The following is a 45,879-nucleotide window of genomic DNA, read 5'->3' on the forward strand; positions in this document are numbered from 1 at the left end:
ATCCACTCCCTGGGCGCGTCCGAGGTCGAGCACATGGCCCGGATCTCGAAGGTGTCGGTCGAGGAGGCGATCCAGCGGATCCATGCCGCCGGGCTCGACTCTTTCGCCGGCGCGGGCGCCGAGCTGCTGCCCGAGCGTGCGCGCAAGGCGATCGCCCCGCTGAAGGAGAGCGGTGAGCGCTGGCTGGAGATCATGGAGGCCGCGCACCGCCTCGGTGTGGAGTCCACGGCCACGATGCTCATGGGCACGGGCGAGACGAACGCCGAGCGCATCGAGCACCTGCGGATGATCCGTGACGTGCAGGACCGGACGGGTGGCTTCCGGGCCTTCATCCCGTACACGTACCAGCCGGAGAACAACCACCTCAAGGGCCGTACGCAGGCCACGCTCTTCGAGTACCTGCGGATGATCGCCATCGCGCGGCTGTTCATGGACAACATCGCCCACATCCAGGGCTCCTGGCTCACCACCGGCAAGGAGGTCGGCCAGCTCTCGCTGCACTACGGAGCCGACGACCTCGGTTCGATCATGCTGGAGGAGAACGTCGTCTCCTCGGCCGGTGCCAAGCACCGCTCCAACCGCATGGAGATCATCGACCTGATCCGTAAGGCCGGCCGTGTCCCGGCCCAGCGCACCACCACGTACGAGCACATCGTCGTGCACGACGACCCGGCGAACGACCCCGTCGACGAGCGGGTCCAGTCGCACATCTCGTCGACGGCGATCGAGGGCGGGACCGCCCACCCCGAGCTGAAGCTGCTCGCTTCCAACTGAGGCGGTAAGAGGGCGAGTTGGAGACGATTCACGCAGCCGCCGAGGTACGCGTCGGCTGGGACCGCGGAGGGCCGATCAAGGACGGTGCGGTCGTCGTGGGACGGGACAACCGGGTGGGGGCCGTCGGGACGTTCGCGGAGATCCGGGAACGGTTTCCCGACGCACGGGTGCGTCGGTGGCCCGGAGTGCTCGGACCCGCCCTGATCCACACGGGGCCGATCCCGGAGGCACCGACACCGCGTGAACGCATTCACGCGGTGTTGAAGCTGGGCGCGGTGGCGGTGCTGGAGAAGTACGCCGATACGCCCCAACTCCGGGCCGCGGCCGAGCGTACGGACGTCGTCGTGCTTCCGGACGCCGCGCCGCCCGCCATCCGGGAAGCGGGCCGCGCCGACCTCGCCGTGTTCGACGAGGACGGCACGTGCATCGCTACGGTCTGCGCAGGCCGCCTGGTGCACAGGCGGCGATAGGCCGCAGCCCGTGGCCAGCCGTGGTCAGCCCGTGGTCAGCCCGAGAAGGCTTCCGCGAACGCGCCCGAACTCTGCTTGATCCCACTGCAGTCGGTCCGCGGGCCCTTCGCCGACGACTTGCCGCGCGCACACGCCTTGTCGCGGGCCGCCGCCCACATCGACACCCACGCGACGCCCTTCTCCTCGGCGAACGAACGGACCTGGGCCGCGTCGGACAGCGTGAACGTCTCGTTGTCGACGTCGTTGACGCCGATCATCGAGGTGAGCGCGAGGCCCTTCCAGGCAGCCTCGGACGAGAGGTCGAAGACGCCCTTCATCTGCTTGTGGGTCGCCTTGGCCGCGGCGATGGCGTAGGTGCCCATGTCATCGTCGAACGAACTGCCGTAGTTCATCGTCATGATGTTGACCGTGGAGACCTGTACACCGTTGTCGTTGGCGGACTTCAACACGGCCAGGCTTTTGGCGTTGAGGCCGTGCGGCATCACGGGCAGCGTGAAGGACACCCGGACCTCGGGGCGCTCCTTCTGGAGCAGGGCGATGGCCTTGGAGCGCACGGCGACCGACTTGGAGTCGGACAACGCGGCGGCCTCGATGTCGAAGTCGGCCTCCTTCGCGCCGGCGGCGTCGAGCGCGGTCGCGTAGGCCTTGGCCAGCTTGGGGGCGTTGTCGCAGGTCGTGGCGAGCTCCTTGCCGGAGGCTCCGCCGAAGGAGACCCGCATGTTGCTGCCGGACGACGCCAGCGCCGAGATCCTGGACTTCACCGACGAGTCGTCGATGGCCCTGTCGCCCCACGTCGGCGTGCAGCCGCCGCGGCCCGCGATCACGAAAGCCAGGTTGTACGCCGACGGGGAGCCCGCCGATTCGGTGTCCGAGGCCGCGGTGGCGCTGACATACGGGGCGTACGCGGGGCCCGGTAAGGGCGTCTCCGGCGGAGACTGTGAAGGCGATGGCGACTGTGACGGCGTCTGCGTGGGGGAGTCGGTGGTCCTCGGAGCCGAGGGGGCCGACTGCGGGGGTGGCGCGTCCGAGGAGCACCCGGTGCAGGTCAGGGCTGTTGCCAAGACAAGCCCGGCAGCTGGTTTCAGGAGACTCCTCATGGCACATGCACCGCTCTCGTGACTTGCGTCTGGGACGGGCAAGGTCTCACAAGAGGTCGAGCTTCACGAAATCAACGCGGGATCTCTCAGGGAAGGCACAGGCGCCGGCATACGGCGCCTGTGCCTTATCCTGCCGAGACGCGAGCCGGATCCCGGACCGTGGCCGGGCGGTCCGGGATCCGGGTGGTGGTTACGGGAGTTGCCTGGTCACCGCTGTCGGGAGTTGCCTCGTAAGCCGGCACGCCGGTGCGCGTTCTCGGCGGCGACGCCGTCGGGCGGAGCAGTCCGGCGGATCTTGTCCGGATGGCTGAGAGCGTCCGGATGGCTGCGCTTTCCGGCCGGGCCGAGCCTGTCAGGATGGTTGAGCTGCTCAGCCTGCCCGATCCTGTCCGCCTGCCCGAGCCTGTCAGTCTGCCCGAGCCTGTCCGCCTGGCCGAGACGGTCGAGCTGGCCGAGGCGGCTGAGTGCCGACAGCAGGCAGAGCTGGAGGCGTGAGATTCCGCCGAGTTTGGTCCGCATATTGGAGATGTGGAATTTTGCGGTCCGCTCGGAGATATTCAGTTCCCTGGAGATGTCCAGGGTGGATGGCGCGCTGTGCAGAAGTGCGAAGACCACGCTCTCCTGGTCGGTCAGTCCAGGGATACGTCGCGCCGCCCGGCTCATTACTTCGGCATCCGGGCGTTGTTCCAGAGGCGGATTTGGTTCCAAGAGATCTGGCATATGAACCCCCCGGTTTCAGCCAGTTGAGCCGCCCAGCATAGCCCGGGTTCTACGCGGCGGTGAGGCTCGCCGCGAAACGAAGTCGATCTTCGTCCTGTTTCTTCACCAATTGCAGAGTTTCGGCGTTCTTGTTGATGAGTTGCCGCTGATAGGCGGATTCCACCGCGAAGGTCACGCCTACCAGGTTGACCTTCTCCTTGCAGGCGACATCGGCCTTGGCGGCCGTGATGGCCCTGGGCGACGACAACTCGTCGTCCCGCAGCCCGAGCTGACTGGCGACCCCGGCCGGGTTCGACACCGAATAGCCGCTTTCCTTCATACAGGACGACCACCGCTTGAACACCCGGCGGACGCGCGAGTCCTCGCGGGACCTCGACTGCGCCTCGCTGATGAGCTGGAAGACGAACAGCACGTCGACACTGTCCCGGGTCGGGGCGTACAGCTTCAGGAAGGACTCGCGGATACAGCCGCCGACGGGAATCGCCTCGCCCCCGACCTTGGTGGTGCCTTTCCCCTTCTTCCGGACGGCCTCTGCCTCCTGCTGGCTGGCCGGCAGGTCCTGCGGCTTTCCGTCGTCGGAGGCCCCGTACAGAACCAGCTTGCCGGTGCTGCTCAGTTCGGGCTGCCGGGGAGGAGTCCGGGTACTGCCCGGCTTGTTCGGCCTCGCGTATCCGTACGCGGCGGCGGTTTCGGGGTCGGACACCCCGTAGCGGCGGGCGTCGTCGGTGGAGTCGCCCGGCGTGACGGCGGTGGCGGGTGCCTGGAAGGCGAAGCCGTAGCGGGCCATGCACCGGTTGGTGAGCATCTGCTGGGCGCGGGTGAGTACGCGCTGTTCCGTGGTGGAGCGCTCGTAGGCGTCCAGGGGGAACTTGAGTCCCTGGGTACGGAGTTTGGCGGGAGTCGATGCCACGGTCGGCTCCGGGCCAAAGTCGTCGGAGCCGCCGGGGCCGGAGCCGGTGCAACCGCTCAGGGTGATGGCGAGGGCGGTGAGCAGGAGGAGCGGAGGACCGGTCCGGCGGTGGCCGTGCGGAGCGGGCAAGTTGAATCCTTCAGACCTTGGTGCGGGCGGCCTTTACTGTGTGCGGCCGGTGTCGGGTCGGTCAGTCACCGAAACGGGCCGAGGAGATCTCGTTCTTGAAAGTGTTGGAGGCGTCTCCAGCGTATCCGGAGGGAATGACACCCTTCGCTCCGTCGAAGTCCTTGTCGGTCCACACCTGGTAGTCGAGCAGCGAACGGTTCCGGTAGGACGCCGTGTTGTCGTTGACGACCTCGCCGCGGCCGTTGCAGCTGCTGCCCTTGAAGTTGTTGTTGGCGAAGGTCTTGTCGTCGTACATCATGTCGTGGACGCAGCCCACACGGCCCGAGTTGTAGTAGAGGCCGAACTCGGAATTCTCCAGAGTGCCGTTCTGCGGGGTCGGGGCGGCCGCGGCCGAACCGGTTGCCGCGAGCGTGAAACCGCCGAAGGCGGCGGCGGTGACGGCGAGAGCGGCGATGCGACGTGTGGTGCGGTGGGCCATGCGGTCTGCGGTGCGGATCTTGCGCGCGTGCGTGTTCACGTTCACGTCCTTCTTCGCAGGTGGCTGGAAAGATGCGCGTCAATGTCGGCCAGAACATGGCCAGATCGACAAATGTGAGTAGATCAAGGGGAGTTGGGGAGGGTCTACTGTTCTTCGGGACAGTAGACGTGCACGTGTTCGACGCCATATTTTTCGGCCGTATCCCACCGTGCGTGATCTGGAGCCCCACATGTCCACTGCCGTCCCGTTGCGCTCCGGCGTGGCAGCCTTGGCCCTCGTGGCTTTTCTCTCCGGATGCGGCTCCGGCGAGGAGAAGAAGGATTCGGCCTCGTCGCTCATGAACGGTGAGCAGAAGGCTTACTACTCCTGCCTGAAGGACCACGGTGTGGCACTGGAGGACCGTGACGACGGGCAGTTGAGAGTCGACAAGGACAAGTACGACGCGACGGTTTCCACCAAGGCCGAGCGGGCGTGCGCGGATCTGCTCCCGGACGGGCCCGCGGCCGTCGGCAAGGAGATTCTCGCGAGCGAGCGGAGATTCGCCGCCTGCGTACGCGAGAACGGGTTTCCGGCCTATCCCGATCCCGACCCCAAAACGGGCGAGCCCAAGCCGAGCAAGGAACTCACCCAGGCGATAGAGCAACAGGATCCGGATTATCTCGCCGCGCGGAAGAAGTGCGAGCCCGGGAAGGACAGCGGGGGCCGTGCGGGAGGCTGAGCCGGTGCAGCCGGTCGAAGTTGAACTGGTGCAGCCGGTCGAAGCGGAGCTGGTGGCCGACTCACCCCCGGCCGGCCCCCGCGCGCCTCGGACCGGGCTGACCGGGCGTCGCCGGGGCGTCGTACTGATCGCACTCGCCGCGGTGCTGCTCGCCGGAGCAGGTGTCGGAGCCACCGCGTTCGTGAAGTCGCCGGCGCAGGCGGCGGCGGACGCGGGGGCGCCGGAGCCCGATGTGCTGACGGCCCCGGTCGACTTCCGGGTTCTGGAGTCGTCCGTGATCGTCCGGGGCAAGGTGACGGCGGGCCAGAGTGTGGAGGTCGCACCGCAGCCGGCGGCCGGCGAGACGGCCGGACGGGCCGTGGTGACGAGGATCGCCGTGCGGGAGGGGCAGCGGCTGAGCCCCGGAAAGCTGCTGATGGAGGTGTCGGGCCGACCGGTGTTCGCCCTGCCGGGAACGCTCCCCGTCTACCGGGACCTGAAGCCGGGCTCCACCGGCAAGGACGTGGCACAGCTCCAGAAGGCGCTGCGGTCGCTCGGACACGGCACCGGAAGCGACCCGTCGGGGACCTTCGGGGCGGGTACGACCGCCGCACTCGGCGCGTTCTACGCCTCCATCGGCTACGACCCGCTGCCCGCCATGGACGACGGCGGCGAGGCGCTGAAGGCGGCGGAGGAGGCGGTGTCGGGAGCGCGGCGGGCCCTGGAGGACGTCCAGGACGGCGCCGACAAGGGATCGACGAAGGGGTCGACGAACGGGTCGGCGAAGGGGGCGGGGTCGGGGTCGGCGAGGGACGTCACGCGGGCTCGCGAGGACCTTGCCAAGGCCCGTCAGGAATACGCGGACATTCGCGCGGCCTCCGGGCCCATGCTGCCCGCGGGCGAAGTCGTCTACCTGCGCGGCTTCCCGGCCCGGGCGAGCTCCGTGCAGAGCACGGTCGGCTCGGTCGTGGAAGGCACCGTCATGACGCTCACGGCAGGAAGACTGATGGTGCGGGCGCATGTGATGGAGCACCAGAAGGGGCTCGTACGCCGCGGCCAGTCGGCCGTGATCCTCTCGGAGCTCAGCGGGGTCACCGCGCGAGGCAGAGTGGAGTCCGTCGCCACATCCCTCGACACCGGCCGGAACGAAACCGGGAGCGGGGCGGGCGGAGAGGGCGGCGGTGAGGGCGACGCCGAGAGCGAGGGCGGCGAAGCGCAGGGCTACCTGATGGAGATCGTCCCCACCAAGGCGCTGGACGCCCGGCTCACCGGCGAGGACGTCCGGGTCACCGTCGCGGCGGCCGCCACCGACGGAAAGGCGCTGGTCGTACCGGTGACCGCCCTCTCCTCCGGCGCCGACGGCAGGACCAGCGTGACCGTGCGGGCCAGGTCGGGCACGCAGCGCCGGGTCGAAGTACGCCCTGGCACCTCCGGGGACGGATTCGTCGCCGTGACCCCGGTCAAGGGTGGTTCCCTGTCCAAGGGCGACCGAGTCGTGACGGGCATCCGGGGCGGGGCGTCGGATGCGGGCGGTGACGGGTGACGGCGCCTGTGATCGAGTTCCGCGGCGTGGCGCTGACCTATCCGGGACCGCCGCCCGTGGAAGCGCTCAAGCCGTGCGAACTCACCGTGGAACAGGGCGACTTCGTCTCCGTGACCGGCCCGTCCGGGTCCGGCAAGTCCACCTTTCTGAACATCGCGGGCCTGCTGGACGCCCCGACGGCGGGGACGTACCTCCTCGACGGCATCGACACCGGCACGCTCCGGGAGAAGGAACGCACAGCCCTGCGCGGCCGGCGGATCGGCTTCGTGTTCCAGTCGTTCCACTTGCTGCCGCACCGTTCCGCACGGGAGAACGTCCTGCTGGCCCTGGTCTACAACGGCGTCCCTCGCGCCGAACGCGATCGGCGGGCCCGCGAGGCGCTGATCCGGGTCGGCCTCGGCCACCGTGTCGACGCACCGCCCACCCGTCTGTCCGGCGGTGAACGGCAGCGCGTCGCCATCGCGAGGGCGCTCGTCGCCCGCCCGGCTCTGCTGCTGTGCGACGAACCCACCGGGAACCTGGACACCGGCAACGCCGCGACCGTGCTGCGGCTGCTCCGCGAGCTGAACGACGACGGCATGACGATCGTGGTGATCACCCACGATCCGGAGGTGGCCGCCTGCGGACGCCGCACGGTGGCGATCCGGGACGGCGTGCTGACCGAGAGGACCGGGCCGGTAGAGAGGACCGGGCCGGTAGAGAGGACCGGGCCGGTAGAGAGGACCGGGCCGGTAGAGAGGACCGGGCCGGTCGAGCGGACAGGGCCGGTCGGACAGGCGGGTCCGGTCAGGCAGGCGGCGCCATGAGACGCCGCCGCTCAGCCAACGTCCCCAAGGCTGCCCACGTCCCCAAGGCCCCCAACGTCCCCAAGGCCCCCAAGGCCCCCAAGGCCCCCAACGTCCCCAAGGCCCCCAAGGTCTCGCCCTCCCGTCTGCACCCCCGCGACCTGCTCTCCGAAGCTCTGGCAGGCATGCTCCAGCGGCCCGCCCGGTCCGCGCTCACCGCGCTCGGCACGGTGCTGGGCGTCGGCACCTTCGTCGCGGTACTCGGTCTGACCGCCACCACGTCCTCGCAGATCGACGCCCGCTTCAACGCGCTCACGGCGACCGAAGTGACGCTCCAGGACATCGCGCGGGAACAGAACGAGTTCGCCGACCCGGCCTTCCCCGGGGACGCGGACCAGCGGATCGAACGGCTCAACGGGGTACGGCACGCGGGCGTGTACTGGCCGGTGCGTCTGGAACCCGGCACCGTGGTGCGCTCCGCCCCGGTGGGGGGCGGCGGCGTCGGCGAGCCCGTCGACGTGACCGCGGCGTCCCCCGGCGTCCTGGAAGCGGCCGTCCCCACCCTCGCCCAGGGCAGGATCTACGACGACTACGCGACGCGCACCGCGCAGCCGGTCGCGGTCATCGGCGAAGGTGCCGCCGCCCGACTCGGCATCACGACGCTCGAGACACGGCCCGCCGTGTTCATAGGTGACCAGCCGTTCACCGTCACCGGCATCATCGCCGACACCGAACGCAAGGCCGACCTGTTGATGTCCGTCGTCGTTCCGCGCACCACCGCGGAACGGATCTGGGGCGAGCCCGAGGCCGGTGCAGCGAGCATGCTGATCGCCACCGATCTCGGGGCGGCCCGGCAGATCGCCCATGAGGCACCCACGGCGCTCAGGCCCGATCACCCCGAGTACGTCAAGGCTGTTCCTCCGCCCGACCCCCGGACGCTGCGCAGCCGGGTCACCGGCGATCTGGACCAGCTGTTCCTGCTGCTCGCGGGCATCTGCCTCGCGATCGGTGCGGTCGGGATCGCCAACACCACCCTGGTGGCGGTGCTGGAACGGACGGCGGAGATCGGGCTGAGGCGGGCGCTGGGAGCCCGGCGGCGGCACGTCTCCGCGCAGTTCCTCGCGGAGTCGGGGGCTCTCGGGGCGCTCGGCGGACTGGTCGGCACGTCGCTGGGCACCGTCACCGTCGTATGCGTCGCCGTCGCCCGGGACTGGACACCGGTGGTCCATCCGGGCACCGTCGCGGCAGCCCCGGTGATCGGTCTGGTCACCGGTGTTCTGGCGGGGCTCTATCCGGCGTGGCGGGCCTCGGGCATCCAGCCGGTGGAGGCATTGCGGCGCTGACGCGGCGCTGAAGCGGGCTGAAGCGGGCTGACGGGGCAAGGGCCGGAACGGCGATCCGGGACGCGCGGGCCGGACGCCTCGGCTCTGCTCTCTCCTGCCACAATGGGACCGTGACCCGCGCCTCCCTGGACAAGCAGCCGCACGAAGTCGCCTCGATGTTCGACGACGTGGCGGAACGGTACGACCTGACGAATGACGTGCTGTCACTCGGTCAGGCCCGGCTGTGGCGCAAGGAGGTCGCGAAGGCGGTCGACGCGCGGCCCGCGCAGAAGGTCCTGGACCTGGCGGCGGGAACGGCGACGTCCTCGCTCCCCTTCGCGCGGACGGGAGCGTACGTCGTGCCGTGCGACTTCTCCCTCGGGATGCTCCAGGTCGGCAAGAAGCGCCACCCCTGGCTGCCGCTGACGGCGGGCGACGCGACGAAGCTCCCCTTCAAGGACGACACCTTCGACGCGGTGACGATCTCCTTCGGCCTGCGGAACGTGCAGGACACGGACGCCGCGCTGGGTGAGCTGTACCGGGTGACCAAGCCGGGTGGCCGCGTCGTGATCTGCGAGTTCTCGCACCCGACCTGGGCGCCCTTCCGGACTGTCTACACGGAGTACCTGATGCGCGCGCTCCCGCCGGTCGCGCGCGCCGTCTCGTCCAACCCCGACGCGTACGTCTACCTCGCCGAGTCCATCCGCGCCTGGCCCGACCAGCCCGCGCTGGCCGAACGCCTGCGCAAGGCGGGCTGGTCGAAGGTCGCCTGGCGGAACCTCACGGGCGGGATCGTGACGCTGCACCGGGGCTTCAAGCGCAGCTGACCTCTTTCAGGCCCCTCCACGCCCCTCCACGCCCCTTCACCTGAACGAGACCGGGCCACGCCGGACAGGTGGCAACTCAGCTCACCTGAGGACCTCGAACGGGTCGCGCGGCTCGTCGAGTTCGCGGTACAGGCCGCCCGACGGCGGAAGCGGCAGCCGGGGCTCGCGCACCCCCGCGCCCCCACCGCCCTCTCCCTCGCCGAGGTCGAACCACACGGTGACGACCGCCCCGTGCGGCACTTCCGTGCCGGGCAGCGGGTACTGGCGTACGACGTAGTCGACGACGGTCAGATGGAAGTCTGGCCGGTCGGGCGCGGCGAGCAGGATCCCGCGCGTCTCGGCTGTCTCGCGCGCGTCCACGGCCATCAGACCGACCAGCCTCGGCACGCGCACATCGGGCGTCTTGGGTGTTAGGCGCACAGACGTCACCCCCAGCGGTACCGGCAGGGTAAGCCCTGCCGGTACGCCGGGGAAGCCGTCGCCCGCGTCAGAGGTCGAGGCGGTAACAGTGCCCCGTCGCGGACGATCGCGGCGAGGTGAACCTCTCGGCGAGCGTCATGCCCAGCCTTCTGGTCACCGCGATGGATCGTTCGTTTTGGGAGTTGACCATCGCCACGACGCTGCGTACGCCAGTCGCGCGCACCCGGTCGAGCGTGGTGCGCGCGGCCGCCGTCACATAGCCCTTGCCCCAGTACGCCCGCCCGAGCCGCCAGCCGATCTCGATCTCGCCCTCAGGGCCCCAGGCGTGCGGCCACGGCTGGGCACCCGTGAAGCCGATGACCTCGCCCGCCTCGTCGAGCATCGTCCAGAAGCAGAAGCCGAGTTCGGCGTCGTGCCGGCGCTGGCGCGCGGTCATCTCCTCGTAGACGGACAGCTCGGCCGACTTCCCGCCGTGGAACTCCATCACGTCCGGGTCGTCGAAGACCCGGTGCCAGGCGAAGGCGTCCTCGTCGGTGGGGACGCGCAGCCGAACCACGGGGAGAGGTCGGTTCATGAGGCAGCCCTTCAGCAGGTTGATCAGTACCGCTGAATAGACTGCCCATGTCCAGTGCCCGTCGGCACGTTGATTTCGAGTCTTGGGGAGACCCCGCCGTGACCGAACCCCAGCCCCTCTCAGAAAACACCGCCGATGTGATCGTCGTCGGCGCCGGGCCAGCCGGTTCGACCACCGCGTACTACCTGGCGAAGGCGGGACTGGACGTCCTGCTGCTGGAGAAGACCGCGTTCCCACGCGAGAAGGTCTGCGGCGACGGGCTGACGCCCCGCGCGACGAAACAGCTCGTGTCGATGGGCATCGACATCTCGGAGGAGGCGGGCTGGCTGCGGAACAAGGGCCTGCGCATCATCGGCGGCGGTGTCCGCCTCCAGCTGGACTGGCCGGATCTCGCCTCCTACCCCGACTACGGACTCGTACGGAAGCGGGACGACTTCGACGAGCAGCTGGCACACCAGGCGCAGAAGGCGGGCGCGCGGCTGTACGAGCGCTGCAATGTGGGCGCGCCGATCGTCGACGACCGTACGGGCCGCATCACGGGCGTGCGCGCGAAGCTCGGTGACACCGGGGAGAAGCGCGACGTCACCTTCCACGCGCCGCTGGTGGTCGCGGCCGACGGCAACTCGACCCGGCTGTCCCTGGCCATGGGCCTGCACCGCCGGGAGGACCGGCCGATGGGCGTCGCGGTGCGTACGTACTTCACGTCCCCGCGCCACGAGGACGACTACCTGGAGTCCTGGCTGGAGCTGTGGGACCGGCGCGGTCCGGGTGAGGACCGGCTGCTGCCCGGCTACGGCTGGATCTTCGGCATGGGCGACGGTACGAGCAATGTGGGCCTGGGCGTGCTGAACACCTCCGCCTCCTTCAAGGAGCTGGACTGGCGTGAGGTCCTCAAGGCCTGGTGCGCCTCGATGCCCGAGGACTGGGGCTACACCCCGGAGAACATGACGATCCCGATCCGCGGTGCCGCCCTCCCCATGGCCTTCAACCGCCAGCCCCACTACACGAAGGGCCTGCTGCTCGTCGGCGACGCGGGCGGCATGGTGAACCCCTTCAACGGCGAGGGCATCGCGTACGCCATGGAGTCCGGCCAGATCGCCGCGGACGTCATCGTCCAGGCCCATGCCCGCGCGACCCCCGCCCAGCGCGAACTCGCGCTCCGGCGCTATCCGAAGGTCCTCAAGGACACCTACGGCGGCTACTACACGCTCGGCCGCGCCTTCGTGAAGCTCATCGGCAACCCGCAGGTCATGAAGATCGCCACCCAGCGCGGCCTCACCCATCCGCTGCTGATGAAGTTCACGCTGAAGATGCTCGCGAACCTCACCGACCCCACGGGCGGCGACGCGATGGACCGCATCATCAACGGGCTGAGCAAGGTGGCCCCGAAGGCGTAACGCGTAACTCCTGGGGCACTCGGGACAGTCGGGGCGAACGCGGTGTGAGGACGCCGCAGGCGCCCCGCAGGCCGTCTTGCGCTGCCCCGACCCTCCCTGCCCTCAGTAAGCCCCTGAGCGCACGCCTGAGGGCCGCCTCCGCTGTTGGGGAGGCGGCCCTTCAGGAAGAAGTGCGACCGGCTGTCAGAGCACGCGTACGGCGCCGCTCGCCGGGTAGCCCGACAGATCCTGGATGACGACACCCTTGGAGGGGTTCGCGGCGTCCAGGTACTGGCCGTTCCCGATGTAGACACCCGTGTGGTACGCCGAGCCCGCGCCACCCCAGTACAGGATGTCGCCGACCTGGATGTCGGACAGCGGGATCGGGGTGCCGGCCGTCGACTGGTCCTGCGAGACGCGCGGAAGATCCACGCCCACCTGCTTGAACGCGGCCTGGACCAGGCTGGAGCAGTCCCAGGCGTTGGGGCCGGTGGCGCCCATGACGTACGCGTCGCCGACCTGCGCCCTGAGGAAGCTGATCACCGTGCCGACGTTGCCGCTCGCCGGGGCGGCGACGTCGTTGCTCGAGGCGGTGAGGGTGGTGCGCTCGGTGGAGCGAGAGGCGGCGCGCTCGGCGGCGGCCTTGCGCTCGGCCTCGGCCTTCTTCTTGGCCGCTGCCTTCTTCTTCGCCTCCGCGAGGTCGGCCTTGGCCTCCTTGGCGGCCTTGGCGGCTGCCGCGTCGCGCTCGGCCAGCAGCTCGTAGTCGGCCGCGGCCTGCTGGGTGGCAGCTGCGGACTCGGCGACCTGCGAGGAGAGGTCAGCCGTGAGCGTGGGCAGCTCGATGGTCTGTGTTACCGGCTCGGAGGCGGCGTTCGCCGAGCTGGACGCACCGGCCACTGCCAGGGTGCTGAGGACGCCACCGGCAACTCCGGCGCGCATCGCGAGCGTGGAGCTGCTGCTGCGCCGGGGCTTCCGGTGGCTGGGTTTGTGAGCGGTGTGGGACATGAGTCCAACCGGTATCAGGGGCTCCTCCATATCTTCAAGAAACGTGGGGTGCGCCACAGTTGTTCAATCGACCGCCAAAAACCCGGGCGTGTCGTTCCTTATTGACGCCATAACGGGCATTGTGGACACGGCTCATCAGGCCTGTGGTCAAGGTGTTTTCGCAATAGGTCCGAATTGCCCGACGCCTACCACCTGTTGAAGCGGTTGGCCAAGCCCCGTTTATCCACCCCGCCTGTGAATGTGATGCAGGTCACGGAACGGTCTCCATGGCGGCCACGTCACGCGTGTGAGTCGGATGCGGGTCGGACGTGAGTCGAATCGGTGGTCGAGTGGGTGACGCACCCGCGCCTTCGTCCCCTATGCCCCGGTCTGATGCGGCTCGATGGTGCGCGGCCGCCGGCTCGCGCTCGTGAACGGATGCACGTGGTCCATTCCGTCCACACCCAAGGCCTCAACTCCCCCTGAGGTGTGAACGAGTTCCTCTATCAAGCACGTGTGTCCAGCACCAATTTGCCTGGCGCCGCCGCCTCTTGATAATGCTCCGCGCCTTGGACCAGCGACGATGAACGAAAATGTCACCTCTGGTGATCACTTGGACGCTTCCTGTGCGAAGATCACCGCTCATCTGACTTCATGATCCTTTGCCAGGTGGTGGAGATCACAAAGTCGTTGTCGTACCCCGTGTCGCAGATCACAGACCGGCGGGCATAAGATGCGTGGCAGTTGGGCTTGTGACCTGCTTCACATGTTAGCGATCTTCGTGGAGCCGCACGGGGCTTGTGAGCTTCGTGAGACCCGCGGAGTGCGTGAGCTTCGCGGGGCAGGCGGGCCCGGCGCAACCGCCAGCAGTCAGTGCCGACTGAAGGGAGCGAGGAGCGGTGAACGCGTATGCGCCCATCCTCGTACTGGGAGCCCTCGGGGCAGGCTTTGCGATCTTCTCCGTGGTCATGGCCACGCTTATCGGTCCAAAGCGGTACAACCGGGCCAAGCTCGAGGCCTACGAGTGCGGGATCGAGCCGACCCCCACGCCGGCCGGCGGTGGGCGGTTCCCCATCAAGTACTACCTGACGGCGATGCTCTTCATCGTCTTCGACATCGAGATCGTCTTCCTCTATCCCTGGGCCGTCACCTTCGACGCCCTTGGGGTATTCGGGCTCGTGGAGATGCTGCTCTTCGTGCTCACCGTCTTCGTCGCGTACGCGTACGTATGGCGGCGCGGCGGCCTGGAATGGGACTGAACCCCGGATAGGGGACAGAGGAGCCACTGAGCATGGGACTCGAAGAAAAGCTGCCGAGCGGTTTCCTGCTGACCACCGTCGAGCAGGCCGCGGGGTGGGTGCGTAAATCGTCCGTCTTCCCCGCCACCTTCGGCCTCGCCTGCTGCGCCATCGAAATGATGACGACCGGCGCGGGCCGCTACGACCTGGCGCGCTTCGGCATGGAGGTCTTCCGCGGCTCGCCGCGCCAGGCCGACCTGATGATCGTCGCCGGTCGCGTCAGCCAGAAGATGGCGCCGGTCCTGCGGCAGGTCTACGACCAGATGCCGAACCCCAAGTGGGTGATCTCCATGGGGGTCTGCGCATCGTCGGGCGGAATGTTCAACAACTACGCCATCGTGCAGGGCGTCGACCACATCGTCCCTGTCGATATCTATCTGCCCGGCTGTCCGCCGCGGCCCGAGATGCTGATGGACGCGATTCTCAAGCTCCACCAGAAGATCCTGACCTCGAAGCTCGGCGTGAACGCCGAGGAGGCGGCCCGCGAGGCGGAGGAGGCGGCGCTCAAGGCGCTCCCCACCATCGAGATGAAGGGCCTGCTGCGGTGAGCGACGGACACGACAAAGTCACGAACGGGGCCAACCCCGAGAAGGACCTGAGCGCCTCCAACCTCCCCGGGCGGCGAGGCGACCAGGGCGAGGAGATCCGCGTCCAGCGCGGCATGTTCGGCGCCAACAACGGCGGCGACACCTCCGGCTACGGCGGCCTGGTCCGCTCGATCCGGCTGCCCGGACCCGCCAGCCGTCCGTACGGCGGCTGGTTCGACGAGGTCGCCGACGAGCTGGAGGGCGCCCTGGAGGAACAGGGCCTCGTCCCCGAGAACGTGATCGACAAGACGGTCGTCGACCGCGACGAGATCACCTTCCACATCGAGCGTGAGTACCTGCTCCCGGTCGCGCAGACCCTGCGCGACGACCCGGCGCTCCGCTTCGAGCTGTGCACGGGGGTGAGCGGCGTCCACTACCCCGGCGACAAGGGCCGCGAGCTGCACGCCGTCTACCACCTGCGCTCGATCACCCACAACCGGCTGATCCGCCTGGAAGTCAGCGCCCCGGACCGCGAGCCGCACATCCCGTCCCTGGTCTCCGTCTATCCGACGAACGACTGGCACGAGCGCGAGACGTACGACTTCTTCGGCATCGTCTTCGACGGTCACCCGGCCCTGACGCGGATCATGATGCCGGACGACTGGCAGGGCTTTCCGCAGCGCAAGGACTATCCCCTCGGCGGCATCCCCGTCGAGTACAAGGGCGCCCAGATCCCGGCTCCGGACCAGCGGAGGTCGTACTCGTGAGCACGCAGTCAGCATCCGCACGTGAGACCACCGAAGGCACCGTCTACACGGTCACCGGTGGCGACTGGGACGAGGTCGTCGAGACCGCGGCCCGGGCCGACGACGAGCGCATCGTCGTCAACATGGGCCCGCAGCACCCGTCCACGCACGGTGTGCTCCGGCTGATCCTCGAGATCGAGGGCGAGACGGTCACCGAGGCCCGCTGCGGCATCGGCTATCTGCACACCGGCATCGAGAAGAACCTCGAGTTCCGTACGTGGACACAGGGCACGACCTTCGTGACGCGCATGGACTACCTCACGTCGTTCTTCAACGAGACCGCGTACTGCCTCGCCGTCGAGAAGCTCCTCGGCATCGAGGACCAGATCCCCGACCGGGCCTCCATCATCCGCGTGCTCCTGATGGAGCTGAACCGTCTCTCCTCGCACCTCGTGTGCATCGCCACCGGCGGCATGGAACTCGGCGCCACCACGATCATGATCTACGGCTTCCGTGATCGTGAACTCGTCCTCGACATCTACGAGCTGATCACCGGCCTGCGCATGAACCACGCGTACATCAGGCCCGGCGGCCTCGCCCAGGACCTGCCTCCGGGCGCGGTGGACCAGATCCGCGAGTTCGTGAAGAAGATGCAGAAGAACCTTCCCGAGTACGACAAGCTCGCCACCGGGAACCCCGTCTTCAAGGCCCGCATGCAGGACATCGGCTACCTCGACCTGGCCGGCTGCATGTCCCTCGGCGCCACCGGCCCGATTCTCCGCTCGGCCGGCCTGCCCCACGACCTGCGCAAGGCGCAGCCGTACTGTGGCTACGAGACGTACGACTTCGACATCCCGACCGCCGACACCTGCGACGCGTACGGGCGCTTCCTGATCCGCCTGGAGGAGATGCGCCAGTCGCTGCGGATCGTCGAGCAGTGCCTGGACCGGCTGGAGCCCGGGCCGGTCATGGTCGCCGACAAGAAGGTCGCCTGGCCGGCGCAGCTCGCCCTGGGCCCGGACGGGCTCGGCAATTCGCTCGACCACATCAAGAAGATCATGGGCACCTCCATGGAGGCCCTGATCCACCACTTCAAGCTGGTGACCGAGGGCTTCCGGGTCCCGCCCGGCCAGGCGTACGCCGCCGTCGAGTCGCCCAAGGGCGAGCTCGCGGCGCACGCCGTGTCCGACGGCGGCACCCGCCCCTACCGGGTCCACTTCCGGGATCCGTCGTTCACCAATCTGCAGGCCATGGCGGCGATGTGCGAGGGCGGCCAGGTCGCCGACGTCATCGTCGCCGTCGCGTCCATCGACCCCGTGATGGGAGGCGTCGACCGGTGACCACCACTCCTTCCGGACAGGGCGTCGGCCTGGGCATGCCCCAACTGCCCGCGCCCGACTACCCGGACGACGTTCGAGCCCGGCTCGAGACGGACGCGCGCGAGGTCATCGCCCGCTACCCGGACTCCCGGTCCGCCCTCCTTCCGCTGCTGCACCTCGTGCAGTCGGAGGAGGGCCACGTCACGCGCACCGGCATGCAGTTCTGCGCCGACATGCTGGACCTGACCACGGCCGAGGTCACCGCGGTCGCCACCTTCTACACCATGTACCGGCGCAAGCCGTCCGGTGACTACCAGGTGGGCGTCTGCACCAACACGCTGTGCGCGGTCATGGGCGGTGACGCGATCTTCGAGGCCCTCCAGGACCACCTCGGCGTCGGCAACGGCGAGACCACCGGCGACGGCAAGGTCACCCTGGAGCACATCGAGTGCAACGCGGCCTGCGACTTCGCACCGGTCGTGATGGTCAACTGGGAGTTCTTCGACAACCAGACCGTTCAATCCGCGAAGCGCCTCGTGGACGACTTGCGTGCGGGAGCCCAGGTCGCACCGACGCGCGGCGCCCCCCTGTGCACGTTCAAGGAGACGGCGCGGGTCCTGGCCGGCTTCCCCGACGAGCGCGCCGGAGCCGTGGAGGCGGGCGGCAGCGCGGGCCCGGCCTCACTGATCGGTCTCCGGCTGGCCAAGGGAGAGGCAACTCCCGCGCGCGTGGTGCACCCGCGGGGTTCGGGCGGTCCGCAGGATCAGCAGCCCCCCGAGCACCTCAGCTCGCACGACGCGCCGCAGCAGACTTCGGCCTCCGACCCCTCCCACCCGGCGGGCCCGGTCACCGAGGAGGGGGAGTGATGACCTTGGCAGCCGAGATCAACAACGAGACGAGCCCGGAGAAGCTGCTGGCTCCGGTCCTGTCCGCCTTCTGGGACGAGGAGAAGTCCTGGACGCTGGACGTCTACCGGCGGCACGACGGGTACGAGGGCTTGCGCAAGGCCCTCGCCATGTCGCCGGACGACCTCATCGCCTATGTGAAGGAGTCCGGTCTGCGCGGGCGCGGTGGCGCGGGATTCCCCACGGGCATGAAATGGCAGTTCATCCCGCAGGGCGACGGCAAGCCGCACTACCTGGTGGTCAACGCCGACGAGTCGGAGCCGGGCACCTGCAAGGACATCCCGCTCCTCTACGCGAACCCGCACAGCCTCATCGAGGGCATCGTGATCGCCTGTTACGCGATCCGGTCGTCGCATGCCTTCATCTACCTGCGCGGTGAAGTGGTCCCCGTACTGAGGCGGCTGCACGAGGCGGTCCGGGAGGCGTACGCCGCCGGCTACCTCGGCGAGAACATCCTCGGCAGCGGACTCGACCTCCAGGTCACCGTGCACGCGGGCGCGGGCGCGTACATCTGCGGTGAGGAGACCGCGCTGCTCGACTCGCTCGAGGGCCGCCGTGGCCAGCCGCGACTCCGGCCCCCCTTCCCTGCCGTCGCGGGCCTTTACGCGTGCCCCACTGTGGTGAACAACGTGGAGTCGATCGCGTCGGTTCCCGCGATCCTGCACAAGGGCAAGGAATGGTTCAGGTCGATGGGCAGCGAGAAGTCCCCGGGCTTCACGCTCTACTCGCTCAGCGGCCATGTCGCCAGTCCCGGCCAGTACGAGGCCCCGCTCGGCATCACACTGCGCCAGCTCCTCGACATGAGCGGCGGAATGCGGCCCGGGCACCGGCTCAAGTTCTGGACTCCGGGCGGCTCCTCGACCCCGATGTTCACCGACGAGCACCTCGACGTCCCGCTGGACTACGAGGGCGTGGGCGCCGCGGGCTCCATGCTCGGCACCAAGGCGCTGCAGTGCTTCGACGAGACGACCTGTGTCGTCCGGGCGGTCACGCGGTGGACCGAGTTCTACGCCCACGAGTCCTGCGGCAAGTGCACGCCCTGCCGCGAAGGGACGTACTGGCTCGTGCAGTTGCTGCGCGACATCGAGGCCGGCAAGGGCCTCATGTCCGACCTCGACAAGCTGAACGACATCGCCGACAACATCAACGGCAAGTCCTTCTGCGCCCTCGGCGACGGCGCCGCCTCGCCGATCTTCTCCTCGCTCAAGTACTTCCGTGAGGAGTACGAGGACCACATCACGGGCCGGGGCTGCCCCTTCGACCCGGCCAAGTCCACGGCCTGGGCCGACCGCACGGAGGTGAACGCATGACTGTGACCACCAGCGCTCCCTCCGGAGGGGGAGAGGCGGCGGTTCCGCCGGAGGACCTCGTCACGCTGACGATCGACGGCATCGAGATCAGCGTGCCCAAGGGCACCCTGGTCATCCGCGCCGCCGAGCAACTCGGCATCGAGATCCCCCGCTTCTGCGACCACCCCCTTCTCGCCCCGGCCGGCGCCTGCCGCCAGTGCATCGTCGAGGTCGAGGGCCAGCGCAAGCCCATGGCCTCCTGCACGATCACCTGCACGGACGGGATGGTGGTGAAGACCCACCTCACCTCGCCCGTCGCCGAGAAGGCCCAGAAGGGTGTGATGGAGCTACTGCTCATCAACCACCCGCTGGACTGCCCGGTCTGCGACAAGGGCGGCGAGTGCCCCCTGCAGAACCAGGCCATGTCGCACGGCCACGCCGAGTCCCGCTTCGAGGGCAAGAAGCGCACGTTCGAGAAGCCGGTCCCGATCTCCGCCCAGGTGCTGCTCGACCGGGAGCGGTGTGTGCTGTGCGCCCGGTGCACCCGGTTCAGCAACCAGGTCGCGGGCGACCCGATGATCGAGCTGCTCGAGCGGGGCGCGCTCCAGCAGGTCGGCACCGGTGAGGGTGACCCCTTCGAGTCGTACTTCTCCGGGAACACCATCCAGATCTGCCCGGTCGGCGCGCTGACGTCGTCGGCGTACCGCTTCCGCTCGCGTCCCTTCGACCTCGTCTCCTCGCCTTCGGTGTGCGAACACTGCTCCGGCGGCTGCGCGACCCGTACCGACCACCGGCGCGGCAAGGTCATGCGGCGGCTCGCGGCGAACGACCCCGAGGTCAACGAGGAGTGGATGTGCGACAAGGGGAGGTTCGGCTTCCGGTACGCGCAGCAGCGGGACCGGCTGACGACCCCTCTCGTACGGGGCGCATCCGGTGAGCTGGAGCCCGCCTCGTGGCCCGAAGCCCTCGCGGCGGCAGCCGAGGGGCTCACGGCGGCCCGCTCCAGGACCGGCGTCCTGACCGGCGGCCGGCTCACCGTCGAAGACGCCTACGCCTACAGCAAGTTCGCGCGAGTGGCGCTCGACACGAACGACATCGACTTCCGCGCGCGCGTGCACAGCAGCGAGGAGGCCGACTTCCTGGCCGCCCGGGTCGCCGGACGCGGACGGGACCTCGACGGTACGGGCGTCACGTACACATCCCTGGAGAAGGCGCCCGCCGTCCTGCTCGTCGGCATCGAGTCCGAGGAGGAGGCGCCCGGCGTCTTCCTGCGGCTGCGCAAGGCCTGGCGCGGGCACGGGCAGCAGACGTTCTCGCTCGCCACGCACGCGACCCGCGGCCTGGAGAAGGCGGGCGGCACGCTGCTGCCCGCCGCGCCGGGCACCGAGACCGAGTGGCTGGACGCGCTCGCGTCCGGCGTCGGTCTGGACGGCCAGGGCGCGACGGCATCCGAGGCGCTGCGCGCCGAAGGCGCCGTGATCGTCGTCGGTGAGCGGCTGGCCGCCGTCGCCGGCGGGCTCACCGCCGTCGCACGGGCCGCCACCGCGACGGGCGCCCACCTGGTGTGGATCCCGCGCCGGGCCGGGGAGCGCGGTGCCATCGAGGCGGGCGCGCTGCCCTCGCTGCTGCCCGGCGGCCGTCCGGCCACGGACCCGCGCGCGCGGGACGAGGTCGCCGCGGCCTGGGGGGTCGCCGAACTCCCGCACCGGTACGGCCGCGACACCGGCCAGATCGTCGAGGCCGCCGCCACCGGTGAGCTGTCCGCGCTCGTCGTGGCGGGCGTCGAGATCGCCGACCTGCCGGACCCGGCACGCGCGCGTGAGGCACTCTCCGAAGTGGGCTTCCTGGTGTCGTTCGAACTGCGTCCCAGTGAGGTCACCGAACACGCGGACGTCGTGCTCCCCGTTGCCGCGGTCGTCGAGAAGGCGGGCACCTTCCTCAACTGGGAGGGACGGGCCCGGCTCTTCGAGGCCGCGCTGAAACCCGACCAGATGTCCCGCCGTCTGCCGCCGACCGACGCACGCGTCCTGCAGATGCTCGCGGACGCCATGGACGTTCACCTGGGGCTGCCCGATCTGCGCACCGCGCGCGTGGAGCTGGACCGGCTCGGCGCCTGGGACGGCGCGCGGGCCACCGAGCCCATGGAGTCCGCGGCCCAGCTGCCGCGGCCCGCCGCCGGGGAGGCCGTGCTCGCCGGACACCGGCTGCTGCTCGACCAGGGCCGCCTCCAGGAGGGCGACGAGGCGCTGGCAGCGACCCGGCATGCCGCACACGCGCGTGTGTCTGCCGCCACGGCCGCCGAGGCGGGCGTGAAGAACGGCGACGCCCTGGCCGTGACCGGCCCTTCGGGAGTGGTCGAACTCCCCTTGCAGATCACGGAGATGCCCGACCGCGTGGTGTGGCTCCCGCTGAACTCCGCCGGGGGAGGCGTCGCCTCGGACACGGGCGCGCAGCCCGGCGCCCTCGTCCGCATCGGCCCGGCGACGCTCGCCACCGAGGCCCCCAAGGAGGTGGAGGCATGACGCCGTACCTCGCCGCTGAAGACCTCTCCATGTTCGGCCGCGACCCCTGGTGGCTGGTCGTCATCAAGGCGGTCTTCTGCTTCGCCTTCCTGATGGTGACCGTGCTCTTCTCCATCGTGTGGGAGCGCAAGGTCGTCGCCTGGATGCAGCTGCGCATCGGCCCCAACCGGCACGGGCCCTGGGGCATGCTCCAGTCGCTCGCCGACGGCGTGAAGCTGATGCTCAAGGAAGACCTCATCGTCAAGCGCGCGGACAAGGTGGTCTACGTCCTCGCGCCGATCGTCGCGGCCATCCCGGCCTTCATGGCGATCGCGGTGATCCCCTTCGGGCCCGCGGGCAACGAGATCTCGATCTTCGGGCAGCGCACCACGATGCAGCTCACCGACCTGCCGATCGCGATGCTCTACATCCTCGCGGTCGCCTCGGTCGGCATCTACGGAATCGTGCTCGCGGGGTGGTCGTCCGGATCGACGTACCCCTTGCTCGGCGGTCTGCGCTCCTGCGCGCAGATGATCTCGTACGAGATCGCCATGGGCGCCGCCTTCGCGTCGGTGTTCCTCTACTCCGGCTCGATGTCGACGTCGGAGATCGTCGCCCAGCAGCAGGACCGCTGGTACATCCTGCTGCTGCCGGTGTCGTTCCTGATCTACATCGTGACGATGGTCGGGGAGACCAACCGCGCCCCGTTCGACATGCCGGAGTCCGAGGGCGACCTGGTCGGCGGCTTCAACACCGAGTACTCGTCCATCAAGTTCGCGCTGTTCATGCTCGCCGAGTACGTGAACATGGTGACGGTCTCGGCGGTCTCGGTGACGCTCTTCCTGGGCGGCTGGCGGGCTCCGTGGCCGGTCAGCACCTTCTGGGAGGGCGCCAACCACGGCTGGTGGCCGATGGCCTGGTTCGTGCTCAAGGTGCAGTTGCTGTTGTTCTTCTTCATCTGGCTGCGTGGCACGCTGCCCCGCGTCCGCTACGACCAGCTGATGAAGCTCGGCTGGAAGGTCCTCATCCCGGTCTCCGTGGTCTGGCTGATGCTCGTCGCGGCAGTGCGGACCCTGCGCAACGAGAACTACGACTTCGCCGACATCGCCCTCTACATCGGCGGCGGTGTCCTCGTTCTGCTGCTGCTCTCGTTCGTCGTCGACATGTTCCGCGACCGGAAGGCCCCGGCCGCGCAGGAGCCGCCCGCCGAGGCCGTCTCCTTCGACCCGATGGCGGGCGGATTCCCCGTACCGCCACTGCCGGGACAGACGCCGCCGGCGGTGCCGCGGCGACGCCCGCGCCGGGAGCGGGAGTTGATTGTCAGTGGCGGAGTCGATACTGCCAGTGACGGATCCGATGGACCTCAAGACGGAAAGGAGGCGTCCGATGGCTGATGAGCAGAAGGAGACCAAGCCCGGTTTCCAGAACCCCGTCGCCGGCTTCGGCGTGACCTTCAAGGCCATGTTCAAGAAGCGGCTGACCGAGCAGTACCCGGAAGAGCAGAAGACCACCGCCCCGCGATTCCACGGCAGGCACCAGCTCAACCGTCATCCGGACGGCCTGGAGAAGTGCGTCGGCTGCGAGTTGTGCGCCTGGGCCTGCCCTGCGGACGCCATCTACGTGGAGGGCGCGGACAACACCGACGAGGAGCGCTACTCCCCGGGCGAGCGGTACGGCCGCGTCTACCAGATCAACTACGCCCGCTGCATCCTGTGCGGGCTGTGCATCGAGGCGTGCCCCACGCGCGCGCTGACGATGACGAACGAGTTCGAGCTGGCCGACAGCAGTCGCGCCAACCTCATCTACACCAAGGAGCAGCTGCTCGCCGGCCTCGACGAGGGCATGGTCGACAGCCCGCACTCGATCTTCCCCGGGATGGACGAGCAGGACTACTACCGGGGTCTGGTGACGGAGGCGGCGCCCGGCACGGAGCGCCAGGTCGCCCTCTCCAAGGGGGAAGTCCCTCAGGAGGCCGCCTCGACCTTCGGCGAGGACGAGCCGGCGACGGGGAAGGTGATCGGACGATGATGGATCTCGCCGCCTACTCCACCTCCACTGGAGAGGCGTTTCAGTTCTGGGTCCTCGGCACCGTTGCCGTGATCGGCGCCCTGTGCACCGTCTTCATGAAGAAGGCCGTGCACAGCGCCCTCTGCCTCGCCGGGACCATGATCGTCCTGGCGGTGTTCTACCTCGCCAACGGCGCCTATTTCCTGGGCATCGTGCAGATCGTCGTCTACACCGGCGCGATCATGATGCTGTTCCTCTTCGTGGTCATGCTCGTCGGCGTCACCGCCGCCGACTCCCTGAAGGAGACCATCAAGGGGCAGCGCTGGCTGGCCCTGCTCTGCGGACTCGGCTTCGGCATCCTGCTGTGCGCGGGAATCGGCAACGCGGCGCTGACCGAGTTCAACGGCCTGGGCCAGGCCAACGCGGGCGGGAACGTGGAGGGCCTCGCGGCCCTCATCTTCACGAAGTACGTCTTCGCCTTCGAGCTCACCGGCGCCCTGCTCATCACGGCCGCCGTCGGCGCGATGGTGCTCACGCACCGGGAGCGCACCGAGCGGGCCAAGACCCAGCGCGAGCTGGCCGAGCAGCGCGTACGGGAAGGCAAGCAGGTCCCGCCGCTGCCGGCCCCCGGCGTCTACGCCCGGCACAACGCGGTGGACATCGCGGGCATCCTCCCGGACGGCACCGCGTCCGAGCTCACCGTCATCAAGACGCTGCGGCAGCGCGGCCAGATCCGCGATGTGTCGACCGAGGCGATCAATGACCTCAAGGCACTGGAGCGGCGCGCCGAGGAGCGGCTCGGAAGGGAAGAGGAGACCGCGAAGTGAATCCCGTCAACTACCTCTACCTCGCCGCCCTGTTGTTCACGATCGGCGCCACCGGCGTCCTGATCAGGCGGAACGCGATCGTGGTGTTCATGTGCGTCGAGCTCATGCTCAACGCCTGCAACCTCGCGCTCGTCGCCTTCTCCCGGATGCACGGCAATCTCGACGGCCAGATCATCGCGTTCTTCACGATGGTCGTCGCCGCCGCGGAGGTCGTGGTCGGGCTCGCGATCATCGTGTCGCTGTTCCGTACCCGCCACTCGGCCTCGGTCGACGACGCCAGCCTGATGAAGCTCTAAGGGGTCGCTGAATCGTGGAGAACCTGATTGCGCTGCTGGTAGCGGCGCCTCTGCTCGGAGCGGCCGTACTGCTGTGCGGCGGCCGACGGCTGGACGCCGTCGGCCACTGGATCGGTACGGTCCTCGCGGCCGTCTCCTTCGTGATCGGCGTGGTCCTCTTCGCCGACATGCTGGGGAAGGGCGCGGAGGAACGGGAGATGGCCCAGCACCTGTTCAGCTGGGTCCCCGTCGAGAGCTTCCAGGCCGACATCGCCTTCCAGCTCGACCAGTTGTCGATGACGTTCGTCCTGCTGATCACCGGCGTCGGCTCGCTGATCCACGTGTACTCGATCGGGTACATGGAGCACGACGAGCGCCGCCGCCGCTTCTTCGGCTATCTGAACCTGTTCCTCGCGGCGATGCTGCTGCTCGTCCTCGCCGACAACTACCTGCTGCTGTACGTCGGCTGGGAGGGCGTCGGCCTCGCCTCGTACCTGCTGATCGGCTTCTGGCAGCACAAGCCCAGTGCCGCGACCGCCGCGAAGAAGGCCTTCCTGGTCAACCGTGTCGGCGACATGGGGCTGTCGATCGCGATCATGCTGATGTTCGCGTGGTTCGGCACCTTCGCGTTCGGGCCCGTACTGGAGGCGACGGGTGAGACGAGCGAGGGCAAGCTCACCGCCATCGGCCTGATGCTGCTGCTCGCCGCCTGCGGCAAGTCCGCCCAGGTGCCGCTGCAGTCCTGGCTCGGGGACGCGATGGAGGGCCCGACCCCGGTCTCGGCCCTCATCCACGCCGCGACGATGGTGACCGCGGGCGTGTACCTGATCGTCCGCTCCGCCGATATCTTCAACGCCGCGCCGGACGCCCAGCTGGTCGTCACCGTCGTCGGCGCCGTCACGCTCCTGTTCGGTGCGATCGTCGGTTGCGCGAAGGACGACATCAAGAAGGCCCTGGCCGGCTCGACGATGTCGCAGATCGGCTACATGATCCTCGCCGCGGGCCTCGGCCCCATCGGCTACGTCTTCGCGATCATGCACCTGGTGACGCACGGCTTCTTCAAGGCCGGGCTCTTCCTCGGCGCCGGATCGGTCATGCACGGCATGAACGACGAGGTGGACATGAGGAGGTACGGCGGCCTCAGGAAGTACATGCCGATCACGTTCGTCACCTTCGGCCTCGGCTACCTGGCCATCATCGGCTTCCCCGGCCTGTCGGGCTTCTTCTCCAAGGACAAGATCATCGAGGCTGCCTTCGCCAAGGGCGGCACCGAGGGCTGGATCCTCGGCTCAGTGGCCCTGCTGGGCGCGGCCATCACCGCGTACTACATGACGCGCGTGATGCTGATGACGTTCTTCGGCGAGGAGCGCTGGCGTCATGCGCCGACGCCGTCGCCGGCCGAGCCGAGCGCGGAGCCCGCCGCCGAGACGCGGGGTGAGTACGAGGTGCCGCACCCGCACGAGTCCCCGAAGTCCATGACGATCCCGATGATCGTGCTCGCTTTCGGGTCGGTCTTCGCGGGCGGCTTCTTCAGCATCGGTGACCGCTTCATGCACTGGCTGGAGCCGGTCACCGGACACGATCACGGACACGCCCCGGTCAGCGCCATGACGGTCACGCTCGCCACCATGGTGGTGCTCGTCATCGGCGCCGGAATCGCGTACGTCCAGTACGGGCGCCGTCCCGTCCCGGCACTCGCCCCGCGCGGCTCCCTGCTCACCCGGGCCGCCCGGCGCGATCTCCTCCAGGACGACTTCAACCACGTCGTCCTCGTACGCGGCGGAGAGCACCTCACCCGCTCCCTGGTGTACGTCGACCACAGCCTGGTCGACGGGGTCGTCAACGGCACGGCGGCCTCGATGGGCGGTCTCTCCGGTCGGCTCCGCAAGCTGCAGAACGGCTACGCGCGGTCGTACGCGGTTTCGATGTTCGGCGGTGCGGCGGTCCTCATCGCCGTGACCCTGCTGATGAGGGCGGTCTGATACCGATGTCCTTTCCTCTGCTGACAGCGACGGCGGCGCTCCCGGCCCTCGGGGCGATCGCCACGGCCGCCGTGCCGGCCGCGCGCCGCACCGCCGCCAAGTGGCTGGCGCTGCTGGTCTCGCTCGCCACTCTGGTGCTCGCCCTGGTCGTCCTGGTCCGCTTCGACCCGGGCGGCGACCGCTACCAGCTCACCGAATCCCACGCGTGGATCGCGGACTTCGGGGTGAGGTACGAGCTGGGTGTGGACGGCATCGGGGTGGCGCTGATCGCGCTGACCGCGCTGCTGATCCCGTTCGTGATCCTCGCGGGGTGGCACGACGCCGACCCGCAGGAGACGGGAAGCACCAGGTGGCGTCCTACGCAGGGCTTCTTCGCCCTGATCCTCGCCGTCGAGGCGATGGTGATCCTCTCCTTCGAGGCCACCGACGTCTTCCTCTTCTACATCTTCTTCGAAGCCATGCTCATCCCGATGTACTTCCTCATCGGCGGCTTCGGAGACCGCGCCCACGCGGGCACGGACGAGAACGCGGCGGCCCAACGGTCGTACGCCGCGGTGAAGTTCCTCCTCTACAACCTGGTCGGCGGCCTGATCATGCTGGCCGCCGTCATCGGTCTCTATGTGGTGGCCGGGAACTTCTCGCTCCAGGAGATCGCCGAGGCCCGGGCCAACGGCACGCTGGACATGGCGACCAACACCGAGCGGTGGCTGTTCCTGGGCTTCTTCTTCGCGTTCGCGGTGAAGGCCCCCTTGTGGCCGCTGCACACCTGGTTGCCGAACGCCATGGGGGAGGCCACCGCCCCGGTCGCCGTACTGATCACGGCGGTGGTCGACAAGGTCGGCACCTTCGCGATGCTGCGCTTCTGCCTCCAGCTCTTCCCGGAGGCCTCGAAGTGGGCGACGCCGGTCATTCTCGTACTCGCCCTGATCAGCATCGTCTACGGCGCGTTGCTCGCGGTCGGTCAGCGCGACATCAAACGGCTGGTGGCGTACGCGTCGATCTCGCACTTCGGGTTCATCATCATGGGCATCTTCGCGATGACCAGCCAGGGCCAGTCGGGCGCGACGCTCTACATGGTCAACCACGGAATCTCGACCGCCGCACTGATGCTGGTGGCCGGATTCCTGATCTCCCGCCGCGGATCGCGGCTGATCGCCGACTACGGAGGGGTGCAGAAGGTCGCCCCGGTGCTCGCGGGCACCTTCCTGATCGGCGGCCTCGCTACCCTCTCGCTGCCCGGCCTCGCGCCGTTCGTGAGTGAGTTCCTGGTCCTGGTCGGTACGTTCACGCGCTACCCGGTGATCGGGATCATCGCCACCTTCGGCATCGTCCTCGCCGCGCTCTACACCCTCGTCCTTTACCAGCGGACGATGACGGGCCCGGTGAAGCCCGAGGTCTCGGCCATGCCCGACCTGCGGGTGCGGGAGCTCGTGGTCGTCGCCCCGCTGATCGCCCTGCTGATCTTCCTGGGCGTCTTCCCGAAGCCGGTCACCGAGATCGTCAACCCGGCGGTCGAGCACACCATGTCCGACGTACAGAAGCAGGACCCCAAGCCCGAGGTGGAGGCGGCCAAGTGAGCGCAGTAGCCGTCCACAGCCTGTGGACAATGGCGGCCGATCCGATCGAGAAGATCGACGCGCCAAAGATCGAATACGGGCAGTTGTCGCCCACCTTGATCGTCATCGGCGCGGCGATCATCGGCGTGCTCGTCGAAGCGTTCGTGCCGCGCAAGTCCCGTTACTACGCGCAGGTGTTCCTGTCCGTCGTCGCGCTCGCCGCCGCCTTCGCCGCGGTCATCGGTCTCGCGGCCGGCGGATACGGCACCACGAAGGCGAAGATCGCGGCGATGGGCGCGATCGCGGTCGACGGACCGGCCCTCTTCCTGCAGGGCACGATCCTGCTCGCCGGGCTGCTCGCCGTGTTCACCTTCGCCGAGCGGCGCCTCGACCCGGTGGCGCACGGCAACCGCGTCGACTCGTTCGCCGCGCAGGCCGCGTCCGTGCCCGGCAGCGACAGCGAAAAAGCCGCGGTGAAGGCCGGGTTCACCACCACGGAGGCGTACCCGCTGCTCCTCTTCGCGGTCGGCGGCATGCTCATCTTCCCGTCGGCGAACGACCTGTTGACGCTGTTCATCGCCCTGGAAGTCTTCTCGCTGCCGCTCTACCTGCTGTGCGCCGTGGCCCGCCGCAAGCGGATCATGTCGCAGGAGGCCGCGGTCAAGTACTTCCTGCTCGGTGCCTTCGCCTCCGCGTTCACGCTCTTCGGCATCGCCCTGCTGTACGGCTACGCGGGCTCGGTGTCGTACGCGACGATCGCGCAGGTGGTCGACGGCTCGATCGAGAACGTGAACCCGGCGCTCGCCGACACCATGGGCAACGACGCGCTGCTGCTCATCGGTGCCGCGATGGTCGTCATGGGCCTGCTGTTCAAGGTGGGCGCGGTGCCGTTCCACATGTGGACCCCGGACGTGTACCAGGGTGCGCCGACCCCGGTGACCGGTTTCATGGCCGCCGCGACCAAGGTGGCCGCCTTCGGGGCGCTGCTTCGTCTGCTGTACGTCGTGCTGCCGGGCCTGCGCTGGGACTGGCGGCCGGTGATGTGGGCCGTCGCGATCGTCACCATGCTGGGCGGCGCCATCGTCGCGATCACCCAGACCGACATCAAGCGGCTGCTGGCGTACTCGTCGATCGCGCACGCGGGCTTCATCCTCGCCGGTGTCATCGCGACCACGGCCGACGGTGTCTCGTCGGTGCTCTTCTATCTGGCCGCGTACTCCTTCGTCACGATCGGCGCGTTCGCGGTCGTGACCCTGGTGCGCGACGCGGGCGGCGAGGCCACGCATCTGTCCAAGTGGGCGGGGCTGGGACGGCGTTCGCCGCTGGTGGCGGCCGTGTTCGCGGTCTTCCTGCTGGCCTTCGCCGGCATTCCCCTCACCTCCGGCTTCGCCGGGAAGTTCGCCGTGTTCAAGGCGGCGGCGGAGGGCGGCGCCGGTGCGCTGGTCGTCGTCGGTGTGATCTCGTCGGCCATCGCGGCGTTCTTCTACATCCGCGTGATCGTGCTCATGTTCTTCAGCGAGCCGAAGCCGGAAGGACCGACGGTCGCCGTGCCGTCGCCGCTGACGATGACAGCGATCGGGGTGGGCGTGGCGGTCACGCTGGTACTGGGTGTGGCGCCTCAGTACTTCCTGGAACTGGCGGGGCAGGCGGGAGTGTTCGTGCGCTGACGCCTCGCTCCTCGTACGCAGCCGGCCCGGCTCCCCATCATGGGGGCCGGGCCGGTGTGGTGAAGGGGGCATGCTGGTTACTGGCTTTCCTCACGGCGCGCCCTGATCTTGGTGAGATCCAGGTCCACCGGGAACGGGACAGACATCTTCATCCGCTCACGGAAGATGCCCACGCTGGTGTAGGTGCCGGTGGTGGGCTCCAGTTCGAAGGCGTGGACCGCGGCGAGACCCTTCTCGTTCTCGACCCGCCAGTAGTGGGGGATCTTCGCCCGGGCGTACTTGATCGGCTTGGTCTCACGATCCCGGGCCTCGGAGTCCGGGGATACGACCTCGACGGCCAGCACGACGGCTTCGACCGGGAACCGGGTCTGCTCCGGATCCTCCACCACGTCTTCTCGCACCACGACCACGTCCGGTTCGGGCCGGTTCTGCCGGTCGATGTCGATGGTGAACTCGCGAATGACTTCGAAGTCCTGCGGCGCCAGGGACTGGAGCTGCCACGCGAAGAAGCTCACAGCGCGTGAATGAAAGAGAGTCTGCGGACTGACGAAGACGAGGCTCCCGTCGATCAGCTCCGTGTGTGGAGGCAGGTTGGGAAGCTCGTCCAGGTCGTCGGCGGTCCAGCCGCCCTCCGGCGGAATCGGCCAGGTGGGCTCCGACGCCTTCGGTGCGACGCTCATCACTGCTCCCATGGGACGGAGTCTCGCCGGTCCATCCAGACTATCGGCCGGAAACGGACGCGGCTCCCGCGCACATGTGAACGAGTGATGCGCCTTGACGTGGGATGGTGCGAGGCAGCCTGTGGACAACTGCGAGGCTGTCGGTGTGGGCCCCTATCGTGGGGGCAGTGGTCGAGGCACGGTGTGCGACGGGGGACAGGGCGATGAGCGGGACGGGTGGGACAGGTGTGATGGCCGAAGACGACAGGCCCGCGGGCCTCGCGGTGACCGAGGCGCTGGGCACGCTCCACCGTGTCTTCGGATACGAGGCGTTCCGCGGCGAGCAGGAAGCGGTCATCGAGCATGTGGTGGCCGGCGGTGACGCCGTCGTCCTCATGCCGACAGGCGGCGGCAAGTCGCTCTGCTACCAGATCCCGGCCCTGGTCAGACCCGGTACGGGCGTGGTGGTGTCCCCCCTCATCGCGCTGATGCAGGACCAGGTGGACGCGCTGCGGGCGCTCGGCGTGCGCGCCGGGTTCATGAACTCCACGCAGGACTTCGACGAGCGGCGCTTGGTCGAGGCGGAGTTCCTGGCGGGCGAGCTCGACCTGCTCTACCTCGCGCCGGAGCGGCTGCGCCTGGAGTCCACGCTCGATCTGCTGGCCCGCGGCAAGATCTCCGTCTTCGCGATCGACGAGGCGCACTGTGTGTCGCAGTGGGGCCACGACTTCCGGCCCGACTACCTGGCGCTCTCGCTCCTGGGGCAGCGCTGGCCCGAGGTGCCGCGGATCGCGCTGACGGCGACGGCCACGCACGCGACGCACGAGGAGATCACGCAGCGCCTGGGCATGCCGGACGCCCGCCACTTCGTGGCGAGCTTCGACCGGCCCAACATCCAGTACCGGATCGTGCCGAAGGCCGACCCCAAGAAGCAGCTGCTGTCGTTCCTGAAGGAGGAGCACGCGGGCGACGCGGGCATCGTGTACTGCCTGTCGCGCAACTCGGTGGAGAAGACCGCCGAGTTCCTCTGCCGCAACGGCATCGAGGCGGTGCCGTACCACGCGGGCCTGGACGCGGGCACACGCGCCACGCACCAGGCGCGGTTCCTCCGTGAGGAGGGGCTGGTGGTGTGCGCGACCATCGCTTTCGGCATGGGCATCGACAAGCCGGACGTACGGTTCGTCGCCCATCTCGACCTGCCCAAGTCGGTCGAGGGCTACTACCAGGAGACGGGTCGCGCGGGCCGCGACGGACTGGCGTCCACGGCCTGGATGGCGTACGGCCTGAACGACGTCATACAGCAGCGCAAGCTGATCCAGTCCGGAGAGGGCGACGAGGCGTTCCAGCGCCGGGCCGCGGCGCACCTCGACGCGATGCTCGCGCTGTGCGAGACCGTCCAGTGCCGCCGCGCCCAACTGCTCGCCTACTTCGGCCAGGACGCCGAGTCCACGGCGTGCGGAAACTGCGACACATGCCTGGTCCCGCCCGAGACCTGGGACGGCACGATCGCGGCCCAGAAGGTGCTGTCCACGGTGGTGCGGTTGCAGCGCGAGCGGGGCCAGAAGTTCGGGGCGGTGCAGATCGTCGACATTCTGCTCGGGCGCAGGACCGCCAGGGTCATACAGTTCGATCACGACCAGATGTCCGTGTTCGGCATTGGCGAGGAGCTGTCCGAAGGCGAATGGCGCGGTGTCGTACGGCAGCTGCTGGCCCAGGGGCTGCTCGCGGTCGAGGGTGAGTACGGGACGCTGGTACTGACCGAGGCGAGCGGCACGGTGCTGCGGCGCGAGCGTGAGGTGCCGCTGCGCAAGGAGCCGAAGAAGCCGGTGACCTCGCGGTCGGCGTCGCCCCGGGGCGAGCGCAGGGCCAAGGCCGCGGCCGCCGAACTGCCCGACGAGCTGGTCCCCGTCTTCGAGGCCCTGCGCGCCTGGCGTGCCGCGCAGGCCAAGGAACAGGGCGTCCCGGCGTACGTCATCTTCCACGACGCGACACTGCGGGAGATCGCCACGGCGGGGCCCACCTCCATGGCGGAGCTGGGCGGGATCAGCGGAGTCGGCGAGAAGAAGCTCACGACATACGGGGAAGGCGTGCTCGAGGTGCTGGCCTCGCTGTCCCCGGGCTCGCCGCCGGCCCCCGCGAACCGGGGCGAGGACTCGGCGGCGACGGACGTGGAGCCGGAGCCGGAGGACTGGGGGGAGCCCGACGAGCCGGACGACTGGATGTAGGGGCGAGACGGGCGAGGCGGGCGACGCGCTGCCCCTGGGGTGCCTTCCGGGCGACCGGACGTGGAGCTTGCCCGGGCAGCCGGGACAGAGCGACGTGGAGCTTGCCCGGGCGCCCGGACAGAGGACGTGGAGCCTGCCCGGTCGCCCGGACAGGGCACCGTCACGCGCTCGGGACGACCCGCCCGGTCACTTCGCCCAGTCCCACCTGGGTTCCGTTCGGGCCCGGTGCCCAGGCCGTGATCGTCACGACGTCGCCGTCCTCCAGGAACGTTCGCTTGTCGTCGGGGAGTTCGAGGGTGTCGCGTCCGTTCCAGGTGAGCTCCAGCAGCGACCCGCGTTCGCGTTCGCCGGCCCCGCTCACCGTCCCCGAGCCGTAGAGGTCGCCGGTGCGAAGGGAGGCGCCGTTCACCGTCATGTGGGCCAGTTGCTGGGCGGCGGTCCAGTACATGGTGGAGAAGGGCGGCTCGGAGATGACGTGGCCGTTGAGGGCGACGGAGATGCGCAGGTCGTAGCCGCCGGGTTCCTCGGAGGAGTCGTCCAGGTAGGGGAGGAGGGGGTGGGTACGGGACGGGGGTGGGACCCGAGCGTCCTCAAGGGCGTCCAGAGGTGTGATCCAGGCCGACACCGACGTGGCGAAGGACTTGCCGAGGAACGGGCCGAGGGGGACGTACTCCCAGGCCTGGAGGTCGCGCGCGGACCAGTCGTTGAGGAGGCAGAGGCCGAAGACGTGGTCGCTGAAGTCGCTCAGCGGTACGGATGTGCCCATGGCGGAGGGCGCACCGACCACGAAGCCGACCTCCGCCTCGATGTCCAGCCGGACGGACGGTCCGAAGACCGGCTCCGGGTCCGTGGGGGCCTTGCGCTGGCCTGAGGGGCGTACCACGTCCGTACCGGACACCACGACGGTGCCGGACCGGCCGTGGTAACCGATCGGCAGATGCTTCCAGTTGGGGGTGAGGGAGTCGGCGGCGTCGGGGCGGAAGATCTTGCCGACGTTGCGGGCGTGGTTCTCCGACGCGTAGAAGTCGACGTAGTCCGCGACCTCGAAGGGCAGGTGCAGGGTCACCTCGGAGAGCGGGTGCAGCAGGGGTGCGATGGTCTCCCGGTGGGCGGGCACCGTCACCCACGCCGTGATCGCCCGCCGGACGTCCGACCAGGCCGTACGGCCCGCCGCGAGCAGCGGGTCGAGGGAGCGGCAGGCGAGCAGGCGGACGTACGGGGAGCCGAGCGCCCGAGCCGCGCCCCCCGCGTCGAGGACGTGGTCGCCCAGCCGGACACCGACCCCGCGCTCCTTGGAGCCGAGCGGGGAGAACACGCCGTACGGAAGGTTGTGCGGACCGAAGGGATCGCCCTCGGGGACCTCGAAGGGGGGCATCGGATGCTGCCTCGCTTTCCGTGTGGGTGAGGCACACGTTACGGGGAGTTGTCTCGCATGGGCAGTGTCTAAAAAGCGCGCAATGTCCGGAAGAGGCTTGCGCTCGCCTTGGAGGCGGGCGCGCGGGTGCGCATGGTCGCGCGTGGCGAGGGAGCGGTGGGCTTCGGCGCGCCCCCTTGGAAGCATCCGAGCCTGCGCCCCCGGCCTGTATTTCACGGGCTTGCCGACGGCGGCGTTCCTCCGTCAGTCAGTCCGCCCACCAACCCGCCGGCCCAGCAACCCGCCGGCCTGCCGGGTTATGCCTCTCCCGCCGCCGCTCGTTGCCATGCGAGGAAGTCGGCGACGAGTTCGGGCGGGTTGGCGGCCTTGGTGGCCTCCACCTCCCACCCCGGACAGTCCATGTCGAAGACCACGACGGGCACGGGACGACCGAGGATCTCCTTGATCCGGCCGCTGCTCTGGAGGTGGCGGGAGAGGTCGACGCAGGTAGCGGCGAAGTGCTCGACCAGTGCCGTGTACTGGCCGTCGTCGGCGTCGTCCCCCTCACCGTCGAACCAGAGGCCGAGCCGCTTCACCTCGTCGACGTAGAGAGGGCTTCCAGTGGGGTCCTCCGGAACGTTCCCCAGCATCTCGAACCCGTCCAGCAACCAACAGGCGTAATTCCAGCGGGCTTCGCCCGGGTCCTCCGGCCGGGCCTCCAGCCGGTACTGGCTCTCGGTGTTGTACCCGATCGCGACGTACGGCCTCCTGGGGTCGTAGTCGATCCGCCAGATACGGAAGGAGAGGGCGTAGATCTCGGGTTTGAGGTCGTCCGGGAACCGCTCCAGCGCCTCGGCCGCGGCAGTGCGCAGGTGCTGCTGGAACGGCTGCGTGGGAAACGACCCTGTGGGAAGCGGCTGCGAGGGGAACGACGGCATGGGCAACGGTTTCACGCGCCTTCCTCCAGCGTCCACACGGGCCACTCCCGGGGAGGCGCCGGTCGGACCTCCCACTTCGAGAGGTCGCCGTCCAAGTCCTCGTCGCCGTAGGGAAGCCGGGACGCGTCAGCGTGAGGCAGGAAGTAGACGCCGAACGCCCAGTACTCCGGAAGCTCGTGCGTCATGAGTTCCTGGCCCGAGGGCTCGATCTCGATGTCCGCGTACCGTGCGTTGATCCTCGCGACGGCCTCCGCCCGCGAGATCCCGAAGCGCTCCACGAGCACGTCCGCCATCTCGCGGAAGTAGTCGAGCATGCCGTCGTCGAGACGGGCCAGGAATTCCGCGGTCCTCACCGTCACGCGGGGCATCTCCGTGTCAGGCCGTGGGGGCCGCCAGTTCCGCATCTGCTCCTGCAGCCAGTCTGCCGCGCCGATGTCGCCTTCGGATGGCGTGTGGGTCATGGCTCCAGTCTGCGCGTGCGGTGGTCGCGGCCGGAGGTTCGGGGGCGCTCGACGGCGCTCGATGGGGCTCGAGGGCGCTCGGAGTGGTCGAGGTTTCGGACGACGTCCGGTTCCGGCCGGGTCGATGGGCCGTTCGATCCGTATTCTCTGATCATGGCCGCACCGATCGCATATTCACTTATCGCCACTGACCTGGACGGAACGCTGCTCCGCGGCGACGACACCCTCTCCGACCGGTCACGGACCGCGCTGGCGATGGCGGCCACGGCGGGCGCCCGGCACCTCGTGGTGACGGGACGACCGGCCCCACGCGTGCGGCCGTTACTGGATGACCTGGGCGGCCAGGGGCTGGCGGTGTGCGGGCAGGGAGCGCAGTTGTACGACGCCGGGGCCGACCGCATGGTGTGGTCGGTGACCCTCGACCGCGAGCTGGCGGAGACGGCGCTCGGCAAGATCGAGGCGGAGGTCGGGGAGGTGTACGCGGCCGTGGACCAGGACGGCGTCGACGGGCTCACGCTCATCGAACCGGGCTACGAGATGCCGCATCCCACGCTGCCGGCGGTGCGCATCCTCCACCGCGACGACCTCTGGGCCGAACCCATCAGCAAGGTCCTCCTGCGCCACCCGGCGCTGACAGACGACGAGTTGGCGTCCGCGGCCCGTGCGGCGGTCGGTTCCCTCGCCAGCGTCACGATGTCCGGCCCCGGCACCGTCGAACTCCAGCCATGCGGGGTGACCAAGGCGACGGGCCTCGCCCTCGCGGCCGCCCATCTCGGCCTCACCCCCGCCGAGACGATCGCCTTCGGCGACATGCCCAACGACATCCCCATGTTCGACTGGGCAGCTCACGGCGTCGCGATGTCCAACGCCCACCCCGAACTCAAGGCGGTGGCCGACGAGGTGACCCTGTCGAACGAGGACGACGGGATCGCGGTGGTCCTGGAACGGCTGTTTATGTCATGGGCCCCGGTGGTCAATGGGGAGAGTGAGCAGCCAGCACATCACTGAGGCGTTGCCGGTGGCTTGCGATCCAGTCCTCCGGCAGGCTGATGGGCACGCGCACGGTGACCATGGAGATCATCTGGTCCTCCACGACCACCTCGGGGCAGTCCCGCTCTCCCGTGAGGTGGATGAACACCGACGGCCCTCGCTCCACCGCCATCCAAGCGATGTCCTCACCGCCTTCGAGGCTGTTCAGGGCGCGCCCCCACGTTTCAAGTCGGCTGCGGGACAGGGCGAGCGCGAGGCGGCCCCGCACGAAAGGGGTCTCCACGACGATCTCGGCCTCCAGGCCGCCCGGCACCTGTGGGTGGCGGCCGAGGACCGTGATCCTGACGGTGTTGCCCTCCTCGTCGGCGAGCAGTGCGAGATCCATCGGGCCGGTGCGATGCGAGGCCGGGAGGTCGGCGTCGCAGAAGACGCAGACGAAATGCGCGTCCTGTACGGAGTTCCACTCGCCGCATTCCGGGCAGCGGCGGTACGTGATCGGGTGCGTGTAAGCGGAGCCGTGGGCGATGCCCGCGCGCGCGAGGGCCGCCGCGACGGCCGGCCAGGACTCGACGTCCGGGCAGTAGCCGGTGGACTGGTTGCTCGCGTACGTGACCGTCCAGCCCTGAGCGGTACGGGCGAAGGCCAGCTCACCGGCCGCGCGTACCGCCTCGCCGCCCGCGCATGCCACATGTTCGGAGCGGCGCGGCGCCAGTCGAAGGGTGCCCGAGAGATCGACGACGAAGGTGTGGGGCTCGCGCAGTTCGTCCTGGGAGCGGGAGGCCAGAAAGGCGTCGAGGTCTGCCGGGGTCCGGATCCGGGCACCCTGGCCGGGCCGGCTGGTCGCGCCCGCGAGGGGCACCGACCCCGCCACGGCCGCCTCGACTGCCCCGGCCACCCCGGCCACCCCGGCCACCCCGGCGGCCTCGGCTATGTCGAGGGGGCCCACATACGCGTATGTGGTCATGCGCGGAGCCTAGGGTCTCGCTCCGCCGCACGCGACATACTGGATCATGGTCAGCAGGTGTCAAGGCATGAAAATTGTGCCTTTTGTCATCTGTATCAGGAGAACGAGAACATATCGACAGTGACCCGATAGCGCCTGGCCTGGACGGGTGGGCAGTCACCGTGATCGAAAGGCGACCGGATACGCTGACTTGAGTGCAAGCGGCGACACATCGACAAAGGCTCACAGCACCCAGAGCATCGAGAACAACCAGATCAACAACCAGATCAACAACCAGATCACACAGAGACCGCCCTTGAGAGCGTCAGCAGACAGGAGACCCTCGTGACCGTCGTCGGGCCGTTCGGGCTGAGCGTGCGGGACCAGGCTCTCGAAGCCGATGTCCAGGCCGGATTGGCGGCTGTCGAGGAAGGCCTGATCGAGGCCACCAAGAGTGAGGTCCCCTTCATCACGGAAGCCGCGCAGCACTTGGTGCGCGCGGGCGGAAAGCGGTTCCGGCCGCTGCTCGTGATGCTCGCCGCGCAGTTCGGGGACCCGTACGCGCCGGGTGTCGTGCCCTCGGCCGTCGTCGTGGAGCTGACCCACCTCGCCACGCTGTACCACGACGACGTGATGGACGAGGCGGACGTGCGCCGCGGCGTGCCGAGCGCCAACGCTCGCTGGGGCAACTCGGTCGCGGTGCTCACCGGCGACTTCCTGTTCGCGCGCGCCTCGCACATCCTGGCCGACCTGGGGCCGGAGGCCGTACGCATCCAGGCCGAGGCGTTCGAGCGTCTGGTCACCGGACAGATCCTGGAGACGGCCGGACCGCGGGACGGGCGCGACCCGATCGACCACTACATGGATGTCCTCGGCGGCAAGACCGGCTCGCTGATCGCCGTGTCGGGACGATTCGGCGCGATGATGTCGGGCGCCGACGAGACCGTGGTGGATGTGCTCACGCAGTACGGGGAGCGGCTGGGCGTGGCCTTCCAGCTCGCGGACGACGTCCTCGACATCGCGAGCGATTCGCACGAGTCCGGCAAGACGCCCGGCACCGATCTGCGCGAGGGCATTCCCACCCTGCCCGTGCTGCGGCTGCGCGAGCGCGCGGAGCGGCTCGGGTTGGCCGACGACATCGCGCTGTGTGAACTGCTCGACTCGGACCTGACGGACGATGCCCGGCACGCTGAGGCGCTTTCCCTCCTCCGCGCCCACCCCGCCCTGGACCAGGCCCGCCGTGACACCGTGCGGTTCGCGGAGGAGGCCCGCGCCACGCTGGTGCCCCTGCCGGAGTGCGGTGCGAAGGCGGCGCTGGTGGAGCTGTGCGACGCGGTGGTGCACCGGGCGGGCTGACCGGTCCGCGTTCTTTTGTGACACAGGTCTGTGATGCAGGTCACAAACTTGGATTGAGTCCAATCTCAGATCAACTCCGTAACCATGCCCAGAAGCTGACGCAGGGGGTGTCGGCTGAATACGGGGAGAAAACAGAATCATGGGGAAAATCGCCACGTTCACGTTGCGTCGTAAGAGCCTGGTCATGTCCGGTGTCGCCGTGGTCGCCGCGGCCGGAGTCGCCGCCGCGGTCATCCCGGCGGTCGCCGACAGTGGAAGCCAGGGCAGCAGCGGCAAGGGCATGAGCAAGAACCCCGCGGGGCACGGGGCGCACGGGGATCAGTCCATCGAGGTGCAGAGCGGCGGCCTCGCCGGCGGCAGCGGCGGCACCATTCTCGCCGCGAGCCTCAACGGCGCCAACGAGGTGCCGGTGGCGGGCGGCCCGGCCGTCGGAGACCGGGACGGCGCGGCGCTTGAATTCGTGCGGGTCAAGGGGGACACGGTCTCCGTCGCGGTCAAGTGGCGCGGCACCGGCAAGCCGACCCTGCTCCACATCCACCAGGGCGCCAAGGGCGTCAACGGCGGCGTCAAGGTCGACTTCACCAAGCTGCTGGAGAACGCCAAGGGCCGCACGGTCACCGGCACGGTCAAGGTCGAGGACACGGCCCTGCTCGGCCGGTTGAAGGCGGACCCGGGCAGCTTCTACGCCAACCTGCACACCGCCGAGTTCCCCGGCGGAGCCGTCCGCGGCCAACTCCACAAGGTCACCACGGACTTCGACTTCCGGCGCGCGCCGCACAACTTCCAGGCCTCCGTGATCAAGGGCAAGCAGATCTACGAGTGCAAGAGGGCGGACGACGGCACCACCGCCTTCGCGCAGCGTGACGTGCGCGCCGTGCTCGGCGGCGGCATCGCGCACTCCTTCGTGAAGCCCAATTCCGGTACGCCGCAGTGGATCGCGCCCGACCGCAGCGCGGTCACCGGCGCGCTGATCTCCAAGACCCCGAACGGCGACAAGAACATCCCTGAACTGGACCTCAGGGCCACGCAGTCCGGCAAGCACCGCGGGCTGCTGGCGGGTACGGCCGAGATCCTGCGGCTGAACACCGTGGGCGGGGTGGCTCCTGCCGGGTCCTGCGAGGTGGGGAGGATCGTGGGCGTGCCGTACCAGGCGGACTATGTGTTCGTGAACCGGTGATCCACCCGCTCTGAACGGAATCCGGACGGCGTCTTCCCTCACGACCCCTACGGGTCGGGGGAGGCGCCGTCCGCTCATGTCATACCGCAGCAGTACACGGAGTTGGCTCCGTAGTCTGACGCGCCTCGCTGGCCGATTTGGTCAGATTGGAGACACCACTTCACAGGAGTTCGGGTGAGAATGGCGGCGCGGGGTGGACTCGGACAGCGACAGTGACGGTAAGCCGCCGCCGACGACGGAGGTAGGGCACACATGGCACCGTACGAAGCCGACGACAACACGAACGAGGACGAGCGACCCGGCCGGCGCAGGGCGGCGCGGTACGTCGTCCCGGTCGCGGTGGTGGGAGTGGCGGCGGCGACCATCGGGCTGGTCCCGGCGTTCGCGGGCTCCGGCGACCCTGACCTGCCGGAGGTCACTGCGCAGCAACTCATCGAAAAGATCGCCGCGTCGGACGTGGAGCAGCTGTCCGGCACGGTGAAAATCAGTACGGATCTGGGGCTGCCGAGCCTCGGCGGCCTGGAGAGTGGCCTCGCGCCGGGCGGTGGCGGCGGCTCGGGCGGCGAGGGCTCGTCCGCCGATCCGTCCTCCAAGCTGCTGGAACTGACCTCCGGTACGCACACGTTGCGGGTCGCCGCCGACGGCCCGGAGAAGCAGAAGCTGTCGCTGATGGACAAGGCCGCCGAGTACAGCCTGATCCACAACGGCGACGAAGCGTGGGCGTACGACAGCGAGTCGAACGAGGCGTACCACATGACGGACACCGCCTCCGGCTCCGCCAAGCACAAGGGTGAGGACAAGAAGGAAGAGGCGCCGAAGGACATTCCCGCCACGCCCAAGGACATGGCGGAGGAGGCGCTGAAGGCGGTCGACGACACGACGTCCGTGACCGTCGACGGCACGGTGCGGGTCGCCGACCGCGACGCGTACAAGCTGCTCATCAAGCCGAAGCAGTCCGGCTCGACGGTCGGTGCCGTCTCGATAGCCGTGGACGCGAAGACCGGTGTGCCGCTGAAGTTCACGCTCACCCCGGCGAGCGGCGGCGCGGCCGTCGTGGACGCGGGCTTCACTCAGGTCGACTTCACCAAGCCGGCCGCCTCCACCTTCGACTTCAGTCCGCCGAAGGGGGCGAAGGTCACCGAGGGCGCCGACGCGAAGCACGAGGACACGGCACATCGGAAGTCTGACGAGGACCTGGGCAAGGAACTCGACGGCCTCGAGGGTCTGAAGACCATAGGCGAGGGCTGGACCTCCATCGCGCGGTTCGACACCGGAGGCGAGGGCGTACCGTCCGCGTCCGAGTCCGCAGACGCGGGCCGGTTGCTCGACTCACTGGGCACCCGCGTGACCGGCGAGTTCGGCTCGGGCACGGTCTTCTCGACCCGCCTGGTCAACGCCCTCATCACGGAGGACGGCCAGGTGTACGCGGGTGCGGTCACCAAGGACGCGCTCGTGAAGGCGGCCAACGCCGCGCAGTAGCAGGCGTACGAGAACGAGAAGTTGCCGTACGGCAGAGCGATGTGCCGTACGGCAACAGGGAGTTGAGGGAGTCGATGGCGGAACCGTCCACCGCGGAACCGGACACGGTGATCGCCACCCGTGCGCTCACCAAGCGCTACCGCGGCGGACAACTCGCCGTCGACGGCCTGGACCTGTCCGTCCCGGCAGGAAGTGTCTTCGGCTTCCTGGGGCCGAACGGCTCCGGCAAGACGACCACCATCAGAATGCTGATGGGCCTGATCGAGCCGACCTCGGGCGCGGCACGCGTCCTGGGACAGCCCATGCCGCGCGCCACGCGCACGGTGCTCCCCCACGTGGGCGCGTTGATCGAGGGACCGGCGCTGTACGGGTTCCTGTCGGGCCGCGACAACCTCCTGCGGTACGACTCCGCCGATCCGACCGCCGACCCCCGCACCCGGCGCACGCGCGTCGCGGCGGCCCTCGACCGGGTCGGACTGACGGCGGCCGCGGGCAAGAAGGCGAAGGCCTACTCGCTGGGCATGAAGCAGCGGCTCGGTCTGGCCGCGGCACTGCTTCAGCCGCGCCGGCTCCTGGTCCTGGACGAGCCGACCAATGGGCTCGATCCGCAGGGGATGCGCGAAATCCGTTCCCTCGTCAGGGAGCTGGCATCGGAGGGCACGACCGTCTTCCTCTCCTCGCACCTGCTGGACGAGATCGAGCAGGTCTGCACGCATGTCGCGGTGATGGCGCAGGGACGGCTGATCACCCAGGGGCCGGTGGCCGAGCTGGCGGCCGGAGCCCGCGGCCGCCTGGTCGTCACGACCCCCGACCCGGGCGACGCGGCCCGCGTGCTGAAGGAGCAGGGCGTGAGCGATGTCGTGGTCACGGAGGACCGGGTGACCGGCGAGCCACCGGAGCGCGATCTCGCCGAGGTGAACGCGGCGCTGGTGACGGCGGGCGTCCGCGTACGGGGCTTCGGGCTCGAACGGGCCTCGCTGGAGGACGCGTTCGTGGCGCTCACGGGGGAGGGTTTCGATGTCGCGGGCTGAGACCACCGACGGCACTGACGTCACCGCCGGCACTGGCACCGTCGAGGTGGTCGGCGTACGAAAGCCGAGCCCGCTGTGGACACTCGGTCTGCTGCGCAACGAGCTGGTGACCACCCTTCGCCGGTGGCGGACCATCGCGCTGCTCGGTGTGCTGGCCGCGGTGCCCGTCCTCGTCGGGATCGCCGTGAAGATCGAGACGAGCGACGGTGCGTCGGCCGGAGGCGGCGGGGGCCCGGCCTTCATCGCGCAGATCACCAACAACGGCCTGTTCCTCGTCTTCACCGCGCTCGCCGCCACACTGCCCTTCTTCCTCCCGATGGCGATCGGCGTCATCGCGGGAGACGCGATAGCGGGCGAGGCGAACGCGGGGACACTGCGCTATCTCCTGGTCGCCCCGGCAGGACGTACACGGCTGCTGCTCACCAAGTACGCGACCACGCTGGCGTTCTGTGTCATCGCGACGCTCGTCGTGGCGGTGTCTGCGCTGATCGTGGGGGCGCTGCTGTTCCCACTCGGCGAGCTGACGACGATCTCCGGCACACGGATCAGCTTCGGAGAGGGGCTGGGACGGGCGTTTCTGATCGCGCTGGCCGTCGCCGCGTCACTGATCGGCATCGCGGCGCTCGGCCTGTTCGTCTCGACGCTCACCAACAGTGGCATCGCGGCGATGGCGACGACCGTGGGCCTGCTGATCACCATCCAGATCCTCGACCAGATACCCCAACTCCACTCGCTGCAGCCGTACTTCTTCTCGCACTACTGGCTGTCCTTCGCGGATCTGATGCGTGATCCGGTGTACTGGGACGACCTGTACCGCAATCTCGGACTCCAGGGCCTGTACGCGGCGGTGTTCGGCACGGCGGCGTGGGCGCGTTTCACGACGAAGGACATCACCGCCTGAGAGCCGAGAGAGCAGCGGCTCTCAGGCGGTGCCGCCCTAGGCGGACAGCTCCCACACCGCGTACGCCAGCGCGTCGCTGTTCCGGTCCAGTGCTGTGTCGTTGATGTTCGACGTCGTGTCGCACGACGAGTGGTAGCAGCGGTCGAACGGCTGTCCGGCCGTGCCGCCCCACTTGGTGGCCTGGGCGGCGGTCTTGCGATAGTCGGCGCCGCTGAAGATGCCCCCGACGGGGACGCCCGCGTTCTTGAAGGGGGCGTGGTCCGAGCGGCCGTCGCCCTCGGTCTCGATCTCGGTGGAGATACCGATACCTGTGTAGAAGTTCTGGAAGGTCTTCTCGATGGCTGGGTCGTCGTCATAGACGAAGTAGCCGGGGTTCGGAGAGCCGATCATGTCGAAGTTCAGATAGCCGCTGATCTTCGAGCGGTTCGCGGAGGACAGGCTGTTGACGTAGTAGCGCGATCCGAGCAAGCCCTGCTCCTCCGCCCCCCACCATGCGAACCGCAGATGCTTGGTGGGCTTGTACTGTGCACGGGACACGGCGAGTGCGGCCTCCAGTACCGCCGCCGATCCCGAACCGTTGTCGTTGATGCCCGCCCCCGTCGAAACGCTGTCGAGGTGCGAGCCCGCCATGACGACCTGGTTGGCGTCGCCGCCGGGCCAGTCGGCGATCAGGTTGTAGCCGGTACGGCCGGCCGCCGTGAACTGCTGCACGGTCGTGGTGAACCCGGCCGCGTCCAGCTTGGCCTTCACGTAGTCGAGGGACGCCTTGTAGCCGGCGCGTCCGTGGGCGCGGTTTCCGCCATTGGCGGTGGCAATGGACTGCAGCTGGGAGAGATGAGCCTTGACATTGGCCACGGGGATGTTGGGCGCGGCAGCCGCGGGCGCCGCGTCGGCTATGGACCCGCTGGTCACCAGCGTGGTGGCCGCGACAAGGGCGGCGGCCACCGCACGGCCGGGAACGGACAGCTTCATGTGGGGGGCTCCGAATTCCTTGGGAAATCCCGAAGGGACTCCACAGTGAATGGGTGCCTGGATGGTGAAGCTGAGCCTGACTCTCCGTCAAGAGCGCTATTCAGTCAGGGATGTTCGTATATCGAACCGGTGCCTCATGGTGTCGGATCAGCGCACCATGGCGTCGCACGGCAGGGCTTAGTGGACGCAGAACTCGTTCCCCTCCGGATCCGTCATCACCACCCACTCGCCTCCCGGCTCCTTCACTTCCCGCAGCACCGCCGCCCCCAGCCCCGCCAGCCGCGAGACCTCCGCCTCGCGCCCGCCGTTCCCGGAGTGCAGATCGATGTGCAGACGGTTCTTGACGGTCTTCGGCTCCGGCACGCGCTGGAAGAGCAGTCGCCGCCCGAGCCCCGTTCCGCTCTCTGCCTCGTACGGATCCTCCGGGTGCCGCACCGCGGCCAGGTCGCGCCAGGCCTTGCGGCCGTGTGACTCGACGGTGATCTCGGCGGGTACGGCGCCGAAGCCCAGGAGGCGCTCGATCAGGGCGCTGTTGTCCTCGACCTCGTAGTGCAGGGCGGCGGCCCAGAAGTCGGCCTGGGCGTGCGGGTCGGCGGCATCGATGACGAGCTTCCAGTGCAACGGTGTGTGCGTCATGGTAACCACTTATACTGGTTACGTGAGCGAGCGAGCAATGAAATCGCCGAACGCGTCGAAAGCCCCGATGCCCTCCGAGCCGCCCGGGCTGACCCTCGTGTCGCACGAAGGGAAGCCGTACCGTTTTGATCCCGGCTCGCTCTGCATGGAGCTGCTGACGACCGGGGGGCCGGGGGCGTTCGCGCGTTACGAGGTGCTGCACGAGCCCGCGGATCTGGTCCGCTGGGTGGAGCGCAGCCGCTTGCCCGCCGGTCTTGAGCTCACGGTCACGGAAGAGGCGTTGGCGGACGCGCGCACCCTGCGCGACGCGCTCTTCCTGCTGGCCGCCGACCGGGCCCATGGTCGCCCCTTGCAGGCGCGCCAACTGGCCGTCGTCAACGCCGCGGCGGCCAAGGCGCCGCTCGCCGCCCGCATCGAGCCGACGGGTGCGCGAGCGTGGGTGCCGGGCGCCACCGGTACGCGGCTGCTGGCCACCGTCGCGCGCGACGCGGTCGAGCTGTTCACCGGTCCCTACGCCGAGCGCATCCGCGAGTGCGGTGCCCACAACTGCTGTCTGCTGTTCGTCGACACCTCACGCCCCGGCCGTCGCCGCTGGTGCGCCATGGAGCACTGCGGCAACCGCGAGAAGGCCAGGGCCCACCGGGCCCGCCGGGTGGGTGGGGAGTGATGTCGCCCCCGCCGCCCCTACCCGTCCCATCCCGTACCTGGGGGCTGCGCCCCCAGACCCCCGCTATCGGCCTGAACGGCCTCGT

Annotated in this window: 44 protein-coding genes; 30 read left to right on the forward strand and 14 right to left on the reverse strand. The window is 69.1% G+C overall.

The genetic code is table 11. The features are described from left to right. Together FGD71_RS02135 and FGD71_RS02140 are read left to right on the forward strand one after the other, a co-directional pair. On the forward strand, positions 1-774 hold a 774-nt coding region (locus tag FGD71_RS02135), incomplete at its 5' end, for a radical SAM protein (protein WP_338120029.1). 17 nt (positions 775-791) lie between these two features. After that, on the forward strand, positions 792-1,244 hold the full coding sequence (locus tag FGD71_RS02140) for a hypothetical protein (RefSeq protein WP_119098640.1): 453 nt from the start codon (positions 792-794) through the stop codon (positions 1,242-1,244). A gap of 35 nt (positions 1,245-1,279) precedes the next feature. Here FGD71_RS02140 and FGD71_RS02145 read toward each other — a convergent pair whose 3' ends face one another. From FGD71_RS02145 to FGD71_RS02160, 4 genes are all read right to left on the reverse strand, one after another. Next, on the reverse strand, positions 1,280-2,341 hold the full coding sequence (locus FGD71_RS02145) for a chitinase (RefSeq protein WP_119098641.1): 1,062 nt from the start codon (positions 2,339-2,341) through the stop codon (positions 1,280-1,282). Between the two features lie 207 nt (positions 2,342-2,548). Beyond that, positions 2,549-3,061, reverse strand: coding sequence for a LuxR C-terminal-related transcriptional regulator (locus FGD71_RS02150; RefSeq protein ID WP_219925780.1), 513 nt, complete (start codon positions 3,059-3,061; stop codon positions 2,549-2,551). 49 nt (positions 3,062-3,110) lie between these two features. Beyond that, the gene (locus FGD71_RS02155; RefSeq protein ID WP_119098643.1) at positions 3,111-4,100 is read right to left on the reverse strand and encodes a hypothetical protein; all 990 of its coding nucleotides are present in this window, start codon (positions 4,098-4,100) and stop codon (positions 3,111-3,113) included. A 61-nt stretch (positions 4,101-4,161) separates the two neighbouring features. Continuing rightward, positions 4,162-4,617, reverse strand: a complete 456-nt coding sequence (locus FGD71_RS02160; RefSeq protein WP_119098644.1) for a hypothetical protein — start codon at positions 4,615-4,617, stop codon at positions 4,162-4,164. Between the two features lie 190 nt (positions 4,618-4,807). Between FGD71_RS02160 and FGD71_RS02165 the strand changes: the two genes are divergently transcribed. The 5 genes from FGD71_RS02165 (at position 4,808) to FGD71_RS02185 (ending at position 9,752) form a co-directional block, all read left to right on the forward strand. After that, positions 4,808-5,296, forward strand: coding sequence for a hypothetical protein (locus FGD71_RS02165; RefSeq protein ID WP_119098645.1), 489 nt, complete (start codon positions 4,808-4,810; stop codon positions 5,294-5,296). Then, the gene (locus FGD71_RS02170) at positions 5,283-6,818 is read left to right on the forward strand and encodes an efflux RND transporter periplasmic adaptor subunit (RefSeq protein ID WP_240436346.1); all 1,536 of its coding nucleotides are present in this window, start codon (positions 5,283-5,285) and stop codon (positions 6,816-6,818) included. The genes FGD71_RS02165 and FGD71_RS02170 overlap by 14 nt, the downstream gene beginning before the upstream one ends. Further along, the gene (locus FGD71_RS02175) at positions 6,815-7,624 is read left to right on the forward strand and encodes an ABC transporter ATP-binding protein (RefSeq protein WP_119098646.1); all 810 of its coding nucleotides are present in this window, start codon (positions 6,815-6,817) and stop codon (positions 7,622-7,624) included. Before FGD71_RS02170 ends, FGD71_RS02175 begins: the two co-directional genes overlap by 4 nt. Beyond that, complete coding sequence (locus tag FGD71_RS02180; protein ID WP_119098647.1) at positions 7,621-8,946, forward strand: ABC transporter permease; 1,326 nt, start codon at positions 7,621-7,623, stop codon at positions 8,944-8,946. Before FGD71_RS02175 ends, FGD71_RS02180 begins: the two co-directional genes overlap by 4 nt. A 110-nt stretch (positions 8,947-9,056) precedes the next feature. Continuing rightward, positions 9,057-9,752, forward strand: coding sequence for a demethylmenaquinone methyltransferase (locus tag FGD71_RS02185; protein WP_119098648.1), 696 nt, complete (start codon positions 9,057-9,059; stop codon positions 9,750-9,752). An 81-nt stretch (positions 9,753-9,833) separates the two neighbouring features. On the opposite strand, the gene FGD71_RS02190 is transcribed toward FGD71_RS02185, so the two are convergent. Beyond that, positions 9,834-10,172 carry a PASTA domain-containing protein gene (locus tag FGD71_RS02190; protein ID WP_119098649.1) on the reverse strand — a complete coding sequence of 113 codons (339 nt, stop codon included), beginning with the start codon at positions 10,170-10,172 and terminating at the stop codon, positions 9,834-9,836. 67 nt (positions 10,173-10,239) lie between these two features. After that, positions 10,240-10,746, reverse strand: coding sequence for a GNAT family N-acetyltransferase (locus FGD71_RS02195; RefSeq protein ID WP_119098650.1), 507 nt, complete (start codon positions 10,744-10,746; stop codon positions 10,240-10,242). Positions 10,747-10,844: 98 nt separating this feature from the next. On the opposite strand from FGD71_RS02195, the gene FGD71_RS02200 reads away from it, so the two are divergent. Beyond that, positions 10,845-12,143 (forward strand): geranylgeranyl reductase family protein, encoded by a 1,299-nt coding sequence (locus tag FGD71_RS02200; protein WP_119098651.1) that lies wholly within the window; start codon positions 10,845-10,847, stop codon positions 12,141-12,143. Positions 12,144-12,326: 183 nt separating this feature from the next. On the opposite strand, the gene FGD71_RS02205 is transcribed toward FGD71_RS02200, so the two are convergent. After that, positions 12,327-13,157 carry a C40 family peptidase gene (locus tag FGD71_RS02205; RefSeq protein ID WP_119098652.1) on the reverse strand — a complete coding sequence of 277 codons (831 nt, stop codon included), beginning with the start codon at positions 13,155-13,157 and terminating at the stop codon, positions 12,327-12,329. An 848-nt stretch (positions 13,158-14,005) separates the two neighbouring features. On the opposite strand from FGD71_RS02205, the gene FGD71_RS02210 reads away from it, so the two are divergent. Genes FGD71_RS02210 through nuoN form a run of 14 tightly spaced genes read left to right on the forward strand, consistent with a single transcriptional unit; the run spans position 14,006 to position 30,005 of the window. Beyond that, positions 14,006-14,365 (forward strand): NADH-quinone oxidoreductase subunit A, encoded by a 360-nt coding sequence (locus FGD71_RS02210; RefSeq protein ID WP_007383963.1) that lies wholly within the window; start codon positions 14,006-14,008, stop codon positions 14,363-14,365. Positions 14,366-14,397: 32 nt separating this feature from the next. Then, a complete protein-coding gene (locus FGD71_RS02215; RefSeq protein WP_119098653.1) occupies positions 14,398-14,952 on the forward strand; it encodes a NuoB/complex I 20 kDa subunit family protein in 555 nt (184 codons plus the stop codon). Then, positions 14,949-15,698, forward strand: coding sequence for an NADH-quinone oxidoreductase subunit C (locus tag FGD71_RS02220; RefSeq protein WP_119098654.1), 750 nt, complete (start codon positions 14,949-14,951; stop codon positions 15,696-15,698). Before FGD71_RS02215 ends, FGD71_RS02220 begins: the two co-directional genes overlap by 4 nt. After that, on the forward strand, positions 15,695-17,017 hold the full coding sequence (locus FGD71_RS02225) for an NADH-quinone oxidoreductase subunit D (RefSeq protein ID WP_119098655.1): 1,323 nt from the start codon (positions 15,695-15,697) through the stop codon (positions 17,015-17,017). The genes FGD71_RS02220 and FGD71_RS02225 overlap by 4 nt, the downstream gene beginning before the upstream one ends. Then, the gene (gene nuoE / locus FGD71_RS02230) at positions 17,014-17,862 is read left to right on the forward strand and encodes an NADH-quinone oxidoreductase subunit NuoE (protein WP_119098656.1); all 849 of its coding nucleotides are present in this window, start codon (positions 17,014-17,016) and stop codon (positions 17,860-17,862) included. The genes FGD71_RS02225 and nuoE overlap by 4 nt, the downstream gene beginning before the upstream one ends. Next, entirely contained in the window at positions 17,859-19,211 is a 1,353-nt protein-coding gene (gene nuoF / locus FGD71_RS02235) for an NADH-quinone oxidoreductase subunit NuoF (RefSeq protein WP_181359102.1), read from the forward strand. Before nuoE ends, nuoF begins: the two co-directional genes overlap by 4 nt. After that, positions 19,208-21,712, forward strand: coding sequence for an NADH-quinone oxidoreductase subunit G (locus tag FGD71_RS02240; protein WP_119098658.1), 2,505 nt, complete (start codon positions 19,208-19,210; stop codon positions 21,710-21,712). The genes nuoF and FGD71_RS02240 overlap by 4 nt, the downstream gene beginning before the upstream one ends. Continuing rightward, positions 21,709-23,085, forward strand: coding sequence for an NADH-quinone oxidoreductase subunit NuoH (gene nuoH / locus FGD71_RS02245; RefSeq protein WP_119098659.1), 1,377 nt, complete (start codon positions 21,709-21,711; stop codon positions 23,083-23,085). The genes FGD71_RS02240 and nuoH overlap by 4 nt, the downstream gene beginning before the upstream one ends. Continuing rightward, positions 23,078-23,719, forward strand: coding sequence for an NADH-quinone oxidoreductase subunit NuoI (nuoI, locus tag FGD71_RS02250; protein WP_119098660.1), 642 nt, complete (start codon positions 23,078-23,080; stop codon positions 23,717-23,719). The genes nuoH and nuoI overlap by 8 nt, the downstream gene beginning before the upstream one ends. Next, complete coding sequence (locus FGD71_RS02255; RefSeq protein ID WP_119098661.1) at positions 23,716-24,525, forward strand: NADH-quinone oxidoreductase subunit J; 810 nt, start codon at positions 23,716-23,718, stop codon at positions 24,523-24,525. Before nuoI ends, FGD71_RS02255 begins: the two co-directional genes overlap by 4 nt. After that, positions 24,522-24,821 carry an NADH-quinone oxidoreductase subunit NuoK gene (nuoK, locus tag FGD71_RS02260; protein ID WP_119098662.1) on the forward strand — a complete coding sequence of 100 codons (300 nt, stop codon included), beginning with the start codon at positions 24,522-24,524 and terminating at the stop codon, positions 24,819-24,821. Before FGD71_RS02255 ends, nuoK begins: the two co-directional genes overlap by 4 nt. A gap of 14 nt (positions 24,822-24,835) precedes the next feature. Next, a complete protein-coding gene (gene nuoL / locus FGD71_RS02265) occupies positions 24,836-26,782 on the forward strand; it encodes an NADH-quinone oxidoreductase subunit L (protein WP_119098663.1) in 1,947 nt (648 codons plus the stop codon). A gap of 5 nt (positions 26,783-26,787) precedes the next feature. Beyond that, positions 26,788-28,359, forward strand: coding sequence for an NADH-quinone oxidoreductase subunit M (locus FGD71_RS02270; RefSeq protein ID WP_119098664.1), 1,572 nt, complete (start codon positions 26,788-26,790; stop codon positions 28,357-28,359). Then, on the forward strand, positions 28,356-30,005 hold the full coding sequence (gene nuoN / locus FGD71_RS02275) for an NADH-quinone oxidoreductase subunit NuoN (RefSeq protein WP_119098665.1): 1,650 nt from the start codon (positions 28,356-28,358) through the stop codon (positions 30,003-30,005). Before FGD71_RS02270 ends, nuoN begins: the two co-directional genes overlap by 4 nt. A 77-nt stretch (positions 30,006-30,082) precedes the next feature. Here nuoN and FGD71_RS02280 read toward each other — a convergent pair whose 3' ends face one another. Further along, positions 30,083-30,685: a Uma2 family endonuclease gene (locus FGD71_RS02280; protein ID WP_119098666.1), complete on the reverse strand. Its 603-nt coding sequence runs from the start codon at positions 30,683-30,685 to the stop codon at positions 30,083-30,085. A 203-nt stretch (positions 30,686-30,888) separates the two neighbouring features. Between FGD71_RS02280 and recQ the strand changes: the two genes are divergently transcribed. After that, the gene (gene recQ, locus FGD71_RS02285) at positions 30,889-32,889 is read left to right on the forward strand and encodes a DNA helicase RecQ (RefSeq protein WP_119098667.1); all 2,001 of its coding nucleotides are present in this window, start codon (positions 30,889-30,891) and stop codon (positions 32,887-32,889) included. Positions 32,890-33,049: 160 nt separating this feature from the next. On the opposite strand, the gene fahA is transcribed toward recQ, so the two are convergent. The 3 genes from fahA to FGD71_RS02300 all read right to left on the reverse strand — a co-directional run bounded on the left by fahA (position 33,050) and on the right by FGD71_RS02300 (position 35,642). After that, positions 33,050-34,264, reverse strand: coding sequence for a fumarylacetoacetase (gene fahA / locus FGD71_RS02290; RefSeq protein ID WP_119098668.1), 1,215 nt, complete (start codon positions 34,262-34,264; stop codon positions 33,050-33,052). A gap of 296 nt (positions 34,265-34,560) precedes the next feature. Further along, positions 34,561-35,196: a hypothetical protein gene (locus FGD71_RS02295; protein WP_240436348.1), complete on the reverse strand. Its 636-nt coding sequence runs from the start codon at positions 35,194-35,196 to the stop codon at positions 34,561-34,563. After that, on the reverse strand, positions 35,193-35,642 hold the full coding sequence (locus tag FGD71_RS02300; RefSeq protein WP_240436349.1) for a hypothetical protein: 450 nt from the start codon (positions 35,640-35,642) through the stop codon (positions 35,193-35,195). Before FGD71_RS02300 ends, FGD71_RS02295 begins: the two co-directional genes overlap by 4 nt. A gap of 153 nt (positions 35,643-35,795) precedes the next feature. Between FGD71_RS02300 and FGD71_RS02305 the strand changes: the two genes are divergently transcribed. After that, on the forward strand, positions 35,796-36,650 hold the full coding sequence (locus FGD71_RS02305) for a Cof-type HAD-IIB family hydrolase (RefSeq protein ID WP_119098669.1): 855 nt from the start codon (positions 35,796-35,798) through the stop codon (positions 36,648-36,650). Here FGD71_RS02305 and FGD71_RS47210 read toward each other — a convergent pair. Beyond that, positions 36,616-37,596 (reverse strand): DUF5959 family protein, encoded by a 981-nt coding sequence (locus tag FGD71_RS47210; RefSeq protein ID WP_181359103.1) that lies wholly within the window; start codon positions 37,594-37,596, stop codon positions 36,616-36,618. The two genes, FGD71_RS02305 and FGD71_RS47210, sit on opposite strands and share 35 nt — an antisense overlap. 324 nt (positions 37,597-37,920) lie before the next feature. Here FGD71_RS47210 and FGD71_RS02315 point away from each other — a divergent pair, with 324 nt between their 5' ends. From FGD71_RS02315 to FGD71_RS02335, 5 genes are all read left to right on the forward strand, one after another. Beyond that, positions 37,921-38,931, forward strand: a complete 1,011-nt coding sequence (locus FGD71_RS02315; protein WP_119098670.1) for a polyprenyl synthetase family protein — start codon at positions 37,921-37,923, stop codon at positions 38,929-38,931. A 139-nt stretch (positions 38,932-39,070) separates the two neighbouring features. Further along, positions 39,071-40,108, forward strand: coding sequence for a CHRD domain-containing protein (locus FGD71_RS02320; protein WP_181359104.1), 1,038 nt, complete (start codon positions 39,071-39,073; stop codon positions 40,106-40,108). Between the two features lie 252 nt (positions 40,109-40,360). Beyond that, positions 40,361-41,587, forward strand: coding sequence for a LolA family protein (locus tag FGD71_RS02325; protein ID WP_119098671.1), 1,227 nt, complete (start codon positions 40,361-40,363; stop codon positions 41,585-41,587). 74 nt (positions 41,588-41,661) lie between these two features. Continuing rightward, positions 41,662-42,618, forward strand: a complete 957-nt coding sequence (locus tag FGD71_RS02330) for an ABC transporter ATP-binding protein (protein WP_119098672.1) — start codon at positions 41,662-41,664, stop codon at positions 42,616-42,618. Beyond that, positions 42,605-43,519, forward strand: coding sequence for an ABC transporter permease (locus FGD71_RS02335; protein ID WP_181359105.1), 915 nt, complete (start codon positions 42,605-42,607; stop codon positions 43,517-43,519). Before FGD71_RS02330 ends, FGD71_RS02335 begins: the two co-directional genes overlap by 14 nt. 36 nt (positions 43,520-43,555) lie before the next feature. Here the strand turns inward: FGD71_RS02335 and FGD71_RS02340 are convergent, their stop codons facing one another. Together FGD71_RS02340 and FGD71_RS02345 are read right to left on the reverse strand one after the other, a co-directional pair. Next, a complete protein-coding gene (locus tag FGD71_RS02340; RefSeq protein ID WP_119098673.1) occupies positions 43,556-44,491 on the reverse strand; it encodes a M28 family metallopeptidase in 936 nt (311 codons plus the stop codon). A gap of 177 nt (positions 44,492-44,668) precedes the next feature. Further along, entirely contained in the window at positions 44,669-45,127 is a 459-nt protein-coding gene (locus FGD71_RS02345; RefSeq protein ID WP_119098674.1) for a VOC family protein, read from the reverse strand. Between the two features lie 37 nt (positions 45,128-45,164). Here FGD71_RS02345 and FGD71_RS02350 point away from each other — a divergent pair, with 37 nt between their 5' ends. After that, positions 45,165-45,794, forward strand: coding sequence for a CGNR zinc finger domain-containing protein (locus FGD71_RS02350; RefSeq protein WP_181359106.1), 630 nt, complete (start codon positions 45,165-45,167; stop codon positions 45,792-45,794). The last annotated feature ends 85 nt before the right edge of the window (positions 45,795-45,879 follow it).

The sequence above is a fragment of the Streptomyces sporangiiformans genome, from assembly GCF_005768555.2.
Classification (GTDB): Bacteria; Actinomycetota; Actinomycetes; order Streptomycetales; family Streptomycetaceae; genus Streptomyces; species Streptomyces sporangiiformans.

What these genes read in the sequence shown, in the direction of transcription:
- FGD71_RS02145 (WP_119098641.1), bottom strand. Translation starts at nt 2,341, where the DNA reads ATGAGGAGTCTCCTGAAACCAGCTGCCGGGCTTGTCTTGGCAACAGCC.
- FGD71_RS02150 (WP_219925780.1), bottom strand. Translation starts at nt 3,061, where the DNA reads ATGCCAGATCTCTTGGAACCAAATCCGCCTCTGGAACAACGCCCGGAT.
- FGD71_RS02165 (WP_119098645.1), top strand. Translation starts at nt 4,808, where the DNA reads ATGTCCACTGCCGTCCCGTTGCGCTCCGGCGTGGCAGCCTTGGCCCTC.
- FGD71_RS02180 (WP_119098647.1), top strand. Translation starts at nt 7,621, where the DNA reads ATGAGACGCCGCCGCTCAGCCAACGTCCCCAAGGCTGCCCACGTCCCC.
- FGD71_RS02195 (WP_119098650.1), bottom strand. Translation starts at nt 10,746, where the DNA reads ATGAACCGACCTCTCCCCGTGGTTCGGCTGCGCGTCCCCACCGACGAG.
- FGD71_RS02205 (WP_119098652.1), bottom strand. Translation starts at nt 13,157, where the DNA reads ATGGAGGAGCCCCTGATACCGGTTGGACTCATGTCCCACACCGCTCAC.
- FGD71_RS02215 (WP_119098653.1), top strand. Translation starts at nt 14,398, where the DNA reads ATGGGACTCGAAGAAAAGCTGCCGAGCGGTTTCCTGCTGACCACCGTC.
- FGD71_RS02240 (WP_119098658.1), top strand. Translation starts at nt 19,208, where the DNA reads ATGACTGTGACCACCAGCGCTCCCTCCGGAGGGGGAGAGGCGGCGGTT.
- nuoH (WP_119098659.1), top strand. Translation starts at nt 21,709, where the DNA reads ATGACGCCGTACCTCGCCGCTGAAGACCTCTCCATGTTCGGCCGCGAC.
- nuoI (WP_119098660.1), top strand. Translation starts at nt 23,078, where the DNA reads ATGGCTGATGAGCAGAAGGAGACCAAGCCCGGTTTCCAGAACCCCGTC.
- FGD71_RS02255 (WP_119098661.1), top strand. Translation starts at nt 23,716, where the DNA reads ATGATGGATCTCGCCGCCTACTCCACCTCCACTGGAGAGGCGTTTCAG.
- FGD71_RS02270 (WP_119098664.1), top strand. Translation starts at nt 26,788, where the DNA reads ATGTCCTTTCCTCTGCTGACAGCGACGGCGGCGCTCCCGGCCCTCGGG.
- FGD71_RS02280 (WP_119098666.1), bottom strand. Translation starts at nt 30,685, where the DNA reads ATGAGCGTCGCACCGAAGGCGTCGGAGCCCACCTGGCCGATTCCGCCG.
- recQ (WP_119098667.1), top strand. Translation starts at nt 30,889, where the DNA reads ATGAGCGGGACGGGTGGGACAGGTGTGATGGCCGAAGACGACAGGCCC.
- fahA (WP_119098668.1), bottom strand. Translation starts at nt 34,264, where the DNA reads ATGCCCCCCTTCGAGGTCCCCGAGGGCGATCCCTTCGGTCCGCACAAC.
- FGD71_RS02300 (WP_240436349.1), bottom strand. Translation starts at nt 35,642, where the DNA reads ATGACCCACACGCCATCCGAAGGCGACATCGGCGCGGCAGACTGGCTG.
- FGD71_RS02305 (WP_119098669.1), top strand. Translation starts at nt 35,796, where the DNA reads ATGGCCGCACCGATCGCATATTCACTTATCGCCACTGACCTGGACGGA.
- FGD71_RS47210 (WP_181359103.1), bottom strand. Translation starts at nt 37,596, where the DNA reads ATGACCACATACGCGTATGTGGGCCCCCTCGACATAGCCGAGGCCGCC.
- FGD71_RS02320 (WP_181359104.1), top strand. Translation starts at nt 39,071, where the DNA reads ATGGGGAAAATCGCCACGTTCACGTTGCGTCGTAAGAGCCTGGTCATG.
- FGD71_RS02325 (WP_119098671.1), top strand. Translation starts at nt 40,361, where the DNA reads ATGGCACCGTACGAAGCCGACGACAACACGAACGAGGACGAGCGACCC.
- FGD71_RS02330 (WP_119098672.1), top strand. Translation starts at nt 41,662, where the DNA reads ATGGCGGAACCGTCCACCGCGGAACCGGACACGGTGATCGCCACCCGT.
- FGD71_RS02335 (WP_181359105.1), top strand. Translation starts at nt 42,605, where the DNA reads ATGTCGCGGGCTGAGACCACCGACGGCACTGACGTCACCGCCGGCACT.
- FGD71_RS02340 (WP_119098673.1), bottom strand. Translation starts at nt 44,491, where the DNA reads ATGAAGCTGTCCGTTCCCGGCCGTGCGGTGGCCGCCGCCCTTGTCGCG.
- FGD71_RS02345 (WP_119098674.1), bottom strand. Translation starts at nt 45,127, where the DNA reads ATGACGCACACACCGTTGCACTGGAAGCTCGTCATCGATGCCGCCGAC.
- FGD71_RS02350 (WP_181359106.1), top strand. Translation starts at nt 45,165, where the DNA reads ATGAAATCGCCGAACGCGTCGAAAGCCCCGATGCCCTCCGAGCCGCCC.